Origin of the sequence: Bdellovibrio bacteriovorus str. Tiberius (genome assembly GCF_000317895.1) — a bacterium.
GTDB lineage: Bacteria > Bdellovibrionota > Bdellovibrionia > Bdellovibrionales > Bdellovibrionaceae > Bdellovibrio > Bdellovibrio bacteriovorus_F.
Map to the genome: position 1 here is coordinate 3,904,650 of NC_019567.1, position 57,671 is coordinate 3,962,320.

The following is a 57,671-nucleotide window of genomic DNA, read 5'->3' on the forward strand; positions in this document are numbered from 1 at the left end:
AAGATCCGTCTTTCTGCTGAACAGGTTCACACCTTCAAAAGCAAAAGCGGTCTGAAGATTAATTTCTCCAACGGTGGCGCCGTGAATCTGATTCTGAACGGAAAAGAAATCGGCATTCCGGGTGACCTTGGTAAACCTATCCGTCTGAGCTACTAGTCTTGAAAGATCTATTCCGCATCTGGTGGATCAGCCTTCTGGTAAAACTTGTTCTGTCAGCACTCATTCCCTTGAGTGCTGACGAAGCTTACTACTGGGTTTGGGCCCAGCGTCTGCAGCTAAGTTATTTTGATCATCCGCCATTAGTATCCTGGCTTTTCTATCTTGGTCACTTCCTTGAACCCTTCATGAACGCTGTCCGCTGGCCGGCAGTGATTCTGGGTCACGGTCTTTTGGCCGTGTGGTTCTATATCCTGAAAGACAGGATCGACTTTGATAAAATCAAGGTGTGGACGTATTTGGTGCTGTTTTCCCCGCTTCTGGGGTTTGGCTCTTTGATCGTGACACCGGATCTGCCGGTGATGTTCTTCTGGTCCCTGGCCCTCTTGTTATCCCTGCAGGCAATCAATAACAAATTTCTTTCCAGCTACATCTGGCTGGGTGTGGCTTTGGGCCTGGGGTTCTGTTCAAAATATCACATCGTTTTGTTCATTCCGTGTCTGCTGGCGTACCTGACCGTGGAAAAACGCTGGAAGGATGTGCGCTGGAACGGGGTTTTGCTGACTTTGGTTTCAGGATTGATCTTCTGCACACCGGTTCTTTTGTGGAATTATCAAAATGACTTTGCGTCGTTTGAATTCCAGATCAAACACGGCCTTGAAAAAAGCTCTTATGATCCGGAATGGACACTTTCCTACATTCTGGGGCAAATCCTGATCGTGTTCCCGCTGATCTTCTGGGCGGCCTTGCGAGCAAAAGTTCCCAAGGACCTGCGCTGGCTGCTCTATTTCGGCTGGGGCCCATTGCTGTTCTTCCTGTTCACTTCCTTCCGCGCTTTGGTGGAAGCCAACTGGCCGATCATCGCTTATCCGGCGGTACTGGCATTGGCGCTGTTCCACCCCAAGGTGCAAAAGTGGACAAAGGTGTATGTGATCTTCTGGGGTGCGATTGTTGCTATTGTGCTGGCCACTTTGTTCACGCCGGCCCTGCGCAAGCTCAGTGACAAAGTCGAAGAACCCTATGTCTTCCAGGAATTAAGCAGCGTGGCCAAAGAAGTGAGTCCACTTTATGCCAGCAGCTATCAAATGGCGTCCTCACTTTGGTATTTCAGCAAAGTTCCGGTGTTTAAGCTCAAAGGAATCAGCCGTTACGACTTCTTTGACACGCTTCCTGAAGCCGAGCCGCAGGGTAAAGTTTTTTATTTAGTAAAGCGCGAGAGAAATGGTTTACCAAAGTGGATTTCCGAACAACAATGGCAGATGAAAGAGATTCGAAAAATCTCTCCTGACTTTGTCCTGTTGGAATTCACAAGACCATGAAAGTAATTGCGACTCTTTCTTTTTTGCTGGTGACCTTCTTCCTGTACGGATTTTATCTGAATCAGTACGAACTGGCTGTGGTGCCACCACAGATCACCTCACAGCATTCTTCCCGCAATCTGTATGACTATAAAGGTGTGCTGAATGTGCACACCGATCTTTCCAGCGGGTCGGCCACTTCAAGTTTTGTCATCACTTCAGCGAAACTTGCCAACCTGGATTTTATCTTTTTCACCGACTACAACATCTTCAATATTCCGACGACGTTTGAATCCTATCACGGGAACCTGCTGGTCTTTAATGCCGGCAAATACAGCTATCTGGATTCGCGTTTGATTTACTATTCTTTAAATCAGGAAAGTATCGGCGCAAATCTGGGTGATGCCCAGGTGAAACTGTCCGATTTGCTGTCACAAAAAACCGGCGCCAGCAAAGACACGCTGACGATCCTGGCTCATCCGTACAAAGCGGGTTATTCCTGGTCCGGCGAAATTCCTTCAGGCCTTGATGGTTTCGAACTTTTGAACATGAAAAGTCTGATCAACCGCGCCTGGGGTGAGTCCAAGATCTCCACCATCTGGAGTCTTCTGATTTATCCATTCAATCCGCGTCTGGCATTTGTTCGACTTTACACCGAGCCCACGGATGAAATCGCACTTTTGAACAAACTCAGCCAGCAGCGCAAAGTGGTGGTCTATGCCGGAACCGAAGCCTCGGCCCGTGCGATCCCGCTGGCGAATTACTTCATCCGCTTCCCAAGCTACAAACGCAGCTTTGAATTCATGAGCAATCACGTGCTGCTGAAATCCGAACTGACGGGAAGTTTCAACAGTGACCGCACCAAGATTTTCAATGCGATTAAAAACGGAAGCTTCTATATCGCGCTGGACACTTTGGGTGATCCAAAAGGATTTTCAGCCACCATCGAAGACGGTAATCACAGTCACATGATGGGCTCGGAAGTGAAGTTCAGCAAAAACATGAGTCTGAAAGTGATTCTGCCTGCGAAGCCTCAGGACTTTTTTGAAATCATGATCATCAAAGACGGTGAAGTGGTGGCAAGAAAGAATGATCCAGAACCGGTATTTGAAATCAAAGAGCCGGGTACTTATCGGGTGCAGGTGCGAGTCAGCCCGATGCTGCCAATCCCGGACGCCAAAAAATGGATCACCTGGATTTACACCAATCCGTTCTACGTTCGCCCTTAATCCCCTGACAACGGAACTTCGACGGTGAGCCCATCCACGGGCTCAATCTGGCAGGCCAGACGCTCGAAAGGCTGAAAGCCCCGGTCTTCGGCCATCTCCTGTTCCAGCTCGTTGCGCTCAGGCAGTTTTTCCAGTCCCTTCACCACAAAAACCCGGCAGGTTCCGCAGGTCGCGTTTCCGCCACAGGTGTGGTTCAGCGCCACCTTCGCCCGCAAGGCCACGTCCAAAACGGAATGATCCTTTTGACTCACTGAGACATCAATATTTTCGGGCAAAAAGCTTATAATTTTCACGTGATCACTCTTTAGTTGAAACAGCCCCATCCATTTTGTATCAATGTTTTTATGAGATTCATAGCTTTTGACTTAGAGACCACTGGTACAGTTCCTGGAGTAGATCAAATCGTAGAAATCGGTGCCGTTCGTTTTATCGACGGCCAGCCCGAGGCGATCTTTGCCACTTTGATTGACCCACTTCGCCCAATCCCACCGGGAGCTTCCGCGGTGAATGGCATCTCTGACGACATGGTTAAAGGCAAACCTTTGATCGATTCTATCCTGCCGGCTTTTGCTGAGTTCTGCGGTGAGGACGTTCTGGTCGCGCACAATGCGCCGTTTGACTCCCAGTTCCTGATTGCTGACATCAAGAAGCATGAAACCACCGCGCCGAAAGGTGTGATCCTGGACAGCCTGCCGATTGCTCGCAAAGTCTTCCCGGGTCTTCCGAACTACAAACTGGGAACTTTGGTTCAGCACTTGAAAATCCCTACTTCCAATTTCCACCGCGCTGAAGAAGATGCGACTTACCTGGGCCACATGTTCAGCCAGATGATGAAAAGAATCTCTATCGGCGGCCAGGCACCTCAGGTCGGCAATCTGATCGCCCTGACCGGCAAACCCGAACTGCGTTTCCCGCAGATCGTGCGCCAGCCAAAACAAATGGATTTCTTCGGAGGTCTGTAAAAAGAAAAGCCCCTGAAAAGGGGCTTTTTAGTTTCTAGATTTCACGCGCCCGGTGAGCCACCGGATATCTTCTGCCCCGACCGAATGAGTGCTGCGACACTTTCAAAATCGGCGGCGCCTGCCAGCGTTTGAATTCCGTGCGCATCAACACCGGCAGCAACCATTTTTCCGTCGCTGATTTTGCCGGACCTGATTTTTCCACCAGATAAGTCACGGCCTTGTCCAGATCATCGTACTCCGGCAAAGAATCCTGATCCTTCTGATTCGGACGAAGTTCTGCCGATGGTGGACGATCAATGATCTCTTGCGGGATCACTTCACCTTGTCGATTGTAGTATCTGGCCAGTGCATAAACTTGCGCCTTGGTCAGATCCCCCAGTGGCGCCAAACCACCGCACATGTCCCCGTACAAAGTGGAATAGCCTGAAGCATATTCACTCTTGTTCCCGGTCGTCAGCAGCATGCTGTTTTCTTTGTTGGACCAGGCCATCAAAGTCAGACCCCGTAAACGTGCCTGCAGATTTTCATTCACGATGCTGAAACCCTCAAGCCCCAGGCCCTTGTTCAAAGCCTTCAGCACGGATTCATACATCGGACCGATTTCTACAGTTTTGAAATCCACACCCATATTGGATGCCAGATCCTTCGCCAGCGTCAGACTTTGTGGAGCATTGAACGGCCCCGGAAGCCCCACACCCACAACATTCGCCGGGCCCAAAGCATCCACCGCCAAGGCGGCCACGACTGCGGAATCAATCCCGCCGCTAAGACCCAGATGAACTTTTTTAATGCCGGTCTTTTCACAGAAATCACGGATTCCCAAAACCAGCGCCCGGCGAAGTTCTTCGATAGCTTCCAGTTTTGCGTTCTTGTTCCAGATTTCCATTGTGTCGAGATCAATCACATTGATGTCTTCACTGAACTGCTGGCAGGTCAGAAGTTTTTTGCCTTTTTTATCCAGCACGAAGCTTCCACCATCAAAGATGATTTCGTCCTGCGCGCCCACCAGATTCACGTACATGATCGGGGCATTAAAATACGCCGCCGTTTTTCGGGTGACATATTCACGCTGCTTCATCTTGCCGACAAAGTAAGGCGAAGCACTGAGGTTGATCACCATGTCGATCTTTTGTTTTTTTACTTTTGCCAGCGGGTTTTCGCGGTAAGCCGAATTCCCCTTGGCGTCCGGCCACGCCCAGATATCTTCACAGATGGTCAGGAAGAACTTCTTCCCTTTCCATTTGAAATAGTTCCTGGAAAGGTCACCGGATTCGATGAAACGGGCTTCATCAAAAACGTCGCCGGTCGGCAGAAGTTGTTTGTGAAAGAAGCGCGGCTTTTCACCTTTGGCGATCAAAGCGGCGCTGTTGAAATAAGGACGCCCCTTTTTTGCCGGGTTCCTGGTGATCAGGCCCATGATCACGCCGATATTTTTAGGAAGTTTTTTAATCAGGTCTTTGAATTCGGATTCTTGTTTGGCGACGAGCTTTTCACGCTCCAGAAGATCAAACGGGTGATAACCAAACAAGGTGCATTCAGGGAAGACAACCAGATCACATTTTCTTTGAACGGCCTGGTTGACGAAATCGAGGATCTTTTCTTTGTTAAACTGAAAGTCAGCAAGAACTGGATTTATTTGGGCGACGGCGATTCTCATTCAATCGTTATACGCCCAGAAAAGCCATCTTGGTAGCCGTGCCAGTGATTAATTTCAACTTCTGGATACTTCCAGCAATAGTATCCATCACCATTGTCAAAATCAGCCATCCACAAGCCCTTGGGCTCGCCGCCCAGCTTTTCGATTTTAACCTGCCAACGGTCAATAACAGTGTTGATCTGAGTTTCAATAACCGCCACGGAAGGGTGGCTTTTGTCGGAATAGGCATCGATGCGGTTCAGGTGTTGTTTCACCTCACGGCAGGCCTCTTCAGTCATACGGTAAATGACGGGAAGCAAGCGGCGCGCTTCATCCAAATTAAATGTTTTACTGCGATTGATCTCAATCACATTTTCCAAAGGAACTCCCCCATCACTGAACAGATAGGCTGTATCCTTTAAAGAATGTTCTGTTTCAAGAAATTAACGACATGACAGACAACTTAAGAATTTCTATGAAGAATTTCTAAACGCGACGCAGATTATTTTTCAAAACTCTTCGACATTTGCAGGGCCTGACCGCCCAGGAACACGACAAGCGCCAGAATGATGGCGACGATGAACAGAATTCTTATAAAATTTCCAATGGTGAACGGTTCTTCCTCTTTTTCGAACGTTTTGACCGGCGGCTTCTTCACCGCAAGCTTCTTCACCGGCGGAGTCAGCGACTCCCCGGAAACAATCGAAGCTTTTCCTTCACCGTTTGATTTTTTTTCAAGTTTTTTGCGTTCCGCTTCGGTCAGCCCCGAAATCGCCACAGAACGCGTTTTCTGCGGTCTGGGACCATAACTGCCGCCACTGCTGCCGCGGAAGAATCCACCGCTGCCGCCGCCTTCCAGCGCGATTTCAACGACCTTTCCTTGGGCGCCCCCGCCAGTTTCCACCCCGGAAGACGGACGACGACCCCGGTTCATGAAACGACTGCCCCCACGAGATTGAGAACCGGCATAAGTGCCCCCGCCGGAACCACCACTGCCGCTGCCGCCACTGCTGTCACTGCCTGAACCACTTCCTGAACCGTCTTTATTGGACCCCGAACCACTGCCGCTGGATCCGCCGCTACCACTGCCATTCGGCGGACGACCGTTCGCCCACGTTCCGGCCTGGAATCGGGTGTTGCACCCTTCATCGGCCACCGTGGTGTCTTCACTTCCCACGGAAGGAAGCTCGCCCATTTCCAGCAAACATTGCACGTAAGAACCCATGTAGTTTTTGATGAAGGCATCCATGGGTTTGATAATTTGAGACGTCAGCCCGATCAATAATGCGACAATGATCACGAGCATAAGGACATACTCGAGCGCGGCCTGACCTCGCTCGCTGGGTAGTCCAGATGTAAGTTGAGATTTCTTCACTCGTAAGAGCATTTAGGTCATAATACAGCATATGCCCAATGGACTGAATTTCAATCGACTCATATTTACTGTGTTCTTGGCTTTTGTCTCATTTCTGGTCATTGATCAGCCCCATGCCCGCGCGGCAGAGCAGACCAAAGACGAGTTCTCTCTCTTTGAAGACGAGCTGAAACCGGCAGCGACGCCGGCTCCTGCGGTCGTAAAACCCACCGCCCCCACCATCAGCAAACCAACTGTGACCAAACCCACGGTGACCGCACCCAAAGTAGAAACCCCGAAAGTCGCAACACCTGCGGCCCCGGCCACTCCGGCAGTTCCGGAAAAAACAACGGTCACCGTGCCGAAGCCTGAACCCGTGGCCGCCCCGGTGGCAACGGTCCCTGCAGACGAAACCCCCGAGCAAAAAATTGAGCGCCTGAAAAAAGAAATCCGCGCCAGCCCCAAAAATGCGCGTCTGATTGTGGATTTGTCAGAGGAACTTTACAAAAAAGAAGAACACGAAAAGGTCACTTTGCTTTTGTGGAAACACGTCGACAAGATCGACCGCCGCGGACTTCTGATCCTGGCAAGATCCCATGAAAAACGCAAAGAACCAACCGAGATGATCCGTTCCCTGAATGTGCTTCTGGGTAAGGATGAAAAAGACTATGAGGCTTACAATCTGATGGGGAATGCCCACATCCTTCAGCGCAAAACCAAAGACGCGATGGAAGCCTACAAAAAGTCCATCGAGTTGAATGCGAAATACGAACCGGCCTACGACGGTCTGATCTCGCTTTATGAAAAGCGCGACACGCCGAACCTGTATGAACTGCGCATTCTTTTGCAGGACATGGTGCAAAACATCGGTCCGCGCCCGCAGTACCTAAGAAAACTTTGCGAGATCAACACCCGCGACGGCACTTACGAACCCGCAGTGCAGTCCTGCAAGGAAGCCATTCAGAAAGACCCTAAAGTCGCCGACGCTTACGTTTACCTGGGACTTTCCTACAAGGCCCTGGGGGAAGACGCCATCGCGGTAAAGACGCTTAAAAAAGCCGCCAGCGACTTCCCCAAGTCCGAGCTTGCGCAATACCATTATGGCGCCCTGCTGGAAGAACAGAAAAACTATATCGAGGCGATGAAGGTGTTTAAATCGGGAACGGAAGCCGATGGCCAGGCGGGACGCTCGTGGCTGGGACTTGCCACCACGTCGTTTGAACTGCGCAAGTATGATCTTTCGCTGATGGCTTACAAAAACGCCTGCAAATTTGACAAAAAAAATGCCGTGGCCTTTAGAAGAGCCACGACAGTTTTAAGAAACGCGAAGAACAACAAATGGACCGACCAGTTTGAACAGGCGTCGGACAACTGTACGTTCTAGTTTTCCACCACGATCTCACCAATCAGATCGTATTCCATGTTGTCGGTGATGTGAACTTTCACCATGTCACCGACCTGGGCCTGACCATCATTGATCAGAACCACACCGTCGATATCCGGAGCCTGACCCCAGAAACGGCCCTGCAACAGCAGATCTGTTTCCTCTGAGAAGCCTTCCACGATCACTTGCAAAGTTTTACCGACAAAGTCGCTGTGCTTTTCACGAGAGATGTTCTGCTGAACTTCCATCAAAGCATCGTGACGGTATTGTTTTGTTTCTTCGTCGATCTGGTTGTCCATGCGACCACCCGGAGTGTTTTCTTCCGGAGAATACTTGAAGCAACCCACGCGGTCGAACTGCTGTTCGGCCACGAAGTTCAAAAGCTCTTCGAACTGCTCCTGAGTTTCACCCGGGAAACCCACAATGAACTGTGTGCGGATCACCGCTTCCGGCAGATGTTCACGGATGTTCATCAGTGCCGTTTCGATCTCATCACGGGTCATTTTACGGTTCATGGATTTCAGAACCTGATCGTTCACGTGCTGCAAAGGCATGTCGAAGTACTTCACGATCTTGGTGCTGTTTTTGATAACCTGAACCATCTCTTGCGTGATGCCATCTGGATACAGGTACATCAAACGGATCCACTGCAGGCCTTCAACCTGATCCAGAGCCTTCAACAGCTCAACCGGGCTTTCTTTGCGAGTTGGATCTTTACGACGGATATCAAAACCATAATCAGTGAAATCGTGGCTGATGATGATCAGCTCTTTCACGCCGCCCGCAACCAGCAACTTGGCTTCGGCCACGATCGCGTCGATGGAACGGGACTGCAGGTTGCCACGGATCAATGGGATCGCGCAGAACGCACAACGCTTCATGCAGCCTTCAGAGATTTTCAAATAAGCACGGTGACCCGGCTGGGAGTTCACACGCGGAGTCGCTTCTTCCTGCAGATAAGTTGGCAGGTTGAAGAAGGTCTTCTGTTTTTCACCTTCATCAGAGTTTTTCAAAATCTTGGCGATGTTCTGGAACTCACCAGAGCCCACGAACAAGTCTGCTTCCGGCAAACCTTCCACCAGGTCGTCTTTATAACGCTGGGTCAGGCAGCCCGCGACAACAACCTTTTTGATTTTGCCTTCTTGTTTCAGGTCACTCATGTCCAGAATGCGCTGAATGGATTCTTTTTTGGAGTCTTCGATGAAACCACAGGTGTTCACGATAACTGTGTCCGCCTGATCCGCCTCGCCCACAACATCATAGCCGTCTTTCATCAAAGTACCGGCCATGATTTCGCTGTCGACAAGATTCTTCGGGCAACCCAGAGAGATAAAGTGAACTTTTTTGTTTTGAGCAGTCTCTTGTTTCATAGGTCAGTTACCTGTGCATCTTTTGGCGGTTGATATTTGAACAGTTTCTTATTTTCTTTTTTCAGGAACTTCACATCGGAAAACTTCATGGTGGTCAGGTTTCCGATATCGTCCAGGTAGGAAATCGTCTGCAGCGTGTTGTCCTTGGACTTCACCGTCAGCTTCAGGGATTTCACGGTCAGGCCATCATTCAGCGGCTGCACTTCGATGTTGACCAGCCCCCCGTCTTTTTCCTCTTTCAGGATCTTGAAGTTTTTGTTCAGATCCTCACCCAGCAAAGAAGAAATCAGGATGTGGGACTTCGTCTTTTTGTCGACGATGCCCTTTGCCACCTGCACCGGTCCGCCGAATTCTTTTGGCGGAACCTGCACGCTCCAGATGGTTTTACCATCGAACACCAGCAGAGTTTCTTCCGGCTTGGTGTTTTCCCAGCGGAACTTTCCGTTCGCCAGATAGATCTTGCCGTCGTACTTGGTTTCTTTGCCAAGCAGTTCAGACTTCACAGTCTTTTCCACATTCATTTCCACAAGCTTTGTGGTGCGGTATTTTTTTGCGACTTTCTGAAGAGCACCGTTGCCAGTAATGGCCGCCATAGCACTCAAAGAAAACAGGAATGTCAGGACCAGGGATAAAGTCGATCTAAGCATGCGGGTTTTGTAGCATATCCGTGGACGCTCCGCAAGAGAGGCCCCTCTCAGCCAAGACCCAAATTTCAAAGTGAGGGGGACTCCCGAGCGCCAGTCGTGCGGCGCGCGCTGTAGAGCCAGTGGTAAGGATGTCGTCGACAAAGATCCACAGGATGTCTGTCGAGTTTTTAGACACCTCTGTATTTTTTTCAACCAGCTCCATCGCGATCAGGGCGCGCTCTCCCCGGTCGGACCGGCGCTGCTTCCCCGCAGAGGCTTTGCGCAAACAGGGAAAGTAAACGCCCCCCGTGTGAGCTGCCAGCGCCCGGGCAAACAATGAAGCATGATCTTCGGCATCGGACTTCGACGGCGCGGGAACAAAGTGCAGTCTTCGCCCGGCAGCAAGGTCAGGCACATGCCGCTGCACCATCATCTGTGCAAAATGCTCCCACCCCTGCCTGTTGTACCGGCCCTTTAAACTCAGCACCAGGGCCGACAACAGATCACTTTCCCCGGGATTCCAGGAATATAGAGCCCTCAACCCCTCCTGTCTTCGGCGCGGTCGATGCGGGTAACGATTCAACACTTCATGACAGGGAACACAGAGCCCCGCCCGCACCACTTGGAACGATCCGCAATGCAGACAGGCGGACAGTCGGGTCTTGAGCATTTTCAACAAAGAATTCATTCTTTCGCGTCAGTGCAAATTCTTTGACAGTCCCTGACGGCAGGCCTAGAACCGAAAGAGTGAGGGGTTTATGAAGGCATTTTTCGTTTCGTTGATGATTCTGTCTGCTTCCGCCACGGCCGTGGCCGGTCTTTCTTCCATCCGACATTCTGGTGAATCTTTTGAGTCTGCTCGTCAGCGCAGCACGCCGGTGTGGGAACTTTTTGGTCGCAACAGCTATCCTGATCGCATGAAAAAACCCATGAAAGAACTGAACATTCAGGAAATTCCGGATGTGGGTTCTTATGCAGACCTCGAACGTGAATTCAAATACGTTCGCGACACCCGCTTCATCGCCGACGCTCAGCCTTTCGCCCGCCGCCTGACCTGGATGTATCCGGACGATGGTTGTTATGCCCGCGCAGAACTTGCCGCCACTGAGCTGGTGGAACATCACTTCACCACACCAAAGAAAATTTTTGTCTTCGGAAACCTGTACGCTCCGACTGAGAACGCCCCGGGCGGCTCTGTTTCCTGGTGGTATCACGTGGCCGTGACCTACCGGGTGGGGAACGAGGTTTACGTCTTTGACCCGGCGATCAATCCTGAAAAGCCGGTCACTTTGGCTGAATGGAACAAAGCGGTGGGTGGCGAAAAAAGCCAGGTGCAATACACCATCTGCTCACACAAGACATTTGATCCGGGTTCTGACTGCCTGAACCCCCGTGCCTTGTCTGACCAAGAGGCCCTTTCTGAACAAAAGAATTTCCTGAGCCTTGAATGGAACCGTCTGCTGGATCTGGATCGTGATCCGGAAAAAGAACTGGGTAACGAGCCGCCTTGGCTCTAGATATTGTGATACGGGATTTTTTTGATGATCGTAAAGGCGCGGTAGATTTGCTCTAAACTCATCGCCTGGGCCATCAGATGATTCATCACCATCGGCGACAAAGCCACCTTCAGGTCCGCACGTTTGCGGACCTCTTCATTGACTCCAAAAGCACCGCCAATAATGAAAATCGCGCGCTTCTTGGAGCTTCCCAGAATGTTTTCCACTTTTTTTGAAAATTGAATCGAATCCAGCACCGAGCCGCGCTCGTCAAAAAGCACGACATAGTCATCACTGTTGATATTTTTAAGGATCAGTTCGGATTCTTCGTTGCGCTTGAAGTCCGCGTCTTCACGCGCGGACTTTTTCGCCTTTAAGGACTGGATATCGAAGGGAATGAAGAAGGAAATCTTCTTCTTGTACAACTCGCTGACCTCGTCTGCCCAGGCTTCCTTGGCCGTCGCGAGGTTGTACAATATGAACTTCATGATTACTGCTCGCCCTTGCCAACATAAGGATCTTTCAATCCCATGTCTTTACCTTGTCTCCACAGGTTTTCCAGGCTGTATTCCTGGCGAACGAAGTCGTAGAAGACGTGGATGATCAAAGAACCGTAATCGACAAGAACCCAGCGGCCCTCATCCACACCCTCGATGCTTTGCGGGTGAACGTTGTATTCCTCTTTCACCGCCATCACGATGTTTTCCGCCATCGCCGCCGCATGACGGGTGGAGGTACCGGAAGCGATCAAAGTGTATTCGCTTGGAGCCGACATGGAAGTCAGATCAAAACCACGAACGTTGATGCCTTTTTTCGCAAACAAAACATTCGCGCAGAATTCAGCGAACTTGGTGTAGTCCCCGATACGGTCGCCCAGATTGCGGTAAAGTTTGTGTTCTTTGATGTAGGATTCAACAGACAACGGCAGGTATTTTTCAACCGGTTTGCCGGAACGAAGCCATTTACGAACTTCACTGGAGGAAACTTCCACATCACGCAAAGTGATGAACTGGATGTTACGGCCGGTGTTCAGCTCAATAAAGTTGAAATCAAATTCTGCAACCAATGGCTTCAGGAAGCCTGGCATCTCTTCCAGGGATTCCGGCATGTCGTAACCCGGGCGGGTTGTGACAATCAGATTCGCCTCAGTCAGGATCTTTTGATAGTCCTTCCACTGAGCCAGCTCTTCAAACTTGTCAGCACCCACGACAAGGTACAGATCATTGGCGTCGTAGGATTTGCGCAGGTTCATCACGGTATCAATCGTGTAGCTCATGCCACCGCGTTTGATCTCCTGATCATCCACGAAGTAAGTTTCACCGTACTGAGCAAACGCCAGGCGAGTCAGTTCCACACGCTGTTCAGGCGTTGGACCTTCCACCGGAGTTTTCAGAGGATTCTGAGCCGCAGGCAGGATGTGAACTTTGCCCAAACCGGCTTTTTTCGCCACGGTTTGGATTGCGTTGATGTGACCCATGTGTGGAGGGTTGAAACTGCCTCCGAAAATACCTATTTTCATTATTCTTCTTCCTCTTTCAAAATCTGACGAGCCAGTTCCTGAACAAATTCTTTGATGTTTTTGCCAGTCACCGCAGAGATCGCAAACGGCTCACTGCCGCTGGCTTCCTTGAACTGCTTTTTCAGCTTCGTCAGCTGAGATTCACTTAAAGTGTCGATCTTGTTCAAAACAACCAATTGAGGACGCGTGGATAGAGGGAAGAAACCCTCTTTGTCCTGATTGTTTTCATCGTACATCTTAAGTTCGTTATTAATATCTGTAAAATCCTCTAAAGGATCACGACCTGACATTCCGGATGCATCAACCAGATGAATGAACAGACGTGTACGTTCAATGTGTTTCAGGAACTGAATGCCCAGACCCACACCTGCGTGCGCGCCCTTCACCAGTCCCGGAATATCCGCCACCACGAACGAGGAATAATCCCCGGCCTTCACCACTCCCAGATTCGGAGTCAGGGTTGTGAACGGATAATCCGCAATTTTCGGTCTTGCTGCAGAAATACGGGAAATCAGCGTGGACTTGCCCGCGTTCGGGAATCCAACGATACCCACATCCGCAATCAGTTTCAGTTCCAGACGAACTTCAATTTCCTGACCGTCTTCACCAGGTTGCGCGTGTTCAGGAGCCTGATTCACACTGTTTTTGAAGAATTCATTTCCTTTGCCACCACGACCGCCTTTAAGCAGAGTGTGTTCGGAAATACCCGTCATATCGATGATGATTTCGCCATCCATATTACGGAATACAGTGCCTTGAGGAACAATAAGAATAAGGTCTTCGCCATCCATACCGGATTTCTGACGACCTTCACCCATTCTTCCGGATTGAGCGGCGTATCTTTTGTTTTGTCTAATATCTACCAGAGAATTGATATGACGAGATGTGCGGATAACGACATCCCCGCCCTTACCACCGTTGCCCCCATCCGGGCCGCCACGGGCTTGCATGGACTCGCGGCGAAAACTTACACAACCCGGGCCGCCACGACCCGAAGCTAAAGAGATACTGACTTCATCGATGAATTTCATAACTGACTGTCTATACAACAAAAAAGGAGCCATGGGATGGCTCCTTTTCCATTTGTGAAAAAATGTATCAGTTTATCTTAAGACTGATTAAACAGCTTTAGGATAAACGCTAACTTTGAAACGCTCTTTGGAGAAACGTTCAAATTTAACAAGACCTTCAACTACAGAATAGATTGTGTAGTCGCGACCCATTTTTACGTTGTTACCCAAGTGGAACTTAGTACCACGTTGACGAACGATGATAGTTCCTGGAAGAACTTTCTCGCCACCGAATCTTTTTACACCCAGTCGTTTACTCTGTGAATCACGACCGTTCTTTGTACTACCACCGGCCTTCTTACTTGCCATGACGAACCTCTCTTACGAAATAAAATTAATTAAGCTTTCTTAGAAGTTTTTTTAGCTGCTTTTTTCTTCGCGCCAGTTTTAGTCGCTTTTTTAACAGTCTTTTTAACTGCTTTTTTTGCAACTTTCTTTTTCGCTACTTTTTTAGCCGCTTTTTTTACAACTTCTGCAGTACCTTTGTTCGCTGCGCGCTCTTTACGAGCGGTTACGCGAGCTTGTGCTTTTTCAGCACGAACTGCTTTCACGTCAACAACAGTTGCTGCTTCATCAGATTTAGCAGTTTTTCCATCGAAGGAAATTGCTTTAACAAATAGTTCGGTGAACTCTTGTTTGTGAGTTGCGAACTTTCTGTAACCTTGACGACGCTTCTTTTTGAAGACGATCTCTTTTCTTGTCTTAGCTTGTTTAGTAACAACAACAGTTACTTTCGCACCTTTAACAAGAGGTTGACCAACAGCAGTGGACTCACCACCAACCATCAAAACTTCGTTGATTTCAAACTCTGCACCAAGTGCTTGTTCAAGTTTATCCACCTGAACTACGTCACCAGCTTGAACTTTATATTGTTTCCCGCCAGTACGAATAATCGCGTACATGTAATACCTCCAGCTACCCGAATTAAGCCAATGGTAAATGCCACTTTGCACTAGGCTTTGTCAACCTAATACATGCTATTTTTTTCAGCTTTTTACGAGAGAAAGAGAGGTTAGCTTTAACCCCCCTCAAATGCAAATATTTTTGGAAAAAGTTAGCGAGGTCTAGGTGCCAAATAAAAGCCTATATTTTCAGCACCTTAGCTTAACTCAGGGCTTCAAAAGTTCCCGCTTCCAGGCGTCCCCGAGCTGCAAATTCTTACTATTGACCACCGCCTCAATCAGCTTTTTATGATCCTGATAATTTTTCTGGGCGGACTTACTGGCAGGGTTTCGGGCAGCAATAACGCGCAACTCATCTTTTTCGCGGCTTAAAGCATCAAAGATATTCTGGGCTTTCACATCCGTTCGGCTGGTGGCTTGCTCGGTTTTGATGAAATATTCCGCAGCCTTATCGTATCTTTCCGCCGAGGCATTCATCTTCGCCCCCACCCAGTAATCACGTGAAGATTTGGCCGCTTTTGCATCATTCATAAAGACTTCATAAGAGTCAGACGCCTTGCGGTAACTTGTTGTAGACTCTGAGATATTTCCGGACACACGCAACTTGTCGGCTTCCAAACGGGCCTTGTTGGCAAAATCCCGGGCGGCCTTTGTGTCCGACAGACTTCCCGCCAATCCCTGACGCATTAATAGATCCCGCTCTTCGGTTTTGAACCCGGCGTTCTTCAATATATTAGCCTTGTCGCTTAGATCCGTCTTTGAATAGGTCCCATAACCCCGGCCGGTTCCCTTGCCCACTTCATGGGCCGCGATCAGGGCCTTCTTTTCCGCCTCGGTCAAACTTCGACCCAGGGATTTTTCCGCCGCAGCCACGCGCTCTATATTAGACAGCTTCGCAGCCTTTTCCAGTTCCGCGGCTGAAGCCACGGTTCTGGTCGCGGCAGAGGCCTTTCCAGCATCCGCACTCACCCCGGCCAGTTTCATGATGTTTTTGGCTTTGGCGGCTTTCAGTGCCGCTCCGGCTGGTCCGCCGGCCAAAGTCGCCACCTCGGCCACAGCTTCACAGACGATCGCGGCGGCCTGCTGGGCGTTGTAGCATTCGATCTGCACACCCATCTCTTTAAGTTTGGCTTTAGCCATCCCCACCAGATCAATGTTTGAGGGCGTGACCTGTTTCTGACTCCACTGAACATATTCCCGTTCATCGACAGAAAGATTTTTATCCCCCTTCATCATAACAAGGCGAAGGGTTGCATTGCCCTTGTCCATGCCTTGCATTTTGATGATGCGTTTTACGGTCGCACAGTTGGCGCGCTTTAAAACAGAGGCTTCGGGCATCTGCACCTGCAAAAGTTTCGGCACCGTGCTGTTATATAGTTTGAACAGATTTTCTTTACCCTTGGGATCGGCTTCGCAGGCTTTGTTAGCAGCCGCTTCCGCTTCCATATCCAGCGCGATCTTCGCCGCCCCTTCACCAATTGCCGTACCAATAGCGACAAAAGAGTCTTTTACAAAATTCCAGCCACCCACCGCGCAACCCGAAGTGTAACCCCAGGTGCTTTCCGCCGCCCGCGACAGAGAGCTTTGATCATGGCACTTCAGCGCTTTATCCTCAGGTTTTTCCCCATTGGCACGCATCTTCGCAAAAAGATCCTGACACTCTTTGGACTTCAAAGTCTCCATGCACGTGTTGCGGGAAACATCCGCCAGAGCTTTTAGCTGGTAAGGCTTCGGGCCGCAAAAAAGCGGCTCGGAGTGTGCAAGAAAAGAAAATAGAATGCCAAAAAGAAAAATCAAAAGATGTTTCATGCAGAATCTATCGGAACACCAGACCCCCGACTCAACAGCCCAAGGTCCAGCAATCCCAAATTGATTCCACAATTCATCTATACGAAGAAGATTTCGTATTGTTCTAAGTGATAATTTGGTTCAATTTTAAACGCGACAGAGCGGCCCAGTTTCTTTTCGATGCCTTCCAGGCTTTCGCCTTCGACTTCGTAGATCCAGTCGACCACTTCACTGTGACAATGAATGACCACGTTGGTTTTTTTATTGATCAGCATGTCAGCATCACGCTCAAGTTCACGGAAGATTTCGTTTGCCACCGTGGATTTGCGTTTGATGTAGCCTTTACCTTCACAGTAAGAGCAGGGTTCACACAAAGTCTTAATCAAGCTTGGGCGAATGCGCTTACGGGTCATTTCCACCAAACCCAGCTGGGACATGGAAACAATATTGGTACGGGCACGGTCACGCGCCAGTTCTTCAGCCAAAGCTTCCAGAACTTTTTCGCGATGGGATTCTTTTTCCATATCGATAAAGTCGATGATGATGATCCCGCCGCAGTTACGCACACGCAGCTGGTGCGCGGTCTCGCGAACCGCTTCCAGATTGGTTTTTAAGATCGTGTCTTCCAGATCTTTTTTGCCCACGAACTTGCCGGTGTTCACGTCAATGACCACCAGCGCTTCGGCCTCGTCAATCACGATGTAACCACCGGATTTAAGCCAGATCTTTCTTTCCATAGAGCGGGAAATTTCAATATCGATATCGTACAGGTCAAACAGGGGCTTTTTCTCTTCGTAAAGCACGATGTTTTGTTTGTACTTCGGCATGAACTGGGACACGAACTTCACAACTTTTTTGTGAATCTCAACGTCATCGACCCATACGCTGGTGACATCTTCGCTCATCAAATCACGCAAAGCACGCAGCTCGACATCAAGCTCGGTGTGAAGTGTGCCCGGAGTTTTTTTCTTTTCGTAGTTTTTGAAAATCTCTTTGCTCAAACGATCCAGATATTCGATGTCGGCTTTCAACATCTCTTCCGAAGCGCCGTCCCCGGCGGTTCTTACGATCACACCACCGGATGGATTGATTTTCTGGACCAGTTTGCGCAGACGCTCGCGTTCGCCTTCATCTTCAATACGACGGGAAATACCCAAGTGGCGCACCGTAGGCAGGAACACCACGAAACGGCCTGGCAGTGACAAGTGCGTCGTCAGGCGCGCGCCCTTGGTGCCCAGAGGATCTTTGGAAACCTGAACCAGAATGCTCTGGCCTTCTTTCACCAGATCCTGAATGGGAGTTTTATTGGTGTGACTTAAAGGTTTGTCGTCATCGCCTTCATCCATCGGCTCTTCACGGTCGACTGCGGAAAGGAAGTTGTCATCCACGTCTTCACGAATATCGCCGACATACAGGAAGGCTGCTTTTTCCAGACCAATATCCACAAACGCCGCTTGCATACCCGGAAGAACACGAATCACCGTGCCGCGATGAATGGACCCGACCAAAGTGGGGGACGTTTTTCGTTCAATTTTCAAATCAGTCAGGATACCGCCGTCAACATAGGCTACACGTGTCTCTTGAGGTCGAACGTTAATCAGAATTTCTGCGGACACAGGCGACTCCTTGGCGAATATAACCCCTCTTGAACGGGGTTGGTCTTAGTTCAATAGTCCAGAAACAAGACCGATAGCAATTAATATTTAATATTGAAACATATCTGACCGAAAAGATCACTGAATTAGAGACCTTAGGAGACGACGATGGCAACAATTGATGAATTGTTCAAACTCATGGTGGAACAAGGTGCCTCCGACTTGCATATCACAAGTGGAGCCGCCCCTTATTTGCGCCTGCATGGAAACATGGTTCCATTGAACTATCGTGAGCTCACCAATCAGGACGTGCAGGGACTGCTTTTTGAAATTCTCTCTGAAAAGCAAAAGAAAGCTTTCGTTGAAAAGTGGGAGCTGGATTTCGCCTACACTTTGCCAGGTGTCGGTCGTTTCCGTTGCAATATCTTTATGCAGCGTAAAGGCCTTGGCGCCGTTATGCGTATCATTCCGGAAAAAATCAAAACTGCACAGGAACTGGGACTGCCTCCGGCCGTGATGGACATGATCGATTGCGATCGTGGTCTGATTCTGGTCACCGGTCCGACCGGTTCTGGTAAATCCACAACCTTGGCGGCGATGATTCACCAAATTAACATGACCCGCGAAGCCCACATCATCACCGTGGAAGACCCAATCGAGTTCGTTCACCCGAATTTGAAGTCCCTGGTCAATCAGCGTGAGGTGGGAAGCCACACCAAAAGTTTCGCCAACGCCCTGAAAGCGGCTCTGCGTGAAGATCCGGACATCCTGCTGGTGGGGGAGCTTCGTGACTTGGAAACTATTTCTTTGGCACTGACCGCGGCAGAAACAGGTCATATCGTTTTCGGAACCCTGCACACCAACAGTGCGGCGAAAACCATCGATCGTATCATTGACGTATTCCCTGCCGGTCAACAGCAACAGATCCGCACGATGCTGGCGGAATCCCTGCGTGGAGTTGTCGCCCAGACACTGTTCTCCCGCGCGGATGGACAAGGTCGCGTAGCGGCTTACGAGATCATGAGAAACACCAAAGCCATCTCGAACTTGGTTCGTGAAGGTAAAGTCCACCAGATCCCATCTGCCATGCAGACCGGTGCCACTCAAGGTATGGTTCTGTTTGAAAAGTACATTGAAGATCTGGTTCGTAAGGGTAAAGTTTCCGCAGCCGACGCCAAGACCTTCCTGGGTCAGGCCGGTGGTGGCGACACCAGCGTGCAGACCGGAATGGGTGGCGCACCTGCCGGCGGTCCGCGCACCAAAGTGGGCTAAACTAGAAAGTAAACGAATACTGAATCATGGGAGGGGCCTTGGCGATGAAAGTTTCCGAGGCCCTTCGGTTTTTAAAGTCCATTCCCAAATTCTGGGAATACTCATACTGAGGCGCCGCTGGGCGCGAAGAGTCATAAATAACATACCCCACCCCGCCCAACAGTCCGACCAGCGCCCCGGTGGTGATATTGCCTGTGTGCTCTTGAGGTTCACCATAAAAAGACAATGTGCTTAATCCCAGAATCGCCCCGCCCAGAGTGGAAAACAAGACGGCAGCGACATTGCGTTTCACACTGCGGTTGGCCTGGGCCATCGAGGTGGAGGAAGTGAAAATGAACAAAGATATGAGTAAAACTGAGGTCCACTTCTGTGGTGTCATGATTGCCTCCTGCAATGATCTGAGATAACTTTTTAATTTAAACATTCTTGAGGTGCCCCGTGCAACTAAGTCGTTACATTGACCATACTCTTTTAAAGCCCGAAGCCCAAACCGCCCAGATTGAAAAGCTGTGCGCCGAAGCCAAAGAGCATAACTTCTTCTCTGTCTGCGTGAACACGTCCTATGTAAAGACCTGTGCAGAACTTCTGAAAGACTCTTCCGTCAAAGTCTGCTGCGTGGTGGGTTTCCCGCTGGGCGCCATGGATACGGTCAGCAAGGCCTTTGAAACCAAAACCGCCATCGCCAACGGTGCGCAGGAAATCGACATGGTCATTCAAATCGGCGCACTGAAAGACCGTCGTCTGGACTATGTTCGCGACGATATCAAGGCCGTAGTTCAGGCAGCCAACGGTCACACCGTGAAAGTCATCATCGAAACTTCTTTGCTGAATCAGGAAGACAAAACCCTGGCGTGCAAAGCGGCTTTGGAGGCCGGTGCGCATTTCGTAAAAACCTCCACCGGTTTTGGTGGCGGCGGCGCCACGGTGGATGATGTGAAACTGATGAAGTCCGTTGTGGGTTCATCCATGGAAGTCAAAGCTTCCGGCGGCATCAAAGATGCCCAACAAGCAAAAGCAATGATCGACGCTGGAGCCACCCGTCTTGGCACAAGCTCAGGGATCACAATTATTCAAGGCGGCTCTGTACAAGGTGGTTACTAATGGCTTTTCTTCCTGCTGAAATTATTAAAATCAAACGCAACGGCGGTCAGCTGTCGTATGAAGAAATCAACGAATTCATCCTGGGCTATGCGCGCGGGCAGATTCCTGATTATCAGATGTCAGCTTTGCTGATGGCTATCTTCTTCCGCGGCATGAACACGGAAGAAACTCTTTCTTTGACCAAAGCGATGCTTCACTCTGGTGAAGTTGTGGATTTTTCATCTGTTAAAGAATTCAAAGTGGATAAACATTCCACAGGCGGCGTGGGTGATAAAACCAGTCTGATTCTGGGACCGATTGTGGCGGCCGCGGGCATTCCGGTGCCGATGATTTCCGGCCGTGGCCTGGGTCACACCGGCGGAACTTTGGACAAGCTGGAATCCATTCCGGGATTCAACACTCAAAAGTCCCTGCCTGAATTTATCGAGCTGGTTCACAAACACAAAATCTGTTTCATCGGTCAGACCAAAGAAATCTGCCCGGCCGATAAAAAAATATATGCCCTTCGTGATGTGACCGCGACGGTGGAAAGCCTGCCGCTGATCTGCGCTTCGATCATGTCCAAGAAAATGGCTGAAGGCATCGATGGCCTGGTGCTGGATGTGAAGTTCGGTTCCGGCGCATTTATGAAAACTTCGATGCTAGCGGAAGAACTGGCGATAAATCTGATGGCGATTGCCAAAGGTTACGGCAAAAAAGTCACTGCCTTGCTGACCAATATGGATCAGCCGCTGGGCCGCTATGCGGGTAACTCAGTGGAAGTGGAAGAGTGCGTGGCGATCATGAAGAACGAAAAATTCATCGGCGCTGGTGGCTATGATCTTTACGAAGACACACGCGAACTGAGCCTGCGTCTTTCTGCGCACATGCTGCTATTGGCGGGTGTTGGCAAGAACGAAGAGGAATCCTACAAAATTGCCGAAGACATTCTGGTGTCCGGTAAAGCGATGGCGAAGTTTGAAGAGCTTTGCTCCATCCACGGTGGCAATTTGAAGGCCCTGCCAAAACCGAAACACTCTATCGAAGTCAAATCCGACAAAGCCGGCTGGGTGGGTGGATTCCACACTGAAAGCATTGGCGTTGCGGGCATCCTGATCAAGGCCGGTCGTGCACAAACCACGGACATCATTGCTCCGACGGCGGGCATCGAGTTCCATGTGAAAGTGGGCGATGAAGTGAAGGTGGGCGACACCGTGTTTACATTGCATGGCGACGACAAAGATCTGCTGCAATCTGCTCTGCCGATGCTTCGTTCAGCAGTGACAATTTCCTTGCAAAAGACGACAAAGCCTAGTTTGATACTCAAAACTTTGAGCTAATACTCAAGGTCGAAAAGGGAGAATATTTTGGTACTCAACAAGCTACAAGAATCCATGACCTATATCCGCACCAAGACTTCGGCAAAACCGAAAATCGGTGTTGTATTGGGATCGGGCCTTGGCGCTTTTGTGAAAGAAGTGGAAGTTGAAACGACCATTCCTTACAAAGACATTCCTCACTTCTCCCCTCCGACTGTCGAAGGACATTCTGGAAATCTGATCTTCGGTAAAATCAATGGCCAATCCATCGCGATCCTTCAGGGTCGCAACCACTACTACGAAGGCCACAGCATGGAAAGTGTTGTGTTCCCGACTCGTACTTTGGCGATGCTGGGTGTGGAAACATTGATTTTGACGAACTCTGCCGGCGGCTTTGGTGAAAACATGCAAGCCGGTGATTTCATGGTCATCGAAGATCACATCAACCTGATGGGCACGAATCCTTTGATGGGTCCGAACATCAAGGAACTGGGCCCTCGCTTCCCGGACATGACTGAAGCTTACGACAAACGCCTGATTCAGATCATGGAAGACGTGATGATGAAGCAGGGCACACGCTATCACAAGGGTGTGTACTGTGGCGTGAGCGGTCCTACTTATGAAACTCCGTCTGAAGTTCGTTACCTGAAACTGATTGGCGGTAAAGCGGTTGGCATGAGCACGGTTCCAGAAACCATCGCGGCCAACCACCTGGGTCTGCGTGTTGCGGCTCTTTCCTGCATCACTAATTTGGCGGCTGGGATTTCTTCTCAGAAGCTTTCCCACGACGAAGTGACAGAGACAGCCAAGCAAGTAGAGATGCAATTCTCCTCGTTTTTGCGCGAGTTCATCGCTCATATCTAATGGGTTGGACCTGAGAAAACGGTCCAGTCCAGTTTCTGAAACTTAGCCTCAAAATAAGACATATAATAGCCGAAGAGCTAACCGGTCGGGCCTTTGTAGTGCGTCCCATTGATGGGACCCGTTGGGCTCGCACAGGGAGTGAACATGGATGTTCAAAAAATTCTCTCGGCGGTCGCTTGCGTCTTTGTATTTGCAGCTTGTAGCCAGAAATCCGCTGAAACAGTCTTTCCAGAAAATGGCGCGCTTGATTCCAGCGCCTGTCGTGGTCAGGCTCTTGAACACAAATTCATCGTGCAATGGGAGGACGGCAGTTTCACAACTGAAACCGCAACCAATGCCGAAGAATTCAAAGAAAATTTCATCAAACCTCAATTGGAAAACATCAAACACGTCGATTACGATCGCGTGATCCAACTGCAAAGATCCAGTGAAGTGTCAGTAAATGCGTTTACAGACAGCTGGGGCCAGCAGCGCATTGGCGCCCCGACGGTGTGGAGCCAGGGTGTTTACGGCCAGGGCGTAAAAGTCGCCGTGGTGGATGCATACGTGGATGTGTCCCATCCCCAACTGCTTCCGCGCATTGCCGTGAACACAGGTGAAATCCCGAACAATGGTATTGATGACGATAAAAACGGAATCGTCGATGACTACTATGGCGCTGCCTTTGTTTCCCAGCCGGGCAACAATCAAACGCCAAGCTCGCACGGTTCCCACGTGGCGGGTATCATCGCTGCGGACTCTCGTTATGGTTCGATTGAAGGTGTTGCGCCTCAGGCGCAGATTATTCCCGCGCAGTTCATTGCCAATGATGGCGGTGGTTCTTTGGGTGATGCCGTTCTGGCGATGCAATATTCCGCCAGCCGAGGTGCCAAGATCATCAACGCCAGCTGGGGTGGAGCTCCGTGTGTGGCGTCTTTGCGAAATGCTTTTGTAGAGCTTGAGAAAAAAGGCATTCTGGTTATTGTGGCGGCCGGTAATGACGGTCGCGATGTCGATGTGTATCCGGAATTCCCGGCCTCCTTCAACATGGCCAATCAGATCACCGTGGCGGCAGCTTCAGTTTCAGACTTTATGACTTCCTGGTCGAATAGTGGTTTTTCTCTGGTTCACGTGGCGGCTCCGGGTGAAAGAATTCTTTCCACCGTGCCGGGCGGATCCACGGCTTACATGGAAGGAACCAGTATGGCTGCGCCATTTGTAAGTGGTGCCGCAGCCCTGGTTTGGAGTGCCAAACCGACGGCCACGGCCGTGCAAGTTAAAGAGGCAATTTTGAAGTCTGTGGACGTGTCTTCCGGACACGAATTTAAAGTAAATACTCGAGGGCGCATCAATGTCGAAAAGGCGCTTCAGTACATTCAGCAGTTAGTTCCATAATTTCAAACACATAGCTCAATTCGCGCAGAGCATAAAAAGTATGCTCTGCGTCTCTAGTTTTAAGATGATTCTTTGAACTGAAGTGCTAGATTGGTTCCTTGTTTTTTGAGGATGGTTCCTCACAAGAAAAGGAATTTTATGAGCACAGAAGTTTCATCTGGCATTCAAGCACGATTGGCAGATCTTGAGAAAAGAAACGAAGCCGCAATGGCTGGTGGTGGCGCAGCTCGCTTGGCAAAACACAAGCAAGGTGGCCGTCTGACTGCACGCGAACGCGTGGATGTTTTGCTGGATCCAGGCAGTTTCGTTGAAATGGATCGTTTCGTTTCTCACCGTTGCACAAACTTCGGCATGGATAAAAACGTGGTTCCTGGTGATGGTGTCATCACTGGTTACGGTCGTATCAACGGCAAACTGGTTTATTTGTCTTCTCAGGATTTCACCGTGATCGGTGGATCCATGTCCCGCACTCAAGCCAACAAGATCTGCAAAGTGATGGATCTGGCGATGAAGAACGGGGCTCCATTCATCTCTATCAATGACTCTGGTGGCGCGCGTATTCAGGAAGGTATTGAATCCCTGGGTGGTTACGCCGACATCTTCACCAGAAACACCATGGCTTCCGGCTTGATCCCGCAGATCACCGCAATCATGGGCCCGTGCGCGGGTGGCGCGGTTTACTCCCCGTCCATCACGGACTTTGTGTTCATGGTGAAAAACACCTCATACATGTTTGTGACCGGTCCTGATGTTATCAAGACTGTGACCCACGAAGATGTGACCAAAGAAGATCTGGGTGGTGCAACAACTCACTCGGCAAAATCCGGCGTGGCTCACTTCGCAGCTGAAGATGACAAGCACTGCTTGCTTCTGATCCGCGAGATGATGAACTTCCTTCCGTCCAACAATCTTGACGATGCTCCGGTTCTTCCAACCAACGACCGTCCGGACCGTTTGACTGAAGCTTTGAATTCTTTGATTCCGGAAAATCCAAAGAAACCTTACGACATGATCTCTGTTATCACCGAGTGCGTGGATGAAGGTTACTTCCTGGAAGTGCACAAACACTTCGCCCAGAATCTGATCGTGGGCTTTGCACGCTTCAACGGCCGCCCGGTGGGTATCGTGGCAAATCAGCCAAACATCCTTGCAGGTTGTTTGAACATTGAAGCGTCCCGCAAAGGCGCTCGTTTCATCCGTTTCTGTGACGCTTTCAACATCCCGGTGGTTTCCTTCGTGGACGTACCAGGCTTCCTGCCAGGTAAAGACCAGGAATGGAACGGCATCATCACTCACGGTGCGAAACTTCTTTATGCTTACGCGGAAGCGACAGTGCCTAAAATCACCGTTATCACCCGCAAAGCTTACGGCGGTGCTTACATCGTTATGGGCTCGAAACTTCTTCGCTCAGACGTGAACCTGGCTTACCCATCTGCAGAAATCGCGGTTATGGGCGCTGACGGCGCAGTAAGCATCATCTTCCGTGAAGAGATCAACAAAGCCAAAGACCCTGTGGCAGAGCGCGCGCGCCTGACGGCAGAGTACGAAGCCAAGTTCAGCAACCCTTACGTGTCTGCGGAACTGGGTTACACGGATGAGGTTATTGAGCCAGCGATGACTCGTAAACGCATCATCGACTCTTTGGAAATGCTGAAACATAAACGTGACGTTACTCCGGCTAAAAAGCACGGAAACATCCCTCTGTAGGAGCGAACATGGCATTGTTTAAAAAAATCCTGATCGCCAACCGCGGGGAAATCGCCATCCGTATCACTCGTGCTTGTCGCGAGCTGGGTATCGGATCTGTGGCGGTGTTTTCCGATGCGGACCGCGACAGCTTGCACGTATTCCTGGCGGATGAGGCTTATCACATCGGCCCATCCCCATCGCGCGAAAGCTATCTGAACTATAACAAGATCATCGAGGTCTGCAAAAAAGCCGGCGTGGACGCTGTTCACCCGGGTTATGGCTTCCTGTCTGAAAACACCACTTTTGCCAAAGCACTGGAAGAAGCCGGTATCACATTCATCGGACCTACAGTGGCAAACATCGAGGCGATGGGGGATAAACTTTCCGCCAAGTCTCTGATGAAAAAAGCGGGCGTTCCGACGGTTCCGGGCTCTGACGGTGGCGTTGACTCTGTTGAAGCCGCTCAAAAGATCGCTGAACAAATCGGTCTGCCGATCATCATCAAGGCTTCTGCCGGCGGTGGCGGTAAAGGCATGCGTGTGGTTCGTCAGATGGACGAACTGGAAAGCGCTTTCCGTGCGTGTCGTTCTGAAGGTCAGAACTATTTCGCGGATCCGACTGTTTACATCGAAAAATTCATCAACGACCCGAAACACATCGAGATTCAGGTCTTCGGCGACAAACACAACAACCACGTTCACCTGTTTGAACGTGAGTGCTCTGTTCAGCGCCGTCACCAGAAGATCATCGAAGAATGTCCGTCCCCTTCTGTGCCTCACGAAGTGCGCCTGCGCATGGGTGAAGCCGCTGTTCGCGCAGCAAAACAGATCAACTATGTGGGCGCGGGAACGATTGAGTTCATCTTTGATAACACCACCAAAGAATTCTACTTCATGGAGATGAACACTCGTCTTCAGGTGGAACATCCGATCACAGAGATCGTGACGGGCTTTGACCTGGTGAAAGAACAGATCTACGTGGCAGCGAACAAACCTTTGAGCTTCAAACAAGAGGACATCAAACAAAAAGGCCACGCCATCGAAGCCCGTATCTGCGCGGAAGACCCGATCACGTACAAACCACACCCTGGTGTGATTCGTGCCTGCCGTCACCCGCAAGGTCCGTTCATGCGTGTGGATTCCTACGCATACCCTGGCTACGAAGTGCCTATCTTCTACGATCCAATGATCGCGAAAGTGATCACCTGGGGCGAAACACGCGAAGAGGCTATCGACAGAATGCAACGTGCCCTGAGTGAGTTCGTGTTGACCGGTATTAAAACCAATATCGTTCTTCATAAAACCATTCTGGATCACGCGAAATTCCGCGATGGTTCTTACACGACTCAGTTCATTGAAAAGAACTTCGAAGTTATCGAACCAAATCTTTTCAAAGAAGTGGAAGACCCTGTATTCCTGATCGCTGCGGCAATCACTGCTTATAACGATCGTAAATCCAAAGACGTTCGCCAGCTGAATCTGACTTCCAACTGGAAGCGTGTCAGCCGCAAACTTCAATTGAGGACGTAGTCATGTATTTTGAGGCAGAACTTAAAGGTAAGAAATTTAAAGTGGATGTGACCGAGCACCGCACGACCTGGAAGGTTTCCTTGCAGGAAGAGGGCAAAGACTGGATCCACTATGACATCTCCAAAAACGACTACAAGCAGGCCGAGCAGTACATCAGCTTCCTGTTTGGCGGTAAGTCCTATCTGATCGACGTGATCGGACAGGACACTGAGTACACGGTCTTTACGCGTAACTCTTTCCGCACCATCAAAGTCTTCAATGATGAAATGCTTCTGCATGAATCCCTGAAGAAAGGTGGCGGTTTCGGTGGCGACCAGGAACTGAAATCCGGTATGCCTGGTAAAATCATCGAAATCTTCGCCAAAGAGGGTGAAATCGTGAAGGCCAACAAACCTTTACTGATCATGGAAGCGATGAAGATGGAAAATGAAATGCGTGCATCCCGCGATGTAAAAATCAAAGAGATCCGCGTGAAACAGGGCGACTCTGTGGAATCCGGAGCGGTTCTGATCAAGTTTGAAGAACCTTAGTCGGTTTTAAAAAGCTGAAAAATCAAAGGGGCTCATCAGAGCCCCTTTTTTATTGTCTTATTGATTTCCTTTGGCGGCCTTCTGTGAGGCCTTTGTCTTGGCCGGGGATGCGCCTGTCATGCTGCCGGTGCCACCAATAATTGCACCGTAAGCTCCTGCGCCGCCCATCATACTGCCCATACCCATCCCGTAATAACCACCCATCATGCCCATGCCACCATCAGCCATGGAAGCACACATCGCAATCGCACCACCGATATTAAAGGCGCTGGTTTGAGCCGCTTGTTTGCTTTTCTTGTCAGCTGGAGCCTCCATGCCGGCATACACACCAAATGCACCTGCAGTCATGGATTTACCCTCTTTTGCCAGTTCAGCGTTACGCTGATCATAAGCGCCTTGAGCCATGCCAATCAGGCTTCCGCACTGAGCCGCATTCTGAGAACCCATTTTGGAAATCATTGGCTTCATACGGTCACAGAAAACCTTGTCGTAAGTGACTTTGGTTTCCACTTTTGAATTTTCATCCAGCATCTGCATATAAGCGCTTTGCGCCACTTCACAAGAATCACCATTGTAAGAGAATGTGGATTCGGTGCCTTTCACCAGCGGGAAATTGCCTTTGAAGTTTTTGCCCCATTCGGTTTTCATGTAAGCATCACGGTTCTGAATCTGGGATTTCAGATTCATGTCTTTGTTCACCGCCACCACGCGGCCCTGATCGTCACGACGAAGGCTTACGGTTTTACGGTCTGTTTCAAATACCGGTTTACCGTCTTTAAAGCCGGTCATAACTTTGGCTTTGTAAACGATCGTTTCAACGCCATCTTTGGTTTCGCGGGAAATGATTTTGCCAGAATCAAGCACATTGGTTTTGCCGTCATTACCGATAACGAAGGCAGCGCCATCAGGTTCCGTACCGAAACCCATATCCATGGTTGCCATGTTGACTTGATTGATACACGCAAATTGTTTGGCCGCTTTTTCGTAATCCTGAATTTGCGCCGTCGCAGACAAAGATAGACCCATCAGAGACAAGAAGATCAAAGACTTCACAGTTCCTCCATGAACGTAAGAATGCTTTTGTACACTTACCAAGCGTACTCACAAGATTCTCACATTTCACATTAAAAGCCGAACACCCCGACTGTAGTCGAGGCTGGAACTGTGGCTATTCGCGCTCGTTCACAGCGAAGCTGTCTTCACGCTTCTTTTCAAAGACACCGACGATCAGGACGGCGGCTTCATAAAGAACCCACATCGGTGCCAGCATCATCACCATGCTCAGCAGATCCGGCGGAGTGATCACCGCGGCGATCACCGCGATTGTCATAATGGCATAGCGGCGGTTCTTGCGCAGGAAGGACTGGGACACAATTCCCATCATACCCAGAACCACGATCACCAAGGGTAATTCAAAAGCCACCCCGAACATCAGACACATCTGGGTGAAGAACCCCATGTACTGATCAATGGAAATCATCGGCTTGTCGATTTCGCCCCCGAAAGTCATCAGGAACTGGAAGGCCATTGGCAAAGCGATCCAGTATGAAAACGCCGCGCCCAGCACAAACAAACCCGTGCCGGAAACGATAAAGCCCATGGTGTATTTGCGCTCTTTAGCGTACAGCCCCGGAGCAATGAACTTCCACACCTGATAAAGCCAGAACGGGCACGACAGTAAAATACCGCACACGAAGGAAAGCTTTAGATGAGCAATGAATTTATCCAATGGACCGGTATAGATCAGACCGCCACCTGGAAGGTACGGACGAATCGGTTCACGCACGAAATCGAAAATCTTTTCACTGAAACCGTAACAGATACCCGTGGCGATCAACAAAATCCAAACACAATTGATCAGACATTTGCGAAGATCGGACAGGTGCTCAAACAAGGATTGGGCTTTGGAATCGAGTTCTTCGCGTCTCATGAAGGCTTCTGTTCTTCTGATTTTTCGTCAGCGGTGGCTTGCGGAAACTCCAGCTGTTCTTCAACGATTGGAGCTGCATCAGCAGAAGGCGCCAGTGGAGCCTGTTCGGCTTCGTTCTGATTTTGACCTTGCTGTTGAGGATTGCGGATGGTGTCCAGATTCAGTTTGTCGAGCTTATCAAGACGCATCTGTTGCTTGAGTTCATCACCCATGGAATCGGTGCTTCTTTTCAACTCGTTGAGAAAGCGCCCCAGAGTCCTTGCCAGTTCCGGAAGTTCTTTCGGCCCGATCACAATCAGGGCAAGAACCGCAAGGAAGATAATTTCAGACATACCTAAGCCAAACATGGCGCCAGAATAGAGGAATCAGCTCTGCTTGCCAAGCTTTACTTGATCCTGAGGAAGGGTCAAAACTCCCATTTCCTCAAGCTTCTCACGAGCCAGCTCAGAACCTGTTCTCATATAGCGCTCATACAGTCTCAGGATGCTTTCGTCGCTTTTGATAAAGGAATGATGACTGATGTACGTCAGCACATCGACAAACTCCAGAAAACGGTCCGAGAACACCGTGTACACACGGGCCATGGTGTCTTCCCGGGTGCAATGGGCCAGGGATGCATAGGCCGCTCCGCCAATCTCCGCATAGTAATCCACATCGATGATCTTGCGAGACAACGAGTCGCCAAAGAAGCCGCTAATGTACAGGGTTCGGTCTCCGAGTTTTCTCAGCATTTCGGCCTTGGCAAAGCTTTCGGCATTCTGAGCCGCCAGATACATTTCAGCCAGTGTCTGGGGATTTCGAGCGCCGCTTTCGCTGGCGTAGGCTGGATCGTGCAGATTCCGCGCATCCAGATAGTGCTGTAATAAATTCACAAGATAGGCTTCAACCAATGGATAGGTCTGAACCTTTCGCTGGGACAGACCTTTCTGAACCAGCTCCTGGAAGTAGCCCTCAGGGCTTACAAAAAGCTCAACTGTTGGTGTCGAACGCTTTTCCCGCATACTGTTAGTTTAACAAATCCTGAATGGTTTTCGGTTAGTTGTTTTTTGCAAAGCTGGTCAAAAGTCTCACAATGAGACACCACTTCGGCGTCACCTTTGCATTTCAATCCGGCAAGCCCGTTTGAAGGAGTTCTACTAAGAATGAACTTAAGATGGATGACTATCACTTTGGCAGTGCTGAGCGCTTTTGCGCCGGGGTCCCTGTGGGCCTTCGGGGAAAAATGCGGGCCGATCTTTGCTTCCGAATATGCGAAGCAGGGTCAGATTGAAGTCAGACCCTCCGGCCAGAAAGGGCCGCCGGCAAAGGACTACGCCCACACGGTGGACAAGATCAACACCCTGCTGGGTGATCTTGCCGTGCCTCACGAAGTGCAAATCCACGTCGACAGTGCATTTATTTTTTCCACCTTCAATGCTCAGACTTATCTGATCAGCGTCGGTGTGCGCCCGGAAAAAATGGGAAAAAAACATCCGGCCATCAATCAAAACACCCTGATGCATGAATACGCCCACGCGGTCTTTGAAAAGAACATGACTCTGAAGTCCTCAAGCTACAAGACTTTGCGTGAGGAACAAATTTCCCTGCACACCCGCGAAGAAAACCTGCACCAGCAAAATGATCTTTTGATGCTGGAAAGAGACAAGCTGACAGATCCTGCTCTTCGCCAGGACATGGACAAAAAAATCTATGACATCATCAAAGAAATCGACTCCATCGCTGAGCGCCGCAAGGAAATTTCAGCCCACTGGAGTCTGCGCAGCGCCGTTCATGAGCTGTTTGCGGACTCGCTGTCGATAGTGGCCACAAAAGATCCCAAAGCCATGTCCAAAGTTTTAAAAAGCACTGCAGAAAGCTATCACCCGCACACTTCCACCGTACTGCAGCTTCGGGATTTCACTGAGGGCCGTCATCACCTGTCGCGCCAGCGCTGGAAAAAAGAATATCCGTTTTATTCCCAGTTCGGCGGGGATCTGTATTATGCCTTTTTGCCGGCCCGCTGGGAACTTTGGCAGATTGTGAAAACCCGCATCGGCAGCGCTAACTACCAACGCACGGTGATTCCAAAAGTATTTGCGATTTTAGAAAGACATTTAAGTGCGGAATTAAACAAGGGACCTGAAGAACTCAAGCCCCGTGGATTCAAGGATCTGGAAGCCCTCAATCAAAGAATCATTGAGGACTTCCGTCGCGAGCTTTAGGATTTCACATCCGTCGGACCCACCAGACTTACAATAGTGGGCTGGGCAAATATTTTTTGCGCCAGCTTCTGCACATCTTCCGGACTGACTGCAAAGTACTTGTCAGCCACATCCAGGCTTTCACGGTAATCCAGGCCATAGATATCATCGAACAAGATCGCATTGCCTATGGTGCTCTTTCTTTGCAGCTCGATATCGTGTCGGCCAATCAGATATCTCTGCGCACGCACCAGTTCTTCCGGTGAAATTTTGGTTGTCGCCAGCTTGTTGAATTCCGCTTTCAGCATCTGAATGGCTTTTTCCGATTTTTCCGGCGAACAACCAATATATCCACCGAAATATCCACACTCGATACCTTCCATGTGCATTGGCGACACGGAATATGCCAAAGAGTTTTTATCCCGCAGCTCGATAAACAGTCTGCCACCCTGGCCGCTTAGAATGGACTGAATGATTTCCATCGTGTAGCGCTCAGGACTTGAAAGTGTCAGACCCTGATAGCCCACAATGATGTGGCTTTGTTCTTTTTTCAGTTCGCGGAACATGTGTTTGGATTCGGTGATTTTTGGTGCCGCGAAATGATTTTTCACGCGCTCCCCTTTCGGAAGCTCTTTGGTGATTTCATTGAGCGTCTTCACCCACTTCTTGGTGTCAACATCACCCACAACCGAGAACGTCACGTTCTTCGCCATGGCGATTTTTTTGTAATAACCCAGAAGGTCCGCAGACGTGATCGCGTTCACCGTGGTTTCGCTGCCCACCAGATCGCGCGCATACGGGTGACCTTTGAAGATTTCCTGCATGAAGGCCAGAATACAAAGCTGGGCTGGATTGTCGTTACGGGCCTTGATCTGATTTTTCAGAACAACTTTTTCACGCTCCAGGATGATTTCCGGGAACTGTGGCGCCAGCAGGGAATCCGCATAGATTTCCAGCATCTTGTCTTCGAACGGTGACAGATAATCCATGGACAGACCGGCCGAGTTTCTTCCGCCAAAGGCGCCGATACCGGCAGCCAGTTCGTCCACGCGAAGATTGATGTCATCTTCTGTGAAGTTTTTTGATCCGGACATCCAGTTTCTGGCAAACAATTCGGTCAGCCCGTTTTGGCCTTCCGGCTCAACCCGCGCCCCACCCAGGAACGCCGCTTTCATCGCCACATACGGCGTGTCGCTTTGTTCGCGGATCAGCAAGGTGGCCCCGGAATCCAGCACAATGCGCTCGGTGGTCGGCACACCTTTAGAAGCTCCGGCATTGATATGGAATTTCTTTGCGGCAAAGCGCGGCACTTTTTGTTTTGCAACTTTTGCTTCACGCAAAGCTTTTCTCAAGTCTTTCGCAAAGGCTTTCAGGATACGGTCCGCGTTTTTCTTATCCATGTTCGTCATCATGGAAAGACCGAAGGTGTCCGCCTTCAGATATTTTCTGGCGATCTTCTGAATGTCTTCCGGCTTCAGGGCATAGACCTGTTTCATGTACTTTTTGTAGTAGTCATGATCGCCGTAATAAAACTCATTGCTTCCGGCTTTTCTCGCAATGTTATCCACAGTCTCCATGGAATAAACTTCGTGGCTGGCAAAGTTCGTGATTGCCTTTTGCATTTCCGCCACGGTCGGAGGTTCGGTCACAATGCGAACCAGTTCCGGAATCAGCGCCGTCAGCGCCTTGGTCAGATTTTCTTTTTCCAGCCCCAACGACACGGCAAACAGTCCGTCATCCTGCATGGAATAAGCAAACGAGCCCACTGAATTTGTCAGCGGCTCTTTGATTCGCAACGTCTGCATCAGACGACAGGAATCACCCTGTCCCAGAATCGCTGACATCACTTCCAGGGCTGCGATGTCCTTGTGTTTGACGCTCGGGATTCTCCAGGTCAGGTAAGCGGTGGTCTGTTCAAACTTCGCCTGTTCGACTTTGATGCGAATGGTTTTTTGTGCCGGTTCTTTTTTGCGCGCCACTTTGCGCAGTTTATACGGAGCAAAGCCGCCGAACATTTCCTGCACGCGGTTTTTCATTTCTTTGGAATCAAAGTCGCCCGAAATCACCAGGAACATATTTGATGGCACATACCGGGATTGATAGAACTCGCGGATTTTTTTGGCAGAAACTTTTTTAACGACCTTGTCGTAGCCAATAACCGGAATGCCGTAAGGGCTTTTTTGGAAGACGTTGGTGAAAAGCAGCTGACTGGCACGGCGGCCCGGGCTGTCCTGACCACGTTTGATCTCTTCCAGAACAACTTCGCGTTCGTTGTCGATTTCTTGCGGATCAAAGGTCGGATAACCCATCATTTCACTGATCACATCCAGGGCGACATCCGAGAATTGTTTGGAAATGGTCACATAAAACACGGTTTGGTCAAAAGAGGTGTAGGCATTCAGCTCCCCGCCGGAACCTTCCACGGTGGCCGCGATCTCGCCCACCTTGTACTTGCGGGTCCCTTTAAACACCAAATGCTCGATAAAGTGAGAGATCCCCTCTTCGGTCTTTTTTTCATCGGCCGAGCCTGTTTTCACCCACATTTGCACTGAGACCACCGGAGACTTGTGGCTTTCCAGTAAAAGGACTTTCAGACCGTTTTTTAGTTGAAATTTCTTAGACATACTCTACATAACTCCCATGGCATTTGGCGTCTATATCCACATTCCCTACTGTATCCAGCGCTGTACTTACTGCGATTTCGCCACTTATGAGCAAAGCAAGATTTTGCCGCCGGATCAGTATGTCGAACTTCTGTTTAAGGAAATTCGTCAGAAGCACCGCTATTACACTCCCCAAAGTCTGGACACCATTTACTTTGGTGGAGGCACGCCGAGCCTCATCCCTGCAAATCTCATTGTAGCGATTATCAAAGAGCTGGGTAGATATGGATTTACAACTAGACCTGACACGGAAATCACCATCGAGATCAATCCGGCGACGGTCAGCAAAGAAAAACTGAAAACCTATCTGGATAACGGCATCAACCGTTTCAGTGTGGGGGCTCAAACCTTTGATGATCGCTTGTTGAAAATGGTTCACCGCGAACATTCGGCAAAACAAACCCTGGAAACTCTCGACCTTCTTCGGGCCCACGGTGTGAATTTCAGCTTTGATATTCTGTTTGCCCTGCCTTCCCAAACTGTCGAAGGCCTGCGTCGTGATGTGGAAATCGCCGTTGAACAAGGGGCCAAACACATCAGCCCTTATTGTTTGACAGTTCCTGATGGACATCCTTTGTCAAAAGGCCGCCCGATTGACGATGAACAAGTTGAGATGTTTGACATCATCGCTGACGAACTGACCCGCAAAGGTTTTCAGCAGTACGAAATATCCAACTTTGCCCTGCCGGGTTTTGAATCCCGTCACAACATGCTGTACTGGGTGGATCAACCTTATTGGAGTTTGGGCCTTAGCTCGCATTCCTATTCCAAGGAATCCTCTTGGGGCACGCGTTACTGGAATATCAATTCCATCAACGAATACCAGAAGCAGATTCTGGCATTTGACGGTCAGGAGTTTGATTCCCCGGTGCGCCATCTGCCTTCGAATCAGGTGGAAGTGCTGGAAATGCATCAGGCTCTTACAGACTTTTGTCATACTTCGATGCGTCTGATGCGCGGACTCAATGTGGAGCAGCTGCAAGCCAAATTCCCGCAAAATGTCAGTGAAAAGGTCCTGCAAATCATGAAAAACATGGAAGAGAAATCCTGGATTCGTCATGACAACGGGCATTGGTCACTGACGCGCGAGGGCCTTGTGCTTAGCAACCGTGTTTTCCAGGAACTGACTTTCCTTCAAGAAGATCTCTAAGGGGCTAGGAGTTTTTCTTCCGCCCCCCTGACATTGACATTGCTTCGTGAATACACAATCTTAAGTATTGCGAAAGGAAGTCTCATGTCAGAAGAAAACAACTCTCAAAACTCCAATCCTCCTAATCCAGAAAATGCCGAAATCGCTTCTGAGATCCAGAAACTTCAGGAACAAGCTGAAAAGTTCAAAAACGACTATCTGTACCTGCGCGCAGAGTTTGAAAACTACAAACGCAACGCGATCAAGGAACGTTCCGATTTGACGAAGTACGGCGGCGAGCGCCTGGTGCGTGACCTGCTGGAAGTAGTGGATAATTTCGACCGCGCTTTGAGCGTGAACGTGAGCGCTGAAAACTTCAACACCTTCAAACAGGGTGTGGATATGACCGCTCAGGAACTGAAATCCCTGCTTCAGCGTCACAATGTCACAGAGATCCCGGCGCACGGGGCTCCGTTTGACCCGTCCGTACACGAAGCGCTGAGCAGCGAAGCCACAGATCAGATGGCTCCGGGCCACGTCGTGCGTGTGTTTAAAAAGCCTTACAAACTTCATGATAAAGTGATCAGACCTGGCCAAGTGGTTGTTGCCAAGAAGCCAGAGTAAGGAAGCCCTGCTTGTCTAAAAAAGATTTTTACTCCCTTTTGAATGTTTCCCGCTCTGCCACTGCCGATGAGATCAAAAAATCTTATCGCAAGCTGGCTATGCAGTATCACCCGGATAAAAATCCCGGTGATAAAAAGGCCGAGGAAAAATTCAAGGAAATCACCGAGGCCTACGAAGTCTTGAGTGATACCAAAAAACGCGAAATGTACGACCAGTTCGGTCACGCCGGAGCCCAGGGCTTTGGCGGAGCTGGCGGCCCGTTCGGTGGTGCTGGTGGATTCGGCGGCTTTGGTGGCGCCGGAGCCGGCGGTGCTGGAGCTGGTGCCGGTGGTGATCCGTTCCAGGACATCTTCGGTGATGTCTTTGGCGAGATCTTCGGCAATGCCCGCGGCCCGGGTGCCGGTGCCGGTGGTGCGCGCGCCCGTCGTCCCAGCAAGGGCACGGATCTGCGCTACACCCTGAATATCTCTTTTGAAGAATCCGCTTTAGGCAGCGAAAAAGTCATTAGCTTCATGCGCCAGCGCGGCGGCCGTGAAGAGCCGGCAAAATTATCCGTGAATGTTCCTGCTGGCGTGAAAGAAGGCCAGCGCCTGAAACTGGCTGGCGAAGGTGATGCTTCCGGTGGCGCGGCTGCCGGAGACCTGTATGTGATTATCAACATTCAGGAACACCCGCTGTTCAAACGAAACGAAAACGATGTGACATTGGATCTTCCGATTGTTTACACCGATGCGATTTTGGGAACCAACATCGAAGTTCCGACCCTGACGGGAAAAGCCATGATCCGTATTCCTCCGGGAACACACTCTGGGCAGACTTTCCGTCTGAAGGGCAAAGGCTTCCCGAAACTGGGTGGCTTCGGATCCGGTGACATGCTTGTGCGCGTTCTGGTGGACACTCCAAGCAGTCTAAGCAACAAACAAAAAGAACTGGTGGAAGAACTTGCCAAGACCACGGACACAAGTCCTTTGGTGAAGGCCTTCCAGGATAAAGTCGCACAACTGATGAGGACGCGTAAATGAAACCCTACTTTTCACTCTTGCTGACGGCCGGTCTTCTGGCTTCCTGTACGACAGTAGCCACCAAACGCGCTCCGATGAAACCTGCGGCGACCACTGCCGCCACCGGAAAAAAGCCAAAAGCCGTAGGCGGCCTTACCACGGGTAAACCTCCTGAGCAGATTGAAAGTGAAACCTTGAGTGTTCCAGGCGCACCATCAACGGATGTGCTGGGACAACTGAAATCCCTGGTGAACCAGGCTGTGCAAGCGCCCAGCAAGGCCGATCAGGAATCTTACCGTCTGAAGGCCATCGACATTGTAGAGAACAAACTCAACGAAGATCAGCTGGAAGACGTTGCCGATGAATCTGATTTTGGTTTCCTGCGCGGACATGCGATGTTCCGTCTGGGTGAAATTTCTTTGGATAAAAAAGACACCTCTGACGCTAAAAAATACTTTAACTCCGTGACGGAATTTGTTCCGGGCAGCGATCTTGCGCTGCGAGCCCAGGAAATCATCCTGCAGCTGGATTCCGCGAGAAACGTGAAATCCCAGACTGTCGGCGTGGTGCTGCCTTTAAGCGGCCGTAACGCCCCGGTGGGACAGCGTGCCCTGCGTGGCCTTGAAATGGGCTTGGGGCTGCATATTCCGGGCTCTGGCTTCCAGTTGGCCGTGATGGACAGTGAAGGCAATCCTGATTCCGCCCGTCGCGGTGTCGAACGTCTGGTGAAAGAAGACAACGTCATTGCCATCGTGGGAAGCTTGCTTTCAAAGACCGCTCCGGCAGTTGCGGCAAAGTCTGACGAACTGGGTGTGCCGACCATCGCCCTTTCCCAGCGTTCCGGTTTGACCGAAGTGGGCCCCACAGTGTTCAGAAACTCTCTGACCAGCGGTATGCAGGTGCGCGCCCTGGTTCGCACCGCCATGGAAGACATGGGCATGAAAAAGTTCGCGGTGCTTTACCCGAACGATCCGTACGGTATTGAATTCACCAACATCTTCTGGGATGAAGTTTTGGCCCGTGGTGGTGAGATCACTGCGGTTCAGACCTATTCGGTGAAAGAAACAGACTTCCGTCTGGTGGTGCAGCGTCTGGTGGGAACTTACTTCGGTGAAGCCCGTCAGGATGAATTCAACATGCGTTTGAAAGAGCTTCAGACCTCTGGAAAAAAACACTCGGTTCGCCAGAGCAATCTTGAAAACGTGCTGCCACCGATCACGGACTTTGATGCGATCTTTATCCCCGACTCGGCCCGTGCGATGGGACAGATCTCGGCGATGCTGTCTTATAATGATGTGCGCGGCGTGAAGCTTTTGGGAACCAATCTTTGGAACACCAAAGACATCGCCAAACGTGCCGGGAATTTTTCGCAGAATCTGATCTTCGTCGACAGCATGACTCCGGCGAATCAGGATCGTTCGCGTTTTGTGAACGAATACCGCAGCCTGTACAATGAACCGCCTTCCCTGATTGAAATCCAGGCTTATGATGCTGGTCTGATCCTGCGTCAGCTGATTGCCGCCGGAGCCAGCTCCCGTGAGGAATTGGTGCAGAAACTGGGGCAGCTAAATAAGTTCCCAGGATCGCTAGGAAACCTCAGTATTAATGCTGAGCGCGAAATCGAGCGCCCGGTGACCGCCCTAACTATTGAAAAAGGCGAAGTAATTCCCCTTAAAGTCCGCAAATAGTATCTATAAGTTAATTTAATGACGATTTTTTAACCCCCTTCTTGCGGTGCCCTGTCTTAGGAACACCAGCGACCAAGAAAGTCGCAAATCTTTAGAAGGGGGTTGTTATGACAAGTCGTATTTCTGAAAACTTAGTGATGGAGTGCAGAAGAAAACTTCTAACCGCGAAACAGGATGTTTTGAATCGTTTCAGAACAGCCCAGCGCGAACTGGTCCATGCGGAGCGTGGCGGTGACGAAGCAGATCAATCTGTCGCCCACATCGAAGAACATTCTTTTTTGATATCCCAAGCACGCATGAGAAATCAACTGGTCGAGATCGAGATGGCCCTGGCACGTATCGAGCAAGGCACATTCGGTATCTGCGAAGAGACTGAGGAAGCTATCGAATCTGAAAGGTTGCTGGCAATTCCGTGGACTCGTCTGTCCATCGAAGGCGCTGAGATGCGAGAAGCGGTAAGTCGTAAGTTTGCGCGATAAATAATCACGCTGTGCATTTTTAGTGACAGATAATCATTCCCCCGTAATATGCGATCAATTTTCGGCCAAGGATCATCATATCGGGGGGTGAGATGAACGCAACCGAACTCACAGAGTTGACAGAGACTGAACTGCAAAATCTAAAAGAATCCTTGCTCTTCCAAAAGGGCACGATCCTCAATAAATCACATGAATTTAAAGAGGAACAATCCAGCATGGCTGCGGTTGCGGACGAGGCGGAAGCCGCTTCTCAGGATATCTCCAATAATATTTCCATTCATCTGCACGAACGTGACCGTACAGCTTTGTACGCGATCGAAAGAGCTTTGGGGAAAATTGCTGACGGGACATACGGCCAGTGCGAATCCTGCACGGAAATCATCAATGCACGCCGCCTGCAAGCACGACCTTTCACAGCCCTTTGTATTGACTGCATGGAAGAACAAGAAAGCCAGACTGGCCTCTTCCAATAACATTCATATTTAAACTCATTGGATGAGGTCCGCTGACATGGATGTCAGTCCAATTTTTTAAATTTATCCTCAATTGCAGTTTAGAAAAAACTGTCTCACACCGAGAAGACTCATACCAGAAACATAAATTCCCGCATTTTACGCGGAGGAGCGGTATGAGTTTTGACGATAAAGTCCTAGAAATCCCACAGACCCTTCCCATGCTACCTGTGAGAGACATCGTAGTATTCCCCTACATGATCATTCCTTTGTTCGTAGGCAGAGACGCTTCGATCCGCTCAGTTGAAGAAGCTTTGGCAAAAAATCGCCTGATCTTCCTGGCTTCCCAGAAAGACATCACTGAAGAAAATCCATCTCCGGACAACATCTACACTGTTGGTACAGTGGCGATGATCATGAGAATGAGAAAACTTTCCGACGGTCGCGTGAAAATCCTTATCCAGGGTGTCGCAAAAGGCCGCGTGAAAAACTTCACCAAAACTTCCCCTTCCTTTGAAGTGGCTGTTGAAAAGATCGAAGAAACTCCGGTTCAAAAAACCGTTGTTGAAAACGAAGCTTTGATCAGAACCGCGAAAGAGCACATCGAGCGCATCATCGCTCTGGGCCGCCCTCTTTCTCCGGACATCCTGCTGGTATTGGATGATGTTTCTGATCCAGGTCGCATTGCTGACCTTATCGCTTCCAACCTGGGTATCAAGGTTGATGACGCACAGAAGGTTCTGGAAACTTCTGATGCTACAGAAAGACTGAAACTGGTTAACGAGATTCTGGCTGCTGAACTTGAAGTGATGCAGACTCAATCCAAAACTCGCACGGGCGCCAAGGACGACATGTCCAAATCCCAGCGCGAATACTTCCTGCGCGAGCAGATGAAGGCTATAAAGAATGAGCTTGGAGAAGGCGACTCCAAATCAGAAGAAATGGATGAGTTGCGTGAAAAGCTGGTGAACGCCGGCATGCCGACTCATGTGGAAACAGAAGCCCTGAAACAACTGGGCCGTCTGGAGCGTATGCACCCGGATGCATCTGAAGCCACAATGGTTCGCACATACCTTGACTGGATGGCGGATCTTCCATGGAGCAAAAAATCTGAAGACCATATTGATCTTAAACGTTCCAAAGAAATTCTGGATGAAGATCACTATGAACTGGAAAAAGCCAAAGACCGCATCATGGAATTCCTTGCGGTTCGCAAGCTGAAACCAAATCTGAAAGGGCCAATCCTGTGCTTCGGCGGTCCTCCGGGTGTGGGTAAAACATCCCTGGGTAAATCCATCGCTCGTGCGATGGGCCGTGAATACTTCCGTATCGCTCTGGGCGGCGTGAAGGATGAAGCGGAAATCCGTGGTCACCGCCGCACTTATGTGGGCGCGATGCCGGGTAAAATCATCCAGGCTCTTCGTCAGGCAAAAACAAGCAATCCGGTGATCGTACTGGATGAAATTGACAAATTGGGTTCTGACTTCCGTGGTGACCCTTCTGCAGCAATGCTGGAAGTGCTGGATCCGGAACAGAACGCAACTTTCCGTGACAACTATCTGAATGTCGACTTCGACCTTTCAAATGTGTTGTTCATCGCAACAGCCAACGTGTTGGAAAATATCCCACCAGCTTTGCGTGACCGTATGGAGATCCTGAACATTCCTGGTTACACCGAGAATGACAAACTGTTGATCACGAAAAAACATCTGATCAAGAGACAGATCGAAGCCAACGGTATCACTGAAGAAAATATCAGCTTCACTGATGAAGGTATCAAATACCTGATCGCAGGCTACACTCGCGAAGCGGGTCTTCGTAACCTGGAGCGTGAAGTGGGTTCCGTCTGCCGTAAAGTGGCTAAGATGGTGGTGATGGAAGAGGCAAAATTTGTGGAAGTAAATGCCACAACAGTTCCAGAGCTTCTGGGTCCTCCACGCTTCCAGCGTGATGACAAGTTCCATGACTCTCAAGTGGGTGTGGTACAAGGTCTTGCCTGGACACAAGCTGGTGGTGAAGTTCTTACTATCGAAGCTTTGAAAATGAAAGGTAAAGGACATCTTGCATTGACGGGCCAGCTTGGCGACGTGATGAAAGAGTCCGCTCACGCAGCAATGTCTTACGCTCGTGCTCACCAGGAAGAACTGGGCATCCCAGAAGACTTCTTTGATAAGTACGATGTGCATGTGCACTTGCCAGCGGGTGCGATCCCGAAAGACGGTCCATCTGCAGGTATCACTCTCACGACCGCTCTTGTGAGTTTGATGACTGGCACTCCGGTTCGTCACGATATCGCGATGACTGGTGAAGTGACCTTGCAAGGACGTGTACTGCCAGTCGGCGGTATCCGTGAAAAGTGTCTTGCCGCTTTGAACCTGGGTATTACAAACATCATCATCCCGATGGCTTGCCAAAAGGATCTTGCTGATATCCCTAAAGTGTTCAAGGACAAGATCAACTTCATCCTTGCAGAGAATCTGGATGAAGTCTTCGCAGTAGCCTTCGACAAGTCGGCTAAGGGTCAGGAGAAAAAACCTGTCGCGAAGAAAGATCCAAAGAAGACCAAAACGCTTGCGGCGTAATCCGCAAGTGACATCGCCCCTCCCTAAAATGTGATGTTACATCAGAAGGCCGGTAAACCCGGCCTTCTGTCTATTTGGAATCACACTCGTGAATGTGTCTCGTGATGACACACTTTTTATCACGACAAGACCAGAAACAACCCCCGTGGCTTGTGCTAAACAACTAACAGTCATACCCTGTTAGCAATGACATTCAACCGCCTGGGTCAAAGCACCCTCCTGTTCGTAACTGTATTGTGTGCTATTGGGACTATCTTCGTCCTGAGTTCGGCTGATATTCACAAACGCAACTACGACTATAAAACCAAAGATTACGATCAGGTGCTTTTAAACGAAGTCACAACGTCCGCTTTTTCTGTGATGGAAGCAGCCTTGCAAAGACGCATGTGGGAACCGCCACCGGACAACGCCTGCCTGAAGTCAGAGGACTTCAATGTCGAAGGCGAACTTGCCGGGGGCATGAAATGGAAAGTTTCCGCCAAGTACAATTTCACCACCAAGAACTATGAACTGATCTCGGAAGGTCAGTACCGCGATCTGAAAGCGTTCTATATCAAACGCATCAAGATTCTGGATGTGTCAGATTATCTACTGTTCTCAAACTCCCCAAACACGATGACCTTGCGTCGTTTGTATAATGAGAAATATCCAACCGCCCTGATTGCGCGCGATCGCCGTATCTATACCAAGGGCCCTTTGCAGTTTGGTGGAAATATCCACCGACCGAACAGTCACATGAACTGGAGCGGCTCACCGGCAGGATGGCCGGGCGAATGGGGTACGATCATTCAAGGGGACCGCATTCAGTTTGGCGGCGGCATGCACTACATTCAGTACAGTATCCCCAAACCAAATCCCGTCGGCAACAATATCGAAACGCTGCTGGCTCCTTATGCGGCTGACCTGGGGACTCCCGGTACACACCATTCGCAGTTTGGTGCCTCTTCCGTTGTGGTCACCCGTGATTACAGCAAGGCGCAGACCTTAAAACAGCAAGTGATCGACGCTACTCCAGGCCCGCTTAGCAAGGCCTCGGTGGCCAATGAAGTTTATCCGATTGCCCTGTTTGGCGGGACACCTCCCCTGCAATCATGGTCTGCGACAGATTCCGGGACTTACTTTAACAATCCGGATCGCTACAGCATCTTTAACTATGCCTGGGGCGGCGCCAACGGCTTTGGTATTCGCATCGATGCCACCTGTATTTCCAGATCCGATGCTGGCACGACTAAAAAAATCTGTTCACACTCTGAGCACTTCCCGCGCGGCTTTGCAAAGTGGCGCCAGGATGCAGGACTTGAAGGGACTCTTTTCACCGCGGATGCAGAAGAGATTCCTTCACCAAGTTTGAACTGGGATAACATGGAAGCGCTCGAAGAAGACGCACAAGCCTGCGGCACCGTCATCAGCGCCCCCACCAGTCCTTATCAGGATTGCGATATCTGGGATCTGGAGTTTCAGAAAAAATACGCCACCAGTTCCGGATCCAACGTCTGTGGGCAGGTTTCGACCATCGACATGAATTCTTTGGCTCTGAATAATTTCAATCCGGGCCAGCTGACCAATCCGGCCTTGAAAGAACGCCTGCTTCGTCGTGTGGTTTACACCAAAGTTCCCACCGAGATTCGCCAGACAGCCGCACAAGGTCTGATGCTGGGTTCCCTTTCAGCCAATGCGGCAAGAAAGAATTTTTCTTTGTGGGTTGTTTCCGAAGACACTCTGGCTTTGCGCGGATATCAGCAGGACAACACCTCACCACTGGATACAGATCCAGGACGACTGCGTGAAGTCGTCTTTAATGCCGATGCCACGAACGCCGGCAAAGAGCCGCTGCCAATGGTTTTACTGTCGCCAGAACGCGTGCACTTGCTAAGTCCCCAATACGTTCCAGCCACCTATAACTATTTGCAGGGATACTGGCCCGTCGTCAGTGGACAGATTCGGCCTGTATTGCACAATTATACGGATTATATCCGCCAGGAAAACGACGGCTTCCGCTATGGGTATCGCACCTTCCGCATGGAAAATGTCAGTCTGATCACCAATGCCAATATCGACACCTCAAATCCGTTTGTGATGCGGGGTCTGTGGAGCGGGCCTGATTCCACCGACAGTCAGTTCCCTTCCAATCTGTGCATGGTTTCCATGGCGGGGCACACTTTGACTCCGGTTCCGGGGAACGACATTTTAACGACGGCCAATATCCCCCCTTATCATTCAGCGCCGAATTCTCCGATTCCGCCGCTGGGTTCAAGATACTATAATGGTGTTACGGATCGTTTCCCAAGATCCTACTATCCTGCGATCTTCTGGGTTCAGCGGGGCGCGGGTCTTAATGCCACTCGCGAGGAATCCGATCTGGTTTTCACCGGCATTCGCATGTACACGACGTTTGATGATTTTGTTCCATCGGGGAAAAGAAACTTGAACACTCCTCTTCACACCGTGACCGACACGCGCGGAAACTATGGAACGCAGTTTTCTCTGGCCCATAAAAACATGCAGTGGACCAGCTCTGCTTATTACAATCCCATGGCTGCAGGAACGCCCTGTCTTGTCGCCAACCTGACTCACCGAGAAGCTGCTTATTCCAGTCAGCCGGATTATTACGGCACTCAGCCGTCGGTGAACAACGGACGCTACATCTTTGTTCATGCTGATCCACCTGTGGATTACCGCAACCTGGGCTCTATCATCGGGATTGACCAGCCTATTCTGGAGACCCGACAATAAATGAACATGAAACCTCTGAACAACTCCGGTATGACTCTTGTTGAAGTTCTGGTCGCCATCGCCATTTCCCTGATCAGCTTGACCGTACTGATGCAGCTGACTCTTTCCAATCGCACGCACAAATCCGAAGTGGATCGATCGATTGTTTTAAAAGAGATTCTGACCAACAACGCCATCGAACTTAAAGGACGCGCGGTCACGGACATTCCCCTGCCGGGAAATTGCATCGTGCGCACGTATAATTACCAGACTGAATTTCAAAGCGAAGTGACTCAGGCCGGAAGCCCGCCGCTGTGTGGTCTTGCGGAACCGTCCAAAGACACCATTCAGGTGGTGTGGGAGGTAGAACCCGCCACCAGCATCAATGCGGATTTCAGTTCGCCGTCCCTGAAGCTTCCCAAATATTCCAACACTCTTAAAAAAGTGACCCTGCATGTGCGCGGATATTCCAGCGGAGCCGGAGCCCGCCTGATTCACAATCAGGTGACTCTGTTTAAACGATGAAGAAAAATTCAGGCTTCTCCGTCATGGAGCTTCTGCTGGCCGTTAGTATTTCCACGATGGTCATCGGGATTGTGACCTATCTGATTCACAATTTCTTTTCTGAACAGCGCAATCTGGAGGTATGGTCCGGCGGACAGCTTGAAATGTCGATGGCCTTAAAAAATGCCGAGGGCGACATCCGCAACGTCATTCGTTTTGATCCGGTGGAAAATCTGACTTCGGCTTCCAGCATTGCCTATTTCGGACTGACCTCCCTGACTCCCGGGCTTGAACCTTCGGTGTGCCTGAACGATGCCACGGGTTCGGTCATCCGCTACACCACTTTAGATCGAAAGCAGCGTTCTGAACGTGTGCTTCGCGCCTGGTCTGAACTGGCGGACGTGAATAAAACCGGCAGCTCCCATGAACTGCGCTTAACCGCCGATGCCACCACCAGTTCCATGTTCGGCACCTCCAAGTCGCCGCGTGAGATTGTTCTGGTCGATGCCGATCGCCGGTACATCCGCCGCTACAAGGTGTCCACCCACACCATGCGTTTGGGTGCGACCCTGGATCCTTACGATGACCAGTCACGGATTGACTCGGCCGGAAATCCCATCAAGTTTGATTATGTGAGCGTGATTTTAAAATCCCCGCCCACGGCCAACGGCAGCAGCATCACTCCGAAAACCTCGGTCTTTATCACCGGGACGGAAGTGTATTCGTCCAACACTTATTATCTGTGTTTGCGAAAGAGCGATCGCAGTCTGATCAAACTTGATGAAAACACCCGGGCTGAAACCGTGCTTTTACAAAACCCGCACGTGGACTTCACCATCAATTCATTCAAGATCGGATACTTGGCCACCAAGTCCGGCCTGCGGGTGGAACCGGCGAATTTCATCCCGGACATGCTTAATGCGGCTAACAATGTCTGCTTTAATACGGTGCTCTTTGATCTGAAACTGGACGCCTCAGAAAGTTATATGAAAAGGAACCAGGGCCAGACCGTCGGGGATATCAAAACCAACATCAGCCGCCAGCGCACAGTCTTTTCCCAGAATTTGAATTTAAAACGACCGCTCAGTTGCCAGTAATTAAGGCATCTGAAAAAAGAAAAAGGGCTGATCACTCAGCCCTTTTTTATTGTTTAAAACCTTTTAGACGGTCATTTTCGGATTCAAGAACACGAACAAGAGTCTTCAGGTCCGTCACTTCTTCCTTCAGATGGAGGATTTGCTCCTCTTTTTCATGAAGGATTTGGGTGTAGGCCTTTTTGAGCTCATTCAGCAGCTTGTTGGCCGCTGTCAGGATGGGCTCATCATTTTTCACCTTTACCACTTTGTCGGCAAGGTCTGCGGTCTTTGTTTCGTCCTTTGAAGTGGCCATTTCATAACCTTTCATCATTCCTTGATGAGCACCCACCAAAGCCAGGTCGCTTTCTTGGGAGGGGCGATGTACTCTTTGATGGGTACCCATCGGTTCGTCCATGATGAAGTACTTGCCGTCTTCAAAGCGGAATTTAATGTCGTCGGCTTTGATTCGTCGGCGGAGGGTACTCACACTAATTTTGTATTTAGTAGAGTAGTCCGTTAGCGGTAACCAAGAACCGTAGCTCTCAACGTTCATTAAATCCTCTTATACTTTCTGCCTCGGTGGCGCCGAAGCTTCAGTAGCTCGCCTTTGGGATAGGTGGTATCCTTACTCAGCTTGCGTAGTCAACATTATCACAGGACTTCAGTCTGTCAAATTTTGTGTGAACACTTACTCAAATTCAACTAAATTCAGGACCTTGATCTGGTTAATCATTGCCTATTCACTGGACCAAAGTCTGACTACGCAACCCTAAGTCATGGATTTCTGGTAGAATAAAAGAATTCTTTGCTCCTTTTGACCAAAGACTCGATAATTTAAATTAACCATATGCGTATTAGAGATAAAAAGAAAGTGGCCCTGGTTTTAAGTGGTGGAGGCATCAAAGCCGCCGCCTTCCACATCGGGGTTTGCTTGGCCCTTCAAGAAAAGGGATTCAAATTTGCCGGCGGCACCAAAGAGATGGTGCGTCAGAACTTCGGGTCCGACGACCCGATGACGATCCGTCTTTATGTCGGGTCCAGCGCCGGGGCGTTTGTCGCTTCGGTTCTTGCCGCTGGTTATCCAGTGGAATCTTTGATCAACGCTTTCCAAGTCGGTTCGGGCTCTGATCCCACGTTTGATAAATCCGACCTTCGTTATTTAAAGCCGATTTCTTACCGCAGCCTGTTTAACTTAAACTCTTCCGGCCTGATGAAGTTCATCCCGCGTTCGATCATGGAAAAAGCCCTGGTCACCGGGGGCCTTGAATCCATTTTAAAAAACGGCCTGAAGCTAAACGGTCTATTTTCAACCAAAGGGATCGAAAACTACCTGCGCAAAGAAGTTCTGGTCGACAATGACTTTGCCCGTTTGGGGGTTGAGCTTTTCATCATCGGAACCCAGCTGAACCACACCCGTAAGGCCATCTTCGGGAATTTCCCCGAATCATTCAAAACCGACACCACCAAGTACATCAACTATGCGACCATCAGTGATGCGGTGGCTTGTTCGACGGCTTTGCCTCCGGTGTTTTCCCCGTACGGAATCAAACGCCCGGACGGTAAAGAGATCTTCTATTATGATGGCGAGATTCGCGACACGCTTTCCACCCACGTGGCGGCGGACTATGGCGCTGATCTGGTGATTTCCTCATATTCCATTCAGCCTTATCACTACACCAAAGAGATGGGCTCGCTTCATGACTATGGTATTCCGCTGATTGCCAATCAGGCGCTTTACCAGGTGGTGCAGCAAAAGATCACCCGTCATATCCAGTATAAAAACGACATCCGCGGTATCTACAATGCGGTCGATGGTTACTTCAAGCAGCAAAACTTGCCCGGCGAACACCGGGACAAGATCCTTGAAATCATTAGGAATCGTGTGAACTATCGTCCGGAAGTGGATTACATCTATGTGGCTCCACGCCCACAGAACTATGAGATGTTCTTTGTTGATCACTTCAGCTTGAATCCGGAAATCCTGGCGCGCATCGTGCGCATCGGTTTCAAGTCCGGGATCAATGCCCTTCGCCAGCACGATATTTAATTCCGGCTGGCCTCTTTCCATTCAGCCAAGATCTTGGATCCTTCCCCGGAAAGATCCTTTTTCGCGTAAGCCTTCCGGTCATAGTAGTCACTGACCTTGCTTAAGATGACTTTCTTCGAAGGATGCTCTTTCCCCAAACGATCCAGATACTGCAACGGGGTTTCGGCGTCTTGCGGGAAAGTTTCCTGTTTTTTACCCCAGCTTAAAACCGCGTGATACAGAACTTGTTCTTCGCTCAGTAAACCTTTGTTTCTGAAAAGACTGCGGAAAATCAGAACACACAGGACCACCACGAAGATCAAACCCACCACCAGCTGCAACTTCAAATCAGTCAGGCTTTGCCAGAAGCTTTTTTGTGAAGTGCGATCGAAGTCGACCAGGAAGTAGGTCCATCGATAGTTCAGATCATCCATCAAAAAACCCACGCGGTCCCACAACGTGATGCCATCGCCCGTTTTTGGGCGCCATTGGATATCCCGGGCAAAGACCTTTTGGTCTTCTTCGGACAGATTGAAGAAATCTTCGGCTCCGATCACCAAACGTAACGGCGCCACCCATTGAGTGGGATCCACCCGCTGCCAGCGGCCGTTGTTGAAAATTTCAACCCAGGCGTGGGCATCGCGCTGACTGACCCGCCAGAACTCCCCCATCGGATTATATCTGCCACCCTGATAACCCACGATCACCCGGGCCGGAATCCCCAAAGCCCTGGCAAGGGTCGCGTAACTGCCGGCAAAGTGTTCACAAAAACCGCGTTTTCGATAAAACAAAAATGATTCAAGTTCATTCGCGCCACCATAGGCACCGGGATTCAAAGTATAAGTAAAATCATTTCCCTGATAAAACGCCTGCAAGGCTTCAATCCTTGCCGCCGGTGTTGGGTGCTTTTCTTTGGTGGTGGTCACCCAGTCGGCCACCTGCCCGCGCAGCTCCGGAATTTTAAGATACTCTTCATCCGGAATCTGGCGATCGGTGAAGCTTTCATTCCAGCGCCCACGATACACGGTGGTGGTCATCAAAGGTCTGGCACTGCGAAACACCGAAGCGTTCAGTGAAAATGAATTTCCAATTTCAAGCTGCACCTGTTCGGTGCCCTCAAGCACGAACAAGAAAGTATTCGCATGGGGTTCCAGCGCGACTTCATAGTGCCTGTCAGCGGGTTTATCATTTTCAGCCTCACTGCGCGGTTTGACCCCGAGCATTCCCGGTCGCCAGCTTAAACCCCGGGAATTCACCAGCACCGATCCGCGCCAGTAAAGTTCCTGGCTCGAATTTATCGGCAAATCAGAAAGCTTCGCACGAAACACCATGTTGGCCACGCCCGCAAGTTCGGCCACCCGTCCGGGATTTAATTCTTCACTAAAGCCAATCTGCCCCGTGGCTTCACCCCGCGACATCGCCCACGGAAGCACGAATCTGGGAAACGCAAAAAACAACACCACCGCACCCGGAACTGAGAGCGCAAAGACCTTTAATAAAATCTTTCCACGCTGTGGAAGCTCCGGCGACAACAGTGAATACCAAAGACCCGCAAACGCCAGGCCCGAAGGAATGATCCAATAGATATCCAGACTGAATAAAGCCTTGATGGAGATCAGAACAAAACCCAAAAGCACCAGGAAACGATGATCCCGTTCGTTTTCATAATCCATCACCCGCAAGGCGGAAAGACCCAGCAGGAATGTGTACGAAGGATCCTGACCGATCAGTGTCCGGTACTGCACCAGAATCTGCGCCAGCAAAAGCACACTTAATCCGCCCGTCACTTTGCGCGAAAGATTTTTCCAGTGAAGTTTTTCAACTCCCCACTTCCAGACCAAAAGGCCCAGCGAAAACAACGCCACCCACGGGGACACTTCCAGCCCCACCATCACCATTGCGGTGATAAATGAAAATGCCAGGGAGGTTTGGGCGAAGAACTGCCTTTTCATGACAAGGCCTCGGTCTGCGCAAGCGCCAGCAACATCAGACACTCTTCACGGTGATGCGGGCCCTTGTTTTGTTTGATCTCTTGCGGACCGATACTTAATGAATACTGAAAGCCCTGTCGTTCAGCTTCATCCACCCACAGGCACAACTGACTGATGCGGGCCTCACCGTCCGACAGGTTTTCCGTCTGCTCCCAGTTGAAATGCAAAGCGGGTTTTTCAGGCTCTTCATAATTTTTCACCAGCAGATCCTGCCGGCGCGCACTGGCGCGCCAGTCGATACGACTGAGTGAATCCGCGCTTTGAAAACGGCGATGATCACGAAATAAACCCGTGGCCTGCTGCCCTTCTCCGGCCACCGCATCGGTGGGGAATTGTTTTTCACCCAAACGTGCCGGATACACCAACACGGAATCCTGAGAGGTCATGTATTTCCACGCCCGTAAAAGTCCAAAGGGATAACTGCTTTGTAAAGTGATGCGCGGAAGTTTCACCCAGCCTCGTTTGCCGGGGCGATAGGGAATTTGCAGATCCCCGTGGGACAACGGCTTGATTGAAGTTTTACGAAGGGTGTTTTTATCTTTACCCAACACTGCTTCCACATCCCAGGCCGGAGTCACGGATGGGTTTTCCAATGAAATTCGCAGCAGTCCTTCTTCACCTGAAAAAAGCTCTTCGTTTTCAAGTCCCTCGACCTGCACGACATCCATGTTTTTATTGGTCAGAAGAATCCCGGTGAATGCGACCGAGATCAGAAAGAACACGAAAATATAAATCAGATTGTTCGCATACCCCACCGCCAAAAAGAACAGCGTCAGGGCCATGGCCCCAAACGCCATGCCGAATCCGGATGGCATAATATAGGTTCTTTTCTTTTTCTTAAACAGGGACTGGAGTCGCTTTTTGAAGGGCATGGGCCCACTCACGACCTCGTTTGATGCCATGATTTCCTCCCAGTCGGTGTCCTAGTACCGGAACCAGAACCTGTTGAACATCATCGGGACGAACATAGTCACGTCCCTCTAAGAACGCCCACGCTTTCGCGGCCCGCACCAAAGCCATGCCGGCGCGGGTGGAAAGTGGAGCCCCTTCAAATCCCGCACGGCGGGAACGCTCTAAGATCTCGGCAATGTATCCGGCCACCACCGGCGACACGGTCACGGTTTGCACTGAAGACAAAGCCGTTTCAATTTCGCCATCACTGAACAATGCAGAAATTTTCTGCAGTCTTCCGCGCGGATCTTCCCCTTGCAGCAGACGCACTTCGGTTTCTTTGGAAGCGTGATGCAGTTCCAAGCTCATCAGGAAACGATCCAGCTGACTTTCCGGCAGCGGGAAGGTGCCGGTTTGCTGATGCGGATTCTGGGTGGCAATTACATAGAATGGTTTTGGCAAAGGCCACGTGGTGCCGTCGACGGACACTTCACCTTCTTCCATCGCCTGCAACAGCGCACTTTGGGTGCGGGGGCTTGCCCGGTTTAATTCATCGGCCATCACCATCTGGGAAAACAAAGGCCCCGGATGAAACACAAATTTCTGTTCTTGCGGATGAAACACCTGACCACCGATCGCATCGGCAGGCAGCAGATCAATGGTGAATTGAATGCGGCGGGTTTTTAAGCCGGTCAGTTTACCCAGCACTTGCACCAGAGTGGTTTTACCCACACCCGGAAGATCTTCGATCAGCAGATGTCCACCGGCCAGCAGACAGGTCATGGCCAGACGGATTTCCACATTCTTATCCAGGACAACTTTCGAGGCTTCAGAAATCAGATCGTGAAACTTGGTGTTCATAGACTGATAGGATAAAGGCCGCCGCGGCAGTGACCAACCCTTTTTTGGAAAATAAAAAAGCCCCGGGTTCACCGAGGCTTTAATTATGTCTTATTTTAAGATCCCGCCTTGTTCACAAGGCGAAAGTCCTACAACAGACTTTTTTCGACAGCAGAGAAGATGGGACCAGATACAAAGCCCATCAAAACAATGGCAAGAGCCATAACCACTGCAGTCACTGTTGTTGCATTCAAAGAATGACCCGCGATTTCCGCGTTTCCTTCTTTCATGTACATCACAACGATAGGGCGCAGGTAGTAGTAAACACCGATCACAGAGTTCAACATACCCCAGATAGCCAGCCACAGAAGGCCTTCACCGATAGCCGCGTTGAACATGTAGAACTTACCGAAGAAACCCAGTGTTGGTGGGATACCCGCCAAAGAAAGCAGGAACACCGTCAAACACAGCGCCAGCATCGGACGTTGTTTCGCAAAACCAGCAAGATCATCAATATTCACAATGTGGTTTTCAGATTTTTCCAGCATCGCCGCAATCGCAAATGCACCGATCGTCATCAAACCGTAAGCCAGCAGATAGAAGATCACGCCCGACGCACCAAACGCGCCGTTATCGCTGACACCCGCCGTGATCAAACCCACCATCAGGTAACCGGAGTGAGCCACAGAGGAATAAGCGATCATGCGTTTGAAGTTATTCTGCATGATAGCCGCGGCATTACCCACGATCATGGTGATAACAGCCATCCACTGAAGGATATCAAACAGCTGATCAGAACCCGTCAAAGACTTCGTTGCAATAATACGCAAGAAAGCCGCGAAGGAAACTGTTTTCACCGCCGTTGCCATGAAGGCTGTGTGCGGAGTCGGCGCCCCCTGGTAAACGTCCGGAGTCCAAGCGTGGAATGGAGCAATCGAAACCTTGAAGCAGAAGCCCAGGATCACGAAAGTCACACCAAACAGGAACAGACGGCTGGTCTGAACAAGTTCAGCAGCGTTGTCCATGAAGCTCAGGATGTTTGTGCCACCAGTAGAACCGAAGATGAAAGCCACCCCGTACAGGAACAATGCCGAAGCAAAAGAACCCAGGATGAAGTATTTCAAAGCCGCTTCTTTGGAAAGTTTTTCCTCGTGGCTCATGGCGATCATCAGGTACAGCGCCAAAGACATCATTTCCAGACCGATGAAGACCATCAACAGATCCACCGCGGAAACCAGGATCAACATCCCCACCGCAGAACTCATCGCCAGGAAGATCAGTTCAGAGAACTGCTTGCCGGTTGTCGCCGGATTTTCGTACATCATCACCATCGCGGCACCCGCACCAGCCAGGGCAATGATACCCATCCACTGCGTGACACCGTCGAAGATCAGACCGTTATTGAAAGCAGTTTTGTCAGAGCCGCCAAAGACCACCAACAGCACAACTGCCGCCACGATACCCGTCAAAGCCTGACCCAAAGTGATCAGGGCATGTTGTTCGCGGTTGCCACGAAGAACCTTCATCGTGATTGGCAGAAGACTTGCCAGGAACAACGCGATCATCGGAGAGATCAACAGAACGTCGCTAAGACCAACATTGATATTCATTAGTTACCCCCTTGCGCGTGCATAACTTCAGAGGCGCCCGGCTGAACAATCGTCAGATTATAATTGCTTCTGTTGTTCACCAGGTGATCGATGCTGGCTTTAGAGAAGTTCAGGAAATGATTCGGGAACAGACCCATCCAGAACACCATGATCACCAATGGAACCAGAACCGTGATTTCACGCGCATTCAGGTCATGCAGCGGATGATGCTCGTCTTTAACCAGTTCACCCTGCTCGCCGAAGAACACACGTTTAAACATCCACAGCATGTACACCGCACCCAGAACCACGCCGGAAACTGCGAAGTAAGCAAAGACCGGATGAGACTGGTAAGTGCCCAGAAGGATGAAGAACTCGCCCACGAAACCGTTGGTCATTGGAACCGCGATCGAGGACAAAGTGATGATAAAGAAGAAGATCGTGAAGATTGGCAACACACCCGCCAAACCGCCGTATTTGGAGATTTCACGAGAATGCGTTCTTTCGTAGATCATACCAATCAGGATGAACAGCGCCCCGGTAGAAATACCGTGATTCAGCATCTGGTACAAACCACCACCCATGCCGTAAGCGTTGAACGCAAACAGACCCAGAAGGATGTAACCCATGTGGGATACGGAAGAGTACGCCACTAGTTTCTTTACATCTGGCTGAACCATCGCCACCAAAGCACCATAGATGATGCCCACAGTACCGATCAGCATGAACAACCAAGCCCAGTATTCAGAAGCCTCCGGGAACAAAGGAATCACCCAGCGCATGAAACCGTAAGTACCCATTTTCAGCATCACACCCGCCAGGATCACAGAACCCGGAGTCGGAGCTTCAACGTGGGCATCCGGCAACCAAGTGTGAACCGGGAACGCCGGAACCTTGATCGCGAAAGCCAATGCAAAGGCAAAGAACAACAACGTTTGCAAACTGAAGAACGTGCCGCCCACAAACGGAATCTGCAGCTGATAGAAATCAAGCAAGCTTGCACTCATCTGCCCGGTCGCTTCCTGAGTCAGGTACATCATATAGATGATCGCTACCAGCATCAGCACAGAACCCGCCATCGTGTAGATGAAGAATTTCACTGTTGCGTAGATACGGCGAGCGCCACCCCAGATACCGACCATGAAGTACATCGGAACCAGAGAAAGTTCCCAGAACACATAGAAGAAAACCGCATCCATTGCCAGGAAAGTGCCCAGCATCGCAGTTTGCAGAATGAACAGGCAGATGTGGAAGCCTTTTACACGCTCAGTGATGGATGTCCAGCTTGCCAGGATAATGATCGGGGTCAGGAACGTGGTCAGCAGAACCAGCCACAAAGAAATCCCGTCAATACCCATGAAGTACTGGATGCCGAAGCGTTCAATCCACATGAACTTTTCCACCATCTGCAGGCCCGTCGCGGAAGCGTCGAAGCTTTTGAACAGGGAAAGGCTCACGATGAATTCAATCACGGAAAGACCCAAAGCCAGGTGGCGAACGGTGTTCGCCTTAGGCCAGATCGCAACTAACAGCGCGAATAAAAGAGGTAGGAAAACAATGCTACTCAGGATCATACATTACCTCATGATCACAAATGAAAGGGCCACAACCACGCCGATGCCAATGTACATCGCGTATTGTTGCATATTTCCGGTCTGAACCGAGCGGGCGAAGGAACCCATGCCACGCACAAGATCACCAGCCCAGAACGTCATCTTGTCGATGAAATTCACGTCGATGTAGTACCAGGTGTTTTTACTCAAAGAAACCAGCGGATTGATGATGAAACCAAAGTAGGCTTCGTCCACGAAGTACTTGTTGTAAACCGTGTTGTAAACCGGCTTAATGCTTTCAGCGATTTTCTTCGGAGTCTCTGGAGACTTCACATAGAACTGATAAGCCACAATCGCAGAAACAGTCGCCAGACCCACTGAACAGCCCATCAGAACCCATTCAGTTGTGTGATCAATTGCTGTCCAGCCCGGGATCGGAGAAATCAACGGGTGCAACCAGTGCTCCCAGAAGTTCGGCATGTGACCCAGGTGTTCACCGATAACATGAGGAACGCCAATCCAGCCCGCGAACACGGAAAGGATCGCCAGGATGATCAGTGGAATCGTCATGATCGCGGAAGATTCGTGCGGATGAACATCGTCAGAAACACGGCTTTTACCCCAGAAGGTCAGCGCCATCAAACGAGTCATATAGAACGCCGTCAAAGTCGCGCCCAGCACACCCGCCGCCCAAAGGATCGGAGAACCCAGTGGAGAATGGAATGCGTAAGCCAGAATTTCATCCTTGGAGAAGAAACCGGAGAACAGCGGAGTTCCGATGATCGCCAGCCAGCCCATCAGGAAAGTGATGTGCGTGATTGGCATGTACTTTTTAAGACCACCCATTTTGCGGATGTCCTGTTCTTCGTGCATTCCGTGAATCACAGAACCAGAGCCCAGGAACATCAGGGCTTTGAAGAACGCGTGAGTCATCAAGTGGAACATCGCTGCGCCAAACGCACCCACACCGGCTGCCAGGAACATATAACCCAGCTGAGATACCGTCGAATATGCCAGAACTTTTTTGATGTCGTTTTGAGTGATACCGATAGTCGCTGCAAACACCGCGGTCGCCGCACCGATGATCGCAATAACCATCATTGTGTTCGGAGCCATGATGAACAAAGGATTCAGACGAACGATCATGTACACACCGGCAGTCACCATTGTCGCCGCGTGGATCAGGGCGGAAACCGGTGTTGGACCGGCCATCGCGTCTGGAAGCCAAACGTACAAAGGAATCTGTGCGGATTTACCAGTCGCCCCGATGAACAGGAACATCGTACCCAGAGTCAAAGCCCCCAACCAGGAGGATTCAGCCACTGTTGGAGCCAGTGCATTCAGTTCAGAGAAGTTCAAAGTGCCGAAGGTGATGAACAAAACGAACATACCCAGCAAGAAGGCCGCGTCACCAATACGATTGGTGATGAAGGCTTTCATACCTGCCGCCGCTTTTTCTTTGTCAGTGAACCAGAAACCGATCAACAGGTAAGAGCAAAGACCGACACCTTCCCAACCCACGAACATCACCAGCAAGCTGTCACCCAATACAAGCAACAACATGTTGAAGATGAACAGGTTCAGGTAAGCGAAGTATTTCGCCACACCTTTATCGTGGTGCATGTAACCGATAGAGAACAAGTGGATCAAAGTACCAACACCCGTGATCACCAGGATCATGATGGCGCTGATTTGATCGACTACGAAACCGGCGTTGAC

53 protein-coding genes (2 of these 53 cut by a window edge) are annotated in these 57,671 nt (G+C 50.2%); 26 read left to right on the forward strand and 27 right to left on the reverse strand.

From position 1 onward, the window contains the following. The 3 genes in view from BDT_RS18515 to BDT_RS18525 are tightly spaced (at most 2 nt apart) and all read left to right on the forward strand, a layout consistent with a single transcriptional unit that may run on beyond the window. Nucleotides 1-156: the 3' portion of a helix-turn-helix domain-containing protein gene (locus BDT_RS18515; RefSeq protein WP_015092773.1), read on the forward strand. 981 nt of this gene lie to the left of the window's left edge; 156 of the gene's 1,137 nt are visible here — the last part of the coding sequence; its start codon lies off the left edge, out of view; the stop codon is at nucleotides 154-156. 2 nt (nucleotides 157-158) lie between these two features. Further along, nucleotides 159-1,475, forward strand: coding sequence for an ArnT family glycosyltransferase (locus BDT_RS18520; RefSeq protein ID WP_015092774.1), 1,317 nt, complete (start codon nucleotides 159-161; stop codon nucleotides 1,473-1,475). Then, entirely contained in the window at nucleotides 1,472-2,683 is a 1,212-nt protein-coding gene (locus BDT_RS18525; RefSeq protein WP_015092775.1) for a hypothetical protein, read from the forward strand. Before BDT_RS18520 ends, BDT_RS18525 begins: the two co-directional genes overlap by 4 nt. Here the strand turns inward: BDT_RS18525 and BDT_RS18530 are convergent. Next, nucleotides 2,680-3,006 carry a 2Fe-2S iron-sulfur cluster-binding protein gene (locus BDT_RS18530; protein ID WP_080602455.1) on the reverse strand — a complete coding sequence of 109 codons (327 nt, stop codon included), beginning with the start codon at nucleotides 3,004-3,006 and terminating at the stop codon, nucleotides 2,680-2,682. The genes BDT_RS18525 and BDT_RS18530 overlap by 4 nt on opposite strands. Before the next feature lie 21 nt (nucleotides 3,007-3,027). Here BDT_RS18530 and BDT_RS18535 point away from each other — a divergent pair, with 21 nt between their 5' ends. Continuing rightward, a complete protein-coding gene (locus tag BDT_RS18535) occupies nucleotides 3,028-3,645 on the forward strand; it encodes a 3'-5' exonuclease (RefSeq protein WP_015092777.1) in 618 nt (205 codons plus the stop codon). Between the two features lie 34 nt (nucleotides 3,646-3,679). Here the strand turns inward: BDT_RS18535 and BDT_RS18540 are convergent, their stop codons facing one another. From BDT_RS18540 to BDT_RS18550, 3 genes are all read right to left on the reverse strand, one after another. Beyond that, complete coding sequence (locus BDT_RS18540) at nucleotides 3,680-5,302, reverse strand: NAD+ synthase (protein ID WP_015092778.1); 1,623 nt, start codon at nucleotides 5,300-5,302, stop codon at nucleotides 3,680-3,682. Then, nucleotides 5,299-5,652: a DUF2203 domain-containing protein gene (locus BDT_RS18545; RefSeq protein ID WP_235046345.1), complete on the reverse strand. Its 354-nt coding sequence runs from the start codon at nucleotides 5,650-5,652 to the stop codon at nucleotides 5,299-5,301. The genes BDT_RS18540 and BDT_RS18545 overlap by 4 nt, the downstream gene beginning before the upstream one ends. Nucleotides 5,653-5,783: 131 nt before the next feature. Further along, nucleotides 5,784-6,587 carry a hypothetical protein gene (locus tag BDT_RS18550; protein WP_235046197.1) on the reverse strand — a complete coding sequence of 268 codons (804 nt, stop codon included), beginning with the start codon at nucleotides 6,585-6,587 and terminating at the stop codon, nucleotides 5,784-5,786. A 139-nt stretch (nucleotides 6,588-6,726) separates the two neighbouring features. Here BDT_RS18550 and BDT_RS18555 point away from each other — a divergent pair, with 139 nt between their 5' ends. Beyond that, complete coding sequence (locus BDT_RS18555; RefSeq protein ID WP_015092781.1) at nucleotides 6,727-8,019, forward strand: tetratricopeptide repeat protein; 1,293 nt, start codon at nucleotides 6,727-6,729, stop codon at nucleotides 8,017-8,019. On the opposite strand, the gene rimO is transcribed toward BDT_RS18555, so the two are convergent. Genes rimO through BDT_RS18570 form a run of 3 tightly spaced genes read right to left on the reverse strand, consistent with a single transcriptional unit; the run spans nucleotide 8,016 to nucleotide 10,556 of the window. Beyond that, on the reverse strand, nucleotides 8,016-9,389 hold the full coding sequence (gene rimO / locus BDT_RS18560) for a 30S ribosomal protein S12 methylthiotransferase RimO (protein ID WP_015092782.1): 1,374 nt from the start codon (nucleotides 9,387-9,389) through the stop codon (nucleotides 8,016-8,018). The genes BDT_RS18555 and rimO overlap by 4 nt on opposite strands. Continuing rightward, a complete protein-coding gene (locus BDT_RS18565; protein WP_015092783.1) occupies nucleotides 9,386-10,036 on the reverse strand; it encodes a LolA family protein in 651 nt (216 codons plus the stop codon). The genes rimO and BDT_RS18565 overlap by 4 nt, the downstream gene beginning before the upstream one ends. Then, complete coding sequence (locus tag BDT_RS18570; RefSeq protein WP_041578139.1) at nucleotides 10,029-10,556, reverse strand: ComF family protein; 528 nt, start codon at nucleotides 10,554-10,556, stop codon at nucleotides 10,029-10,031. The genes BDT_RS18565 and BDT_RS18570 overlap by 8 nt, the downstream gene beginning before the upstream one ends. 217 nt (nucleotides 10,557-10,773) lie before the next feature. On the opposite strand from BDT_RS18570, the gene BDT_RS18575 reads away from it, so the two are divergent. Then, nucleotides 10,774-11,532, forward strand: coding sequence for a protein-glutamine glutaminase family protein (locus tag BDT_RS18575; RefSeq protein ID WP_041578141.1), 759 nt, complete (start codon nucleotides 10,774-10,776; stop codon nucleotides 11,530-11,532). Here the strand turns inward: BDT_RS18575 and BDT_RS18580 are convergent. The 7 genes from BDT_RS18580 to BDT_RS18610 form a co-directional block, all read right to left on the reverse strand. Beyond that, complete coding sequence (locus BDT_RS18580; RefSeq protein ID WP_041578143.1) at nucleotides 11,529-11,999, reverse strand: 23S rRNA (pseudouridine(1915)-N(3))-methyltransferase RlmH; 471 nt, start codon at nucleotides 11,997-11,999, stop codon at nucleotides 11,529-11,531. The genes BDT_RS18575 and BDT_RS18580 overlap by 4 nt on opposite strands. 2 nt (nucleotides 12,000-12,001) lie before the next feature. Continuing rightward, nucleotides 12,002-13,030 carry a nicotinate (nicotinamide) nucleotide adenylyltransferase gene (gene nadD, locus BDT_RS18585; protein ID WP_041578145.1) on the reverse strand — a complete coding sequence of 343 codons (1,029 nt, stop codon included), beginning with the start codon at nucleotides 13,028-13,030 and terminating at the stop codon, nucleotides 12,002-12,004. Beyond that, entirely contained in the window at nucleotides 13,030-14,061 is a 1,032-nt protein-coding gene (gene obgE, locus BDT_RS18590; protein WP_015092787.1) for a GTPase ObgE, read from the reverse strand. The genes nadD and obgE overlap by 1 nt, the downstream gene beginning before the upstream one ends. Before the next feature lie 87 nt (nucleotides 14,062-14,148). Next, nucleotides 14,149-14,409 (reverse strand): 50S ribosomal protein L27, encoded by a 261-nt coding sequence (gene rpmA / locus BDT_RS18595; RefSeq protein WP_011166148.1) that lies wholly within the window; start codon nucleotides 14,407-14,409, stop codon nucleotides 14,149-14,151. Between the two features lie 29 nt (nucleotides 14,410-14,438). Continuing rightward, nucleotides 14,439-15,002, reverse strand: coding sequence for a 50S ribosomal protein L21 (gene rplU, locus BDT_RS18600; RefSeq protein ID WP_015092788.1), 564 nt, complete (start codon nucleotides 15,000-15,002; stop codon nucleotides 14,439-14,441). 207 nt (nucleotides 15,003-15,209) lie between these two features. Further along, complete coding sequence (locus BDT_RS18605) at nucleotides 15,210-16,811, reverse strand: hypothetical protein (protein ID WP_015092789.1); 1,602 nt, start codon at nucleotides 16,809-16,811, stop codon at nucleotides 15,210-15,212. Nucleotides 16,812-16,888: 77 nt separating this feature from the next. After that, nucleotides 16,889-18,406 carry an Rne/Rng family ribonuclease gene (locus tag BDT_RS18610; RefSeq protein ID WP_015092790.1) on the reverse strand — a complete coding sequence of 506 codons (1,518 nt, stop codon included), beginning with the start codon at nucleotides 18,404-18,406 and terminating at the stop codon, nucleotides 16,889-16,891. Between the two features lie 147 nt (nucleotides 18,407-18,553). Between BDT_RS18610 and BDT_RS18615 the strand changes: the two genes are divergently transcribed. Further along, nucleotides 18,554-19,657, forward strand: coding sequence for a type IV pilus twitching motility protein PilT (locus BDT_RS18615; protein ID WP_041578149.1), 1,104 nt, complete (start codon nucleotides 18,554-18,556; stop codon nucleotides 19,655-19,657). Nucleotide 19,658: 1 nt separating this feature from the next. Here BDT_RS18615 and BDT_RS18620 read toward each other — a convergent pair whose 3' ends face one another. After that, nucleotides 19,659-20,036, reverse strand: coding sequence for a hypothetical protein (locus tag BDT_RS18620; protein ID WP_235046198.1), 378 nt, complete (start codon nucleotides 20,034-20,036; stop codon nucleotides 19,659-19,661). A gap of 59 nt (nucleotides 20,037-20,095) precedes the next feature. On the opposite strand from BDT_RS18620, the gene deoC reads away from it, so the two are divergent. The 7 genes from deoC to BDT_RS18655 all read left to right on the forward strand — a co-directional run bounded on the left by deoC (nucleotide 20,096) and on the right by BDT_RS18655 (nucleotide 28,042). Continuing rightward, nucleotides 20,096-20,758: a deoxyribose-phosphate aldolase gene (gene deoC / locus BDT_RS18625; protein ID WP_015092794.1), complete on the forward strand. Its 663-nt coding sequence runs from the start codon at nucleotides 20,096-20,098 to the stop codon at nucleotides 20,756-20,758. Further along, a complete protein-coding gene (locus BDT_RS18630) occupies nucleotides 20,758-22,077 on the forward strand; it encodes a thymidine phosphorylase (RefSeq protein WP_015092795.1) in 1,320 nt (439 codons plus the stop codon). Before deoC ends, BDT_RS18630 begins: the two co-directional genes overlap by 1 nt. 27 nt (nucleotides 22,078-22,104) lie before the next feature. Then, nucleotides 22,105-22,920 carry a purine-nucleoside phosphorylase gene (locus BDT_RS18635; protein WP_080602456.1) on the forward strand — a complete coding sequence of 272 codons (816 nt, stop codon included), beginning with the start codon at nucleotides 22,105-22,107 and terminating at the stop codon, nucleotides 22,918-22,920. A 144-nt stretch (nucleotides 22,921-23,064) separates the two neighbouring features. Then, entirely contained in the window at nucleotides 23,065-24,294 is a 1,230-nt protein-coding gene (locus tag BDT_RS18640; protein WP_041578153.1) for a S8 family peptidase, read from the forward strand. Between the two features lie 138 nt (nucleotides 24,295-24,432). Beyond that, nucleotides 24,433-26,001: an acyl-CoA carboxylase subunit beta gene (locus tag BDT_RS18645; protein WP_041578155.1), complete on the forward strand. Its 1,569-nt coding sequence runs from the start codon at nucleotides 24,433-24,435 to the stop codon at nucleotides 25,999-26,001. Nucleotides 26,002-26,009: 8 nt separating this feature from the next. Continuing rightward, nucleotides 26,010-27,512 (forward strand): acetyl-CoA carboxylase biotin carboxylase subunit, encoded by a 1,503-nt coding sequence (gene accC / locus BDT_RS18650; RefSeq protein ID WP_015092799.1) that lies wholly within the window; start codon nucleotides 26,010-26,012, stop codon nucleotides 27,510-27,512. Between the two features lie 2 nt (nucleotides 27,513-27,514). Further along, nucleotides 27,515-28,042 carry an acetyl-CoA carboxylase biotin carboxyl carrier protein subunit gene (locus BDT_RS18655; RefSeq protein ID WP_011166160.1) on the forward strand — a complete coding sequence of 176 codons (528 nt, stop codon included), beginning with the start codon at nucleotides 27,515-27,517 and terminating at the stop codon, nucleotides 28,040-28,042. A gap of 57 nt (nucleotides 28,043-28,099) precedes the next feature. On the opposite strand, the gene BDT_RS18660 is transcribed toward BDT_RS18655, so the two are convergent. From BDT_RS18660 to BDT_RS18675, 4 genes are all read right to left on the reverse strand, one after another. After that, on the reverse strand, nucleotides 28,100-29,095 hold the full coding sequence (locus tag BDT_RS18660; RefSeq protein ID WP_015092800.1) for a hypothetical protein: 996 nt from the start codon (nucleotides 29,093-29,095) through the stop codon (nucleotides 28,100-28,102). Between the two features lie 115 nt (nucleotides 29,096-29,210). After that, nucleotides 29,211-29,972, reverse strand: coding sequence for a twin-arginine translocase subunit TatC (gene tatC, locus BDT_RS18665; RefSeq protein ID WP_015092801.1), 762 nt, complete (start codon nucleotides 29,970-29,972; stop codon nucleotides 29,211-29,213). Beyond that, nucleotides 29,969-30,304, reverse strand: coding sequence for a twin-arginine translocase TatA/TatE family subunit (locus BDT_RS18670; protein WP_015092802.1), 336 nt, complete (start codon nucleotides 30,302-30,304; stop codon nucleotides 29,969-29,971). The genes tatC and BDT_RS18670 overlap by 4 nt, the downstream gene beginning before the upstream one ends. A 33-nt stretch (nucleotides 30,305-30,337) precedes the next feature. Next, the gene (locus BDT_RS18675) at nucleotides 30,338-30,973 is read right to left on the reverse strand and encodes a hypothetical protein (RefSeq protein ID WP_015092803.1); all 636 of its coding nucleotides are present in this window, start codon (nucleotides 30,971-30,973) and stop codon (nucleotides 30,338-30,340) included. Nucleotides 30,974-31,114: 141 nt separating this feature from the next. On the opposite strand from BDT_RS18675, the gene BDT_RS18680 reads away from it, so the two are divergent. Further along, complete coding sequence (locus tag BDT_RS18680; RefSeq protein WP_015092804.1) at nucleotides 31,115-32,173, forward strand: hypothetical protein; 1,059 nt, start codon at nucleotides 31,115-31,117, stop codon at nucleotides 32,171-32,173. Here the strand turns inward: BDT_RS18680 and BDT_RS18685 are convergent. Beyond that, nucleotides 32,170-34,776: a M16 family metallopeptidase gene (locus BDT_RS18685; RefSeq protein ID WP_015092805.1), complete on the reverse strand. Its 2,607-nt coding sequence runs from the start codon at nucleotides 34,774-34,776 to the stop codon at nucleotides 32,170-32,172. The two genes, BDT_RS18680 and BDT_RS18685, sit on opposite strands and share 4 nt — an antisense overlap. 16 nt (nucleotides 34,777-34,792) lie before the next feature. On the opposite strand from BDT_RS18685, the gene hemW reads away from it, so the two are divergent. From hemW to BDT_RS18735, 10 genes are all read left to right on the forward strand, one after another. Then, nucleotides 34,793-35,965 carry a radical SAM family heme chaperone HemW gene (gene hemW / locus BDT_RS18690; protein ID WP_015092806.1) on the forward strand — a complete coding sequence of 391 codons (1,173 nt, stop codon included), beginning with the start codon at nucleotides 34,793-34,795 and terminating at the stop codon, nucleotides 35,963-35,965. A gap of 84 nt (nucleotides 35,966-36,049) precedes the next feature. Continuing rightward, on the forward strand, nucleotides 36,050-36,568 hold the full coding sequence (grpE, locus tag BDT_RS18695; protein WP_015092807.1) for a nucleotide exchange factor GrpE: 519 nt from the start codon (nucleotides 36,050-36,052) through the stop codon (nucleotides 36,566-36,568). Between the two features lie 11 nt (nucleotides 36,569-36,579). Beyond that, complete coding sequence (locus BDT_RS18700; protein ID WP_015092808.1) at nucleotides 36,580-37,590, forward strand: DnaJ C-terminal domain-containing protein; 1,011 nt, start codon at nucleotides 36,580-36,582, stop codon at nucleotides 37,588-37,590. Continuing rightward, a complete protein-coding gene (locus tag BDT_RS18705; protein ID WP_015092809.1) occupies nucleotides 37,587-39,257 on the forward strand; it encodes a penicillin-binding protein activator in 1,671 nt (556 codons plus the stop codon). The genes BDT_RS18700 and BDT_RS18705 overlap by 4 nt, the downstream gene beginning before the upstream one ends. Before the next feature lie 107 nt (nucleotides 39,258-39,364). After that, nucleotides 39,365-39,736, forward strand: a complete 372-nt coding sequence (locus tag BDT_RS18710; protein ID WP_041578160.1) for a TraR/DksA family transcriptional regulator — start codon at nucleotides 39,365-39,367, stop codon at nucleotides 39,734-39,736. 92 nt (nucleotides 39,737-39,828) lie between these two features. Next, nucleotides 39,829-40,209, forward strand: coding sequence for a TraR/DksA family transcriptional regulator (locus BDT_RS18715; protein WP_015092812.1), 381 nt, complete (start codon nucleotides 39,829-39,831; stop codon nucleotides 40,207-40,209). 155 nt (nucleotides 40,210-40,364) lie between these two features. After that, a complete protein-coding gene (gene lon, locus BDT_RS18720) occupies nucleotides 40,365-42,770 on the forward strand; it encodes an endopeptidase La (RefSeq protein ID WP_041578162.1) in 2,406 nt (801 codons plus the stop codon). Between the two features lie 186 nt (nucleotides 42,771-42,956). Beyond that, nucleotides 42,957-45,503 carry a hypothetical protein gene (locus tag BDT_RS18725; RefSeq protein WP_015092814.1) on the forward strand — a complete coding sequence of 849 codons (2,547 nt, stop codon included), beginning with the start codon at nucleotides 42,957-42,959 and terminating at the stop codon, nucleotides 45,501-45,503. Next, complete coding sequence (locus tag BDT_RS18730) at nucleotides 45,504-46,007, forward strand: PulJ/GspJ family protein (RefSeq protein ID WP_015092815.1); 504 nt, start codon at nucleotides 45,504-45,506, stop codon at nucleotides 46,005-46,007. Then, nucleotides 46,004-47,083, forward strand: a complete 1,080-nt coding sequence (locus BDT_RS18735) for a PulJ/GspJ family protein (RefSeq protein WP_015092816.1) — start codon at nucleotides 46,004-46,006, stop codon at nucleotides 47,081-47,083. The genes BDT_RS18730 and BDT_RS18735 overlap by 4 nt, the downstream gene beginning before the upstream one ends. Before the next feature lie 46 nt (nucleotides 47,084-47,129). On the opposite strand, the gene BDT_RS18740 is transcribed toward BDT_RS18735, so the two are convergent. Then, the gene (locus BDT_RS18740; RefSeq protein ID WP_011166179.1) at nucleotides 47,130-47,615 is read right to left on the reverse strand and encodes a hypothetical protein; all 486 of its coding nucleotides are present in this window, start codon (nucleotides 47,613-47,615) and stop codon (nucleotides 47,130-47,132) included. A 294-nt stretch (nucleotides 47,616-47,909) separates the two neighbouring features. Here BDT_RS18740 and BDT_RS18745 point away from each other — a divergent pair, with 294 nt between their 5' ends. Next, on the forward strand, nucleotides 47,910-49,109 hold the full coding sequence (locus BDT_RS18745) for a patatin-like phospholipase family protein (protein ID WP_011166180.1): 1,200 nt from the start codon (nucleotides 47,910-47,912) through the stop codon (nucleotides 49,107-49,109). Here BDT_RS18745 and BDT_RS18750 read toward each other — a convergent pair. From BDT_RS18750 to nuoL, 6 genes are all read right to left on the reverse strand, one after another. Continuing rightward, entirely contained in the window at nucleotides 49,106-51,040 is a 1,935-nt protein-coding gene (locus tag BDT_RS18750) for a transglutaminase family protein (RefSeq protein ID WP_015092818.1), read from the reverse strand. The two genes, BDT_RS18745 and BDT_RS18750, sit on opposite strands and share 4 nt — an antisense overlap. Then, complete coding sequence (locus BDT_RS18755; protein WP_015092819.1) at nucleotides 51,037-51,951, reverse strand: DUF58 domain-containing protein; 915 nt, start codon at nucleotides 51,949-51,951, stop codon at nucleotides 51,037-51,039. Before BDT_RS18755 ends, BDT_RS18750 begins: the two co-directional genes overlap by 4 nt. Then, nucleotides 51,917-52,831 carry an AAA family ATPase gene (locus tag BDT_RS18760; RefSeq protein ID WP_015092820.1) on the reverse strand — a complete coding sequence of 305 codons (915 nt, stop codon included), beginning with the start codon at nucleotides 52,829-52,831 and terminating at the stop codon, nucleotides 51,917-51,919. Before BDT_RS18760 ends, BDT_RS18755 begins: the two co-directional genes overlap by 35 nt. Nucleotides 52,832-52,959: 128 nt before the next feature. Beyond that, the gene (locus tag BDT_RS18765; protein ID WP_015092821.1) at nucleotides 52,960-54,420 is read right to left on the reverse strand and encodes an NADH-quinone oxidoreductase subunit N; all 1,461 of its coding nucleotides are present in this window, start codon (nucleotides 54,418-54,420) and stop codon (nucleotides 52,960-52,962) included. Then, nucleotides 54,420-55,973 carry a complex I subunit 4 family protein gene (locus BDT_RS18770; protein WP_015092822.1) on the reverse strand — a complete coding sequence of 518 codons (1,554 nt, stop codon included), beginning with the start codon at nucleotides 55,971-55,973 and terminating at the stop codon, nucleotides 54,420-54,422. Before BDT_RS18770 ends, BDT_RS18765 begins: the two co-directional genes overlap by 1 nt. 3 nt (nucleotides 55,974-55,976) lie before the next feature. Further along, a protein-coding gene (gene nuoL / locus BDT_RS18775) for an NADH-quinone oxidoreductase subunit L (RefSeq protein ID WP_015092823.1) crosses the window boundary here: on the reverse strand, nucleotides 55,977-57,671 show its 3' portion. The gene runs 219 nt beyond the window's last position; the window shows 1,695 of its 1,914 coding nt (coding positions 220-1,914); the start codon falls outside the window, past its right edge — the gene reads right to left on this strand; the stop codon is at nucleotides 55,977-55,979.

Coding starts and splice junctions, on each gene's coding strand:
- BDT_RS18525 (WP_015092775.1), top strand. CDS start 1,472: ATGAAAGTAATTGCGACTCTTTCTTTTTTGCTGGTGACCTTCTTCCTG.
- BDT_RS18530 (WP_080602455.1), bottom strand. CDS start 3,006: ATGGGGCTGTTTCAACTAAAGAGTGATCACGTGAAAATTATAAGCTTT.
- BDT_RS18535 (WP_015092777.1), top strand. CDS start 3,028: ATGAGATTCATAGCTTTTGACTTAGAGACCACTGGTACAGTTCCTGGA.
- BDT_RS18540 (WP_015092778.1), bottom strand. CDS start 5,302: ATGAGAATCGCCGTCGCCCAAATAAATCCAGTTCTTGCTGACTTTCAG.
- BDT_RS18550 (WP_235046197.1), bottom strand. CDS start 6,587: ATGCTCGTGATCATTGTCGCATTATTGATCGGGCTGACGTCTCAAATT.
- rimO (WP_015092782.1), bottom strand. CDS start 9,389: ATGAAACAAGAGACTGCTCAAAACAAAAAAGTTCACTTTATCTCTCTG.
- BDT_RS18565 (WP_015092783.1), bottom strand. CDS start 10,036: ATGCTTAGATCGACTTTATCCCTGGTCCTGACATTCCTGTTTTCTTTG.
- BDT_RS18575 (WP_041578141.1), top strand. CDS start 10,774: ATGAAGGCATTTTTCGTTTCGTTGATGATTCTGTCTGCTTCCGCCACG.
- BDT_RS18580 (WP_041578143.1), bottom strand. CDS start 11,999: ATGAAGTTCATATTGTACAACCTCGCGACGGCCAAGGAAGCCTGGGCA.
- nadD (WP_041578145.1), bottom strand. CDS start 13,030: ATGAAAATAGGTATTTTCGGAGGCAGTTTCAACCCTCCACACATGGGT.
- obgE (WP_015092787.1), bottom strand. CDS start 14,061: ATGAAATTCATCGATGAAGTCAGTATCTCTTTAGCTTCGGGTCGTGGC.
- rpmA (WP_011166148.1), bottom strand. CDS start 14,409: ATGGCAAGTAAGAAGGCCGGTGGTAGTACAAAGAACGGTCGTGATTCA.
- rplU (WP_015092788.1), bottom strand. CDS start 15,002: ATGTACGCGATTATTCGTACTGGCGGGAAACAATATAAAGTTCAAGCT.
- BDT_RS18605 (WP_015092789.1), bottom strand. CDS start 16,811: ATGAAACATCTTTTGATTTTTCTTTTTGGCATTCTATTTTCTTTTCTT.
- BDT_RS18615 (WP_041578149.1), top strand. CDS start 18,554: ATGGCAACAATTGATGAATTGTTCAAACTCATGGTGGAACAAGGTGCC.
- BDT_RS18620 (WP_235046198.1), bottom strand. CDS start 20,036: ATGACACCACAGAAGTGGACCTCAGTTTTACTCATATCTTTGTTCATT.
- BDT_RS18630 (WP_015092795.1), top strand. CDS start 20,758: ATGGCTTTTCTTCCTGCTGAAATTATTAAAATCAAACGCAACGGCGGT.
- BDT_RS18640 (WP_041578153.1), top strand. CDS start 23,065: ATGGATGTTCAAAAAATTCTCTCGGCGGTCGCTTGCGTCTTTGTATTT.
- BDT_RS18645 (WP_041578155.1), top strand. CDS start 24,433: ATGAGCACAGAAGTTTCATCTGGCATTCAAGCACGATTGGCAGATCTT.
- accC (WP_015092799.1), top strand. CDS start 26,010: ATGGCATTGTTTAAAAAAATCCTGATCGCCAACCGCGGGGAAATCGCC.
- BDT_RS18655 (WP_011166160.1), top strand. CDS start 27,515: ATGTATTTTGAGGCAGAACTTAAAGGTAAGAAATTTAAAGTGGATGTG.
- tatC (WP_015092801.1), bottom strand. CDS start 29,972: ATGAGACGCGAAGAACTCGATTCCAAAGCCCAATCCTTGTTTGAGCAC.
- BDT_RS18670 (WP_015092802.1), bottom strand. CDS start 30,304: ATGTCTGAAATTATCTTCCTTGCGGTTCTTGCCCTGATTGTGATCGGG.
- BDT_RS18675 (WP_015092803.1), bottom strand. CDS start 30,973: ATGCGGGAAAAGCGTTCGACACCAACAGTTGAGCTTTTTGTAAGCCCT.
- BDT_RS18680 (WP_015092804.1), top strand. CDS start 31,115: ATGAACTTAAGATGGATGACTATCACTTTGGCAGTGCTGAGCGCTTTT.
- BDT_RS18685 (WP_015092805.1), bottom strand. CDS start 34,776: ATGTCTAAGAAATTTCAACTAAAAAACGGTCTGAAAGTCCTTTTACTG.
- hemW (WP_015092806.1), top strand. CDS start 34,793: ATGGCATTTGGCGTCTATATCCACATTCCCTACTGTATCCAGCGCTGT.
- grpE (WP_015092807.1), top strand. CDS start 36,050: ATGTCAGAAGAAAACAACTCTCAAAACTCCAATCCTCCTAATCCAGAA.
- BDT_RS18705 (WP_015092809.1), top strand. CDS start 37,587: ATGAAACCCTACTTTTCACTCTTGCTGACGGCCGGTCTTCTGGCTTCC.
- BDT_RS18710 (WP_041578160.1), top strand. CDS start 39,365: ATGACAAGTCGTATTTCTGAAAACTTAGTGATGGAGTGCAGAAGAAAA.
- BDT_RS18715 (WP_015092812.1), top strand. CDS start 39,829: ATGAACGCAACCGAACTCACAGAGTTGACAGAGACTGAACTGCAAAAT.
- lon (WP_041578162.1), top strand. CDS start 40,365: ATGAGTTTTGACGATAAAGTCCTAGAAATCCCACAGACCCTTCCCATG.
- BDT_RS18725 (WP_015092814.1), top strand. CDS start 42,957: ATGACATTCAACCGCCTGGGTCAAAGCACCCTCCTGTTCGTAACTGTA.
- BDT_RS18730 (WP_015092815.1), top strand. CDS start 45,504: ATGAACATGAAACCTCTGAACAACTCCGGTATGACTCTTGTTGAAGTT.
- BDT_RS18735 (WP_015092816.1), top strand. CDS start 46,004: ATGAAGAAAAATTCAGGCTTCTCCGTCATGGAGCTTCTGCTGGCCGTT.
- BDT_RS18740 (WP_011166179.1), bottom strand. CDS start 47,615: ATGAACGTTGAGAGCTACGGTTCTTGGTTACCGCTAACGGACTACTCT.
- BDT_RS18745 (WP_011166180.1), top strand. CDS start 47,910: ATGCGTATTAGAGATAAAAAGAAAGTGGCCCTGGTTTTAAGTGGTGGA.
- BDT_RS18750 (WP_015092818.1), bottom strand. CDS start 51,040: ATGAAAAGGCAGTTCTTCGCCCAAACCTCCCTGGCATTTTCATTTATC.
- BDT_RS18755 (WP_015092819.1), bottom strand. CDS start 51,951: ATGCCCTTCAAAAAGCGACTCCAGTCCCTGTTTAAGAAAAAGAAAAGA.
- BDT_RS18760 (WP_015092820.1), bottom strand. CDS start 52,831: ATGAACACCAAGTTTCACGATCTGATTTCTGAAGCCTCGAAAGTTGTC.
- BDT_RS18765 (WP_015092821.1), bottom strand. CDS start 54,420: ATGAATATCAATGTTGGTCTTAGCGACGTTCTGTTGATCTCTCCGATG.
- BDT_RS18770 (WP_015092822.1), bottom strand. CDS start 55,973: ATGATCCTGAGTAGCATTGTTTTCCTACCTCTTTTATTCGCGCTGTTA.